The 55,246-nt window shown below is 71.1% G+C and carries 57 protein-coding genes (1 of these 57 cut by a window edge); 24 read left to right on the plus strand and 33 right to left on the minus strand.

What is annotated here, in order from left to right:
- Window positions 1-84: 84 nt before the first annotated feature.
- Both IE153_RS18815 and IE153_RS18820 read right to left on the minus strand, forming a co-directional pair.
- Window positions 85-756 (minus strand): response regulator, encoded by a 672-nt coding sequence (locus IE153_RS18815; RefSeq protein WP_189590846.1) that lies wholly within the window; start codon window positions 754-756, stop codon window positions 85-87.
- Entirely contained in the window at window positions 753-1,997 is a 1,245-nt protein-coding gene (locus IE153_RS18820; RefSeq protein WP_189590847.1) for a sensor histidine kinase, read from the minus strand. The genes IE153_RS18815 and IE153_RS18820 overlap by 4 nt, the downstream gene beginning before the upstream one ends.
- Window positions 1,998-2,187: 190 nt before the next feature.
- Here IE153_RS18820 and IE153_RS18825 point away from each other — a divergent pair, with 190 nt between their 5' ends.
- Entirely contained in the window at window positions 2,188-2,730 is a 543-nt protein-coding gene (locus IE153_RS18825; protein WP_189590848.1) for a GNAT family N-acetyltransferase, read from the plus strand.
- A 25-nt stretch (window positions 2,731-2,755) separates the two neighbouring features.
- On the opposite strand, the gene IE153_RS18830 is transcribed toward IE153_RS18825, so the two are convergent.
- The 8 genes from IE153_RS18830 to IE153_RS18865 form a co-directional block, all read right to left on the minus strand.
- Window positions 2,756-4,402, minus strand: coding sequence for a type IV secretory system conjugative DNA transfer family protein (locus tag IE153_RS18830; protein WP_189590849.1), 1,647 nt, complete (start codon window positions 4,400-4,402; stop codon window positions 2,756-2,758).
- Window positions 4,403-4,418: 16 nt separating this feature from the next.
- On the minus strand, window positions 4,419-5,828 hold the full coding sequence (locus tag IE153_RS18835; protein ID WP_189590850.1) for an ATP-binding protein: 1,410 nt from the start codon (window positions 5,826-5,828) through the stop codon (window positions 4,419-4,421).
- Window positions 5,829-5,834: 6 nt separating this feature from the next.
- Window positions 5,835-7,391 (minus strand): SCO6880 family protein, encoded by a 1,557-nt coding sequence (locus IE153_RS18840; protein WP_189590851.1) that lies wholly within the window; start codon window positions 7,389-7,391, stop codon window positions 5,835-5,837.
- A complete protein-coding gene (locus IE153_RS18845) occupies window positions 7,388-8,716 on the minus strand; it encodes a hypothetical protein (protein ID WP_189590852.1) in 1,329 nt (442 codons plus the stop codon). Before IE153_RS18845 ends, IE153_RS18840 begins: the two co-directional genes overlap by 4 nt.
- Complete coding sequence (locus tag IE153_RS18850; protein ID WP_189590853.1) at window positions 8,706-9,530, minus strand: DUF8175 domain-containg protein; 825 nt, start codon at window positions 9,528-9,530, stop codon at window positions 8,706-8,708. The genes IE153_RS18845 and IE153_RS18850 overlap by 11 nt, the downstream gene beginning before the upstream one ends.
- Before the next feature lie 209 nt (window positions 9,531-9,739).
- Window positions 9,740-10,048 carry a DUF8827 family protein gene (locus IE153_RS18855; RefSeq protein ID WP_003991275.1) on the minus strand — a complete coding sequence of 103 codons (309 nt, stop codon included), beginning with the start codon at window positions 10,046-10,048 and terminating at the stop codon, window positions 9,740-9,742.
- Window positions 10,049-10,527: 479 nt separating this feature from the next.
- Window positions 10,528-11,817 carry a S53 family peptidase gene (locus IE153_RS18860; RefSeq protein WP_189590854.1) on the minus strand — a complete coding sequence of 430 codons (1,290 nt, stop codon included), beginning with the start codon at window positions 11,815-11,817 and terminating at the stop codon, window positions 10,528-10,530.
- 227 nt (window positions 11,818-12,044) lie between these two features.
- Window positions 12,045-12,665, minus strand: coding sequence for a TetR/AcrR family transcriptional regulator (locus IE153_RS18865; RefSeq protein WP_189590855.1), 621 nt, complete (start codon window positions 12,663-12,665; stop codon window positions 12,045-12,047).
- A 71-nt stretch (window positions 12,666-12,736) separates the two neighbouring features.
- Between IE153_RS18865 and IE153_RS18870 the strand changes: the two genes are divergently transcribed.
- The 4 genes from IE153_RS18870 to IE153_RS18885 all read left to right on the plus strand — a co-directional run bounded on the left by IE153_RS18870 (window position 12,737) and on the right by IE153_RS18885 (window position 16,674).
- The gene (locus tag IE153_RS18870; protein ID WP_189590856.1) at window positions 12,737-13,669 is read left to right on the plus strand and encodes an oxidoreductase; all 933 of its coding nucleotides are present in this window, start codon (window positions 12,737-12,739) and stop codon (window positions 13,667-13,669) included.
- A 186-nt stretch (window positions 13,670-13,855) separates the two neighbouring features.
- Window positions 13,856-14,557, plus strand: a complete 702-nt coding sequence (locus tag IE153_RS18875; protein ID WP_189590857.1) for a trypsin-like serine peptidase — start codon at window positions 13,856-13,858, stop codon at window positions 14,555-14,557.
- A gap of 164 nt (window positions 14,558-14,721) precedes the next feature.
- On the plus strand, window positions 14,722-15,729 hold the full coding sequence (locus tag IE153_RS18880) for an NlpC/P60 family protein (protein WP_229829066.1): 1,008 nt from the start codon (window positions 14,722-14,724) through the stop codon (window positions 15,727-15,729).
- A 246-nt stretch (window positions 15,730-15,975) separates the two neighbouring features.
- On the plus strand, window positions 15,976-16,674 hold the full coding sequence (locus IE153_RS18885; protein WP_189590858.1) for a phosphatase PAP2 family protein: 699 nt from the start codon (window positions 15,976-15,978) through the stop codon (window positions 16,672-16,674).
- A 107-nt stretch (window positions 16,675-16,781) separates the two neighbouring features.
- On the opposite strand, the gene IE153_RS18890 is transcribed toward IE153_RS18885, so the two are convergent.
- Together IE153_RS18890 and IE153_RS41660 are read right to left on the minus strand one after the other, a co-directional pair.
- Complete coding sequence (locus IE153_RS18890; protein WP_189590859.1) at window positions 16,782-18,332, minus strand: FAD-binding oxidoreductase; 1,551 nt, start codon at window positions 18,330-18,332, stop codon at window positions 16,782-16,784.
- A 111-nt stretch (window positions 18,333-18,443) separates the two neighbouring features.
- Window positions 18,444-18,614: a hypothetical protein gene (locus tag IE153_RS41660; RefSeq protein WP_229829051.1), complete on the minus strand. Its 171-nt coding sequence runs from the start codon at window positions 18,612-18,614 to the stop codon at window positions 18,444-18,446.
- 138 nt (window positions 18,615-18,752) lie between these two features.
- On the opposite strand from IE153_RS41660, the gene IE153_RS18895 reads away from it, so the two are divergent.
- Window positions 18,753-19,604: an SCO4651 family lipoprotein gene (locus tag IE153_RS18895; RefSeq protein WP_189590860.1), complete on the plus strand. Its 852-nt coding sequence runs from the start codon at window positions 18,753-18,755 to the stop codon at window positions 19,602-19,604.
- 91 nt (window positions 19,605-19,695) lie between these two features.
- A complete protein-coding gene (locus IE153_RS18900; RefSeq protein ID WP_167345922.1) occupies window positions 19,696-19,863 on the plus strand; it encodes a hypothetical protein in 168 nt (55 codons plus the stop codon).
- A 13-nt stretch (window positions 19,864-19,876) separates the two neighbouring features.
- Here the strand turns inward: IE153_RS18900 and IE153_RS18905 are convergent, their stop codons facing one another.
- Window positions 19,877-20,254 carry a metal-sensitive transcriptional regulator gene (locus IE153_RS18905; RefSeq protein ID WP_229829052.1) on the minus strand — a complete coding sequence of 126 codons (378 nt, stop codon included), beginning with the start codon at window positions 20,252-20,254 and terminating at the stop codon, window positions 19,877-19,879.
- 204 nt (window positions 20,255-20,458) lie between these two features.
- Between IE153_RS18905 and IE153_RS18910 the strand changes: the two genes are divergently transcribed.
- Together IE153_RS18910 and IE153_RS18915 are read left to right on the plus strand one after the other, a co-directional pair.
- Complete coding sequence (locus tag IE153_RS18910) at window positions 20,459-21,079, plus strand: DUF47 domain-containing protein (RefSeq protein ID WP_031105674.1); 621 nt, start codon at window positions 20,459-20,461, stop codon at window positions 21,077-21,079.
- A gap of 7 nt (window positions 21,080-21,086) precedes the next feature.
- Complete coding sequence (locus tag IE153_RS18915) at window positions 21,087-22,085, plus strand: inorganic phosphate transporter (RefSeq protein WP_189590861.1); 999 nt, start codon at window positions 21,087-21,089, stop codon at window positions 22,083-22,085.
- Between the two features lie 248 nt (window positions 22,086-22,333).
- Here the strand turns inward: IE153_RS18915 and pstB are convergent, their stop codons facing one another.
- The 11 genes from pstB to IE153_RS18970 form a co-directional block, all read right to left on the minus strand.
- Window positions 22,334-23,110, minus strand: a complete 777-nt coding sequence (gene pstB, locus IE153_RS18920; RefSeq protein ID WP_031105672.1) for a phosphate ABC transporter ATP-binding protein PstB — start codon at window positions 23,108-23,110, stop codon at window positions 22,334-22,336.
- 69 nt (window positions 23,111-23,179) lie between these two features.
- Window positions 23,180-24,241 carry a phosphate ABC transporter permease PstA gene (gene pstA, locus IE153_RS18925; RefSeq protein WP_189590862.1) on the minus strand — a complete coding sequence of 354 codons (1,062 nt, stop codon included), beginning with the start codon at window positions 24,239-24,241 and terminating at the stop codon, window positions 23,180-23,182.
- Window positions 24,238-25,239 carry a phosphate ABC transporter permease subunit PstC gene (pstC, locus tag IE153_RS18930; protein ID WP_189590863.1) on the minus strand — a complete coding sequence of 334 codons (1,002 nt, stop codon included), beginning with the start codon at window positions 25,237-25,239 and terminating at the stop codon, window positions 24,238-24,240. The genes pstA and pstC overlap by 4 nt, the downstream gene beginning before the upstream one ends.
- A gap of 103 nt (window positions 25,240-25,342) precedes the next feature.
- Window positions 25,343-26,473 (minus strand): phosphate ABC transporter substrate-binding protein PstS, encoded by a 1,131-nt coding sequence (pstS, locus tag IE153_RS18935; RefSeq protein WP_189590864.1) that lies wholly within the window; start codon window positions 26,471-26,473, stop codon window positions 25,343-25,345.
- 246 nt (window positions 26,474-26,719) lie between these two features.
- Window positions 26,720-27,154 (minus strand): NUDIX hydrolase, encoded by a 435-nt coding sequence (locus tag IE153_RS18940; protein ID WP_189590865.1) that lies wholly within the window; start codon window positions 27,152-27,154, stop codon window positions 26,720-26,722.
- A gap of 50 nt (window positions 27,155-27,204) precedes the next feature.
- Window positions 27,205-28,386 (minus strand): CHAD domain-containing protein, encoded by a 1,182-nt coding sequence (locus IE153_RS18945; RefSeq protein ID WP_189590866.1) that lies wholly within the window; start codon window positions 28,384-28,386, stop codon window positions 27,205-27,207.
- Window positions 28,367-30,733 carry an RNA degradosome polyphosphate kinase gene (locus tag IE153_RS18950; protein ID WP_189590867.1) on the minus strand — a complete coding sequence of 789 codons (2,367 nt, stop codon included), beginning with the start codon at window positions 30,731-30,733 and terminating at the stop codon, window positions 28,367-28,369. The genes IE153_RS18945 and IE153_RS18950 overlap by 20 nt, the downstream gene beginning before the upstream one ends.
- Window positions 30,734-31,046: 313 nt before the next feature.
- Entirely contained in the window at window positions 31,047-31,961 is a 915-nt protein-coding gene (locus IE153_RS18955) for an ABC-2 membrane transporter-related protein (protein ID WP_189590868.1), read from the minus strand.
- A complete protein-coding gene (locus IE153_RS18960; RefSeq protein ID WP_189590869.1) occupies window positions 31,958-32,827 on the minus strand; it encodes an ABC-2 membrane transporter-related protein in 870 nt (289 codons plus the stop codon). Before IE153_RS18960 ends, IE153_RS18955 begins: the two co-directional genes overlap by 4 nt.
- Window positions 32,824-33,708: an ABC transporter ATP-binding protein gene (locus IE153_RS18965; protein WP_189590870.1), complete on the minus strand. Its 885-nt coding sequence runs from the start codon at window positions 33,706-33,708 to the stop codon at window positions 32,824-32,826. The genes IE153_RS18960 and IE153_RS18965 overlap by 4 nt, the downstream gene beginning before the upstream one ends.
- Window positions 33,705-34,097: a GntR family transcriptional regulator gene (locus tag IE153_RS18970; protein WP_189591241.1), complete on the minus strand. Its 393-nt coding sequence runs from the start codon at window positions 34,095-34,097 to the stop codon at window positions 33,705-33,707. Before IE153_RS18970 ends, IE153_RS18965 begins: the two co-directional genes overlap by 4 nt.
- 111 nt (window positions 34,098-34,208) lie before the next feature.
- Here IE153_RS18970 and IE153_RS18975 point away from each other — a divergent pair, with 111 nt between their 5' ends.
- From IE153_RS18975 to IE153_RS19000, 6 genes are all read left to right on the plus strand, one after another.
- A complete protein-coding gene (locus IE153_RS18975; RefSeq protein ID WP_189590871.1) occupies window positions 34,209-34,760 on the plus strand; it encodes an RNA polymerase sigma factor in 552 nt (183 codons plus the stop codon).
- Window positions 34,757-35,593 (plus strand): cupin domain-containing protein, encoded by an 837-nt coding sequence (locus IE153_RS18980; protein WP_189590872.1) that lies wholly within the window; start codon window positions 34,757-34,759, stop codon window positions 35,591-35,593. Before IE153_RS18975 ends, IE153_RS18980 begins: the two co-directional genes overlap by 4 nt.
- A complete protein-coding gene (locus tag IE153_RS18985) occupies window positions 35,590-36,450 on the plus strand; it encodes an ABC transporter ATP-binding protein (RefSeq protein ID WP_189590873.1) in 861 nt (286 codons plus the stop codon). Before IE153_RS18980 ends, IE153_RS18985 begins: the two co-directional genes overlap by 4 nt.
- Window positions 36,447-37,961, plus strand: coding sequence for an ABC transporter permease (locus tag IE153_RS18990; RefSeq protein ID WP_189590874.1), 1,515 nt, complete (start codon window positions 36,447-36,449; stop codon window positions 37,959-37,961). The genes IE153_RS18985 and IE153_RS18990 overlap by 4 nt, the downstream gene beginning before the upstream one ends.
- Window positions 37,952-38,578, plus strand: coding sequence for an ABC transporter (locus IE153_RS18995; RefSeq protein WP_308432193.1), 627 nt, complete (start codon window positions 37,952-37,954; stop codon window positions 38,576-38,578). The genes IE153_RS18990 and IE153_RS18995 overlap by 10 nt, the downstream gene beginning before the upstream one ends.
- Window positions 38,579-38,710: 132 nt before the next feature.
- A complete protein-coding gene (locus tag IE153_RS19000; RefSeq protein WP_189590875.1) occupies window positions 38,711-39,715 on the plus strand; it encodes a LysR family transcriptional regulator in 1,005 nt (334 codons plus the stop codon).
- On the opposite strand, the gene IE153_RS19005 is transcribed toward IE153_RS19000, so the two are convergent.
- Window positions 39,687-40,214 (minus strand): GNAT family N-acetyltransferase, encoded by a 528-nt coding sequence (locus tag IE153_RS19005; RefSeq protein ID WP_229829054.1) that lies wholly within the window; start codon window positions 40,212-40,214, stop codon window positions 39,687-39,689. The genes IE153_RS19000 and IE153_RS19005 overlap by 29 nt on opposite strands.
- Complete coding sequence (mshD, locus tag IE153_RS19010; RefSeq protein ID WP_189590876.1) at window positions 40,211-41,137, minus strand: mycothiol synthase; 927 nt, start codon at window positions 41,135-41,137, stop codon at window positions 40,211-40,213. The genes IE153_RS19005 and mshD overlap by 4 nt, the downstream gene beginning before the upstream one ends.
- Before the next feature lie 157 nt (window positions 41,138-41,294).
- On the opposite strand from mshD, the gene IE153_RS19015 reads away from it, so the two are divergent.
- The 4 genes from IE153_RS19015 (at window position 41,295) to IE153_RS19030 (ending at window position 46,614) form a co-directional block, all read left to right on the plus strand.
- Window positions 41,295-43,118 carry a bifunctional metallophosphatase/5'-nucleotidase gene (locus IE153_RS19015; RefSeq protein WP_189590877.1) on the plus strand — a complete coding sequence of 608 codons (1,824 nt, stop codon included), beginning with the start codon at window positions 41,295-41,297 and terminating at the stop codon, window positions 43,116-43,118.
- 58 nt (window positions 43,119-43,176) lie between these two features.
- A complete protein-coding gene (locus IE153_RS19020; protein WP_189590878.1) occupies window positions 43,177-44,388 on the plus strand; it encodes an LmeA family phospholipid-binding protein in 1,212 nt (403 codons plus the stop codon).
- 235 nt (window positions 44,389-44,623) lie between these two features.
- Window positions 44,624-45,439 (plus strand): hypothetical protein, encoded by an 816-nt coding sequence (locus IE153_RS19025; RefSeq protein ID WP_189590879.1) that lies wholly within the window; start codon window positions 44,624-44,626, stop codon window positions 45,437-45,439.
- A 140-nt stretch (window positions 45,440-45,579) separates the two neighbouring features.
- A complete protein-coding gene (locus tag IE153_RS19030; protein ID WP_189590880.1) occupies window positions 45,580-46,614 on the plus strand; it encodes a glycoside hydrolase family 5 protein in 1,035 nt (344 codons plus the stop codon).
- An 85-nt stretch (window positions 46,615-46,699) separates the two neighbouring features.
- Here IE153_RS19030 and IE153_RS19035 read toward each other — a convergent pair whose 3' ends face one another.
- The 3 genes from IE153_RS19035 to IE153_RS19045 all read right to left on the minus strand — a co-directional run bounded on the left by IE153_RS19035 (window position 46,700) and on the right by IE153_RS19045 (window position 50,078).
- The gene (locus tag IE153_RS19035) at window positions 46,700-48,763 is read right to left on the minus strand and encodes a pectinesterase family protein (protein ID WP_189590881.1); all 2,064 of its coding nucleotides are present in this window, start codon (window positions 48,761-48,763) and stop codon (window positions 46,700-46,702) included.
- A 77-nt stretch (window positions 48,764-48,840) separates the two neighbouring features.
- A complete protein-coding gene (locus IE153_RS19040) occupies window positions 48,841-49,689 on the minus strand; it encodes a hypothetical protein (protein WP_189590882.1) in 849 nt (282 codons plus the stop codon).
- A 125-nt stretch (window positions 49,690-49,814) separates the two neighbouring features.
- Window positions 49,815-50,078 (minus strand): hypothetical protein, encoded by a 264-nt coding sequence (locus tag IE153_RS19045; protein ID WP_189590883.1) that lies wholly within the window; start codon window positions 50,076-50,078, stop codon window positions 49,815-49,817.
- 2 nt (window positions 50,079-50,080) lie between these two features.
- On the opposite strand from IE153_RS19045, the gene IE153_RS19050 reads away from it, so the two are divergent.
- From IE153_RS19050 to IE153_RS19070, 5 genes are all read left to right on the plus strand, one after another.
- Window positions 50,081-50,245: a hypothetical protein gene (locus tag IE153_RS19050; protein WP_189590884.1), complete on the plus strand. Its 165-nt coding sequence runs from the start codon at window positions 50,081-50,083 to the stop codon at window positions 50,243-50,245.
- Window positions 50,246-50,332: 87 nt separating this feature from the next.
- Window positions 50,333-51,070 (plus strand): helix-turn-helix domain-containing protein, encoded by a 738-nt coding sequence (locus IE153_RS19055; protein ID WP_229829068.1) that lies wholly within the window; start codon window positions 50,333-50,335, stop codon window positions 51,068-51,070.
- A complete protein-coding gene (locus tag IE153_RS19060; protein ID WP_097217470.1) occupies window positions 51,067-51,288 on the plus strand; it encodes a DUF397 domain-containing protein in 222 nt (73 codons plus the stop codon). Before IE153_RS19055 ends, IE153_RS19060 begins: the two co-directional genes overlap by 4 nt.
- A 51-nt stretch (window positions 51,289-51,339) precedes the next feature.
- Window positions 51,340-51,627, plus strand: coding sequence for a hypothetical protein (locus IE153_RS19065; protein WP_189590885.1), 288 nt, complete (start codon window positions 51,340-51,342; stop codon window positions 51,625-51,627).
- Complete coding sequence (locus IE153_RS19070; RefSeq protein ID WP_189590886.1) at window positions 51,624-52,022, plus strand: PIN domain-containing protein; 399 nt, start codon at window positions 51,624-51,626, stop codon at window positions 52,020-52,022. The genes IE153_RS19065 and IE153_RS19070 overlap by 4 nt, the downstream gene beginning before the upstream one ends.
- A gap of 25 nt (window positions 52,023-52,047) precedes the next feature.
- On the opposite strand, the gene IE153_RS19075 is transcribed toward IE153_RS19070, so the two are convergent.
- The 4 genes from IE153_RS19075 to IE153_RS19090 form a co-directional block, all read right to left on the minus strand.
- Window positions 52,048-53,514: a sensor histidine kinase gene (locus tag IE153_RS19075; protein WP_189591248.1), complete on the minus strand. Its 1,467-nt coding sequence runs from the start codon at window positions 53,512-53,514 to the stop codon at window positions 52,048-52,050.
- An 8-nt stretch (window positions 53,515-53,522) separates the two neighbouring features.
- Window positions 53,523-54,260: a response regulator transcription factor gene (locus tag IE153_RS19080; protein ID WP_142162385.1), complete on the minus strand. Its 738-nt coding sequence runs from the start codon at window positions 54,258-54,260 to the stop codon at window positions 53,523-53,525.
- A gap of 87 nt (window positions 54,261-54,347) precedes the next feature.
- Entirely contained in the window at window positions 54,348-54,527 is a 180-nt protein-coding gene (locus IE153_RS19085) for a hypothetical protein (RefSeq protein ID WP_189590887.1), read from the minus strand.
- Window positions 54,528-54,558: 31 nt separating this feature from the next.
- Window positions 54,559-55,246, minus strand: the 3' portion of a protein-coding gene (locus tag IE153_RS19090; RefSeq protein WP_189590888.1) for a S1C family serine protease. The gene runs 329 nt beyond the window's last position; 688 of the gene's 1,017 nt are visible here — the last part of the coding sequence; its start codon lies beyond the right edge, outside the window — the gene reads right to left on this strand; it ends in the stop codon at window positions 54,559-54,561.

Genomic DNA, 55,246 nt, shown 5'->3' on the forward strand with positions numbered 1-55,246 from the left:
GCCGCCGAACAATTTTTGGGAAAACCCCCGCATCTTCGGATGCGGGGGTTTTCTGCGTTTGGACCCCATTGGGCCCCAATTCATTCAGGACGGCTGCACCAGTTTCGTGTCGTACGCCAGAATGACCGCCTGAATGCGGTCCCGAGAGCCCGTCTTCGCCAGAATGCGGCCCACGTGCGTCTTCACCGTCGACTCGGCCAGGTGGAGACGTGTGGCGATCTCCGTGTTCGTCCAGCCCTGGCCGATGACCGTGAGGATCTCGCGTTCCCGGTCGGTGAGGGACGTGAGGCGGGCGTCCTCTGACGTCCCGTCCTGCGCGGTGGGGTCGGCCGGGAGGTGGTGGACGTAGGCGTCCAGGAGGCGGCGGGTCAGGCTGGGGGCGACGACCGCGTCGCCTGTGGCGACCGCGCGGATGCCGGCCAGGAGTTCCTCGGGCTGGGCGTCCTTGACCAGGAATCCCGAGGCGCCCGCGCGGAGGCCGGCGTAGGCGTACTCGTCCAGGTCGAAGGTGGTGACGATCAGGATGCGGGTGCGGTCGCCGGCGGCGGTGATGCGGCGGGTCGCCTCGATGCCGTCGAGGCCGGGCATGCGGATGTCCATGACGACGACATCGGGATGGAGCTCAGCGGCCATGCGGACTGCTTCGCTGCCGTTCGCCGCCTCGCCGACGACCGTCATGTCGTCCTGGCTCTCCAGCAACATGCGGGATCCGAAGCGCTGGAGGGGCTGGTCGTCGGCTATCAGGACCGTGGTCACTGCGGGGATTCCTCCGGGAGACTTAGGCGGACGCGCCAGCCCTGCTCCGGGTGGGGGCGAGGGCCGGCCTCAAGTGTGCCGCCGTACAGGGCGGTTCGCTCGCGCATTCCGGGTAGCCCGCGGCCACCCCGGGAGGTCCCGTCGGTGGCGCTTCCGGTGCCGGTGTCCGTGATCGTGACGGTGACCGCGGCCTTCTCCTCGTAGGAGAGCTCTATCCGGGCGGTGGCGTCGGGGCCGCCGTGCTTCAGGGTGTTGGTGAGGGCTTCCTGGATGACGCGGTAGACGGTGAGCTGGCGGCCCGGGGGGAGGCTCGGGCTGCCATGGGTGGTGGTGCTGACGGGGAGGCCTGCGGAGCGTACGCCGTCGAGGAGCGGGTCGAGGTCGGCGAGGCCGGGCTGGGGGGTGAGGTCGGCTTGTTGCTTCTCTTCCTCGCGCAGGACGTCGAGGAGGCGGCGGAGTTCGGTGAGGGCCTGGCGGCTGGTGGTGGCGATGGCGTCGAGGGCCTGGGCGGCGCGTTCGGGGGACTTGGCGGCGGCGTAGCGGCCGCCGTCGGCCAGGCCCGTGATGACGGAGAGGTTGTGGCCGATGATGTCGTGCATCTCGCGGGCGATGCGGGCGCGTTCGGCCGCCGTCGCGAGCTGGGCCTGCTGGTCGCGTTCGGTCTCCAGGCGGCGGGCGCGGTCCTCCAGGGCCTCGGTGTAGGTGCGGCGGGTGCGGACCGTGACGCCGATGAGGACGGCCACGGTGATGGACATGAGGTGTGAGCCGATCTGCTGGTCCCAGGTGCCCTCTCCCTGGCGGAAAGCCGAGAGGAGGACCGGGCCGATCACCAGGGCCGTCGTCCACCACAGGTCGCGCAGGGGGCGGCGCAGGGCGAGGTGGTAGACGAGGACCAGCTGGAGCAGGGCTGCCTGGAGGGCGGCGCCGGTCCAGGAGTTGGCGAGGGCGAAGGGAGCCATGGCGGCCAGGGCCGTTCCGGGGTGGGTGCGGCGCCAGAGGAGTGGGACCGAGAGGCCGAGGCTCAGGGTGAGGAGCAGCCAGCCGGGGACGTCGAGCTGGTGGGCGTTGTTGCGCCAGCCGCCGCCGGTGTAGTCGATCAGGGCGGCTGTCACCCAGAAGCCGGTGAAGGGCAGGTCCCACAGGAGGGGGCGGCGTCGGTCGAAGGCGCGCACCCGGTGGGTGAGGCGCTGGGCGTATTCGGTGAGGGGCTCCGGCGCCCGGTTGTCCGTCACGGGGTCCATCGTGTGGGATCCGGTGCCGGGCGGCACGCGTCTTGGCGGTGGCGGGCGGCGGAGTCCACGTCGTCGTGGCGCTGGGTCGGGTCGTGTGCCGTCGGCATGCCTCGATGCTCGCGTGTGCGGGGGCGGCGGGCGTCGGACCGGCGGGGTAATCGGGGTGAGGGGTGTCGTACCCGGGTACTACCGTGGCCGTATGAGCTATGTGATCCGGTCCGTCCGTGCCGGCGAGTGGGTCGCGGCGAAGGAGCTGCGGCTCGCGGCGCTGCGGGATCCGGTGGCGCACCTGGCCTTCCTGGAGACGTACGAGGAGGCCGCCGCCAGACCGGATGCCTTCTGGCAGGAGCGGACCGCGGGGGCCGCCGAAGGGGCGGACAAGGCGCAGCAGATCATCGCCGAGGGGCCGGACGGGCGGTGGGTGGGGACGCTGACCGTGCTCGTGGAGGAGCCCGGGACGACCGACTGGGCCGGGTTTCCGGTGGAGCGGAAGCAGGGGCATGTGGTCGGTGTGTTCGTACGGCCCGAGGAGCGCGGGAGCGGGCTGACCGAGGTGCTGTTCGACGCTGCCTTGGAGTGGTCGTGGGCGCAGGGTCTGGAGCGGGTGCGGCTCATCGTGCACGAGGAGAACGGGCGGGCGCAGCGGTTCTACCGGCGGGCGGGATTCCTGCCGAGTGGCGTGATCGTGCCGTTGGGGGACGCGGGGGAGCGGGAGTTGGAGTTCGTCCTCGAGCGGGAGTGACGGGCCGGCACACCGGCCCCCCGGGCTACTGGACCGGCAGTTCGTCGTGCGGCCAGCGGGCGCGGCCCTGTTCGCGGGACCGGAGCAGGGCCAGGGTCGGCATGCCCCGGTCCGCTCCGGTGGCCAGCAGCTCCGGGAGTTGGGGAAGCGGGGCCACGGCCGCGACGTCGTCCAGGACGAGCGTCATTGGTGGGTCGAGGCGACCGGCCGATGACCGTTCGGCCATGTGCCGGCCGCGCTCGACCACGCTTGAGACGAGGGCCGTCAGGAGGGGCATGGCGCCCGGGTTCGTCCTGGGGTCCTCGATGGATTCCCCCACCACATAAAGCGTGCCCCCTTCGTGGACGAAGGAATCCAAGGCGAGGGCATCAGTTCGGTTGGGAGTGCAGGCCTCGCGGATATTGACCGTGGAGAGGGCCGCGAGGGCGCGGGTGGTCAACTGCTGGGCCATGTCGCGGCGTTCGGGATGGGCCGTGAGGGCGCCCTCGAGTTCACCCGCGGAGCCGGGGGCGGCCTTGGGGTTGGTGCGGAGGATGCGTACGGCGTCCTGGATCTGGGTGCCCTGGGACCAGCGGTGGACGTGGCGGATGGTGCGGCCGTCGATCGCCGCGGCGTGCAGGTAGCTGCGCAGGAGTGTGGTGGCCGTGTCGGTGAGGGCCTGGTCGAGTTTGGCGGTGGGGCGTACGGGGGTGAGGAGGGCCGTGGCCCGCCGGGATGCCGTGTCCTTGTCCTCGCAGCCGGTGGTGGGGGACCAGTGGAGGCGGGACGGGGTGTCGCAGAGGTGGGTGGGGTCGTAGAGGTGGGTGGGGCCCAGCTTGGCTCTGGCGTCCTTGGTGTCCTGCCAGAGGAGGGGGTTCGACGTGACGATGAGGGCCGGGCCTTCCGCGTCGCGTACGGCCTGGGCGGCGGTGGTGTGGCGGGTTTCCTTTGGGGCTACGAGGATCTTTTCCCACCTGCTCACCCGTTCCTGCCCGCACAGAGGTGCCGGAGTCGCGGGGATGATCGCCGGCGGGGGGGAGCCGGCCGGGCTCGCGGTGGAGTCCAGGGGGCTCGTCGTGGAGGCCAGAGGGCTCGCGGGGTCGGTGGGCGAGCGGCGCGGGGTCGGGACCTCGTGCTGCGTCGCGGTGGAGCCGTGGCTCTGCGCCGAGGGCGTGACCTCGTGTTGCGTCGAGGGGGATCCGTGGTGCTGCCCCGGGGCCGGGACCTCGTGCTGCACGGGTGCCTGTGCCTCGTACGTGGTGGCTCCCCGGGCCGGTGTGCCGGACACCGTCGGTTCCTCCGCCGCCGTCGCCCTTCGCTCCCGGTTCCTGGCGCGGACGGCCCGCCACCGGGCCAGGGTGCCCATGACGAACACCGTCAGGACGACCAGGATCATCAGCTGGCCGATGAACAGGCCCCAGAACAGGCCGTAGCCGGAGAGTTCGCCGGGCGGTGTGTCGGGCCAGGCGCCGGGGATGTCGTGGGGCTGGGCGATGAGGCCGCGCATGGCGAGCGGCGTCCGGGCGAAGGTGACGCCGGAGGGCCAGGAGCCGTGAGCGAACAGGGCGGCCAGGCCCGTGGCCGTCCACGCCAGCACGGTCATGCCGAGGAGGAACGCCAGTACGCCGACCAGCAGGCCGTCGGGGATGCCTCCCTGGCCGGCCCGCCGGTCGTGACGGTCGTCCGGTCTCACGCGTCCTCCCCTGTGCCTACGCCACCGTCGATTCGGAGTCGCCCAGGTGGTGCTCCACGAAGGCCGCGGCGCGTTCCTCCGCCTCGAGTTCGGCGGCGCGCAGGGCGTCGTCCGCGAGGTCGGCGGAGGACTGGGTCATCGCGCGGTCGGTGAAGACCAGGGGGCGTTCGGTCTCCGTGACCAGGTGTTTGACGACCTGGACGTTGCCGTTGACGTCCCAGACGGCGATGCCGGGGGTGAGCGTCGGGATGATCTCCACCGCCCAGCGGGGGAGGCCCAGGACGCGGCCCGTCGCCCTCGCCTCGTCCGCCTTCTGGGCGTAGATCGTCCTGGTCGACGCCATCTTCAGGATCGCCGCGGCCTCCTTCGCCGCCGCGCCGTCGACGACGTCGGAGAGGTGGTGGACGACCGCTACGAAGGACAGGCCCAGGCGTCGGCCGAACTTCAGCAGGCGCTGGAACAGCTGGGCGACGAAGGGGCTGTTGATGATGTGCCAGGCCTCTTCGACCAGGAAGATGCGCTTCTTCCGGTCGGGGCGGATCCAGGTGTGCTCCAGCCACACGCCGACGATCGCCATGAGGATGGGCATGGCGATGGAGTTGCGGTCGATGTGGGACAGGTCGAAGACGATGAGCGGGGCGTCCAGGTCGATGCCGACCGTGGTGGGGCCGTCGAACATGCCGCGCAGGTCACCGTCGACCAGGCGGTCCAGGACCAGGGCAACGTCGAGGCCCCAGGCCCGTACGTCGTCTATGGCGACGTTCATCGCCTCGGCGGACTCGGGTTCGGGGTGGCGCAGCTGCTCGACGATGTCGGTCAGGACCGGCTGGCGGTCGACGATGGTCTCGTTGACGTAGGCGTGGGCGACCTTGAGGGCGAAGCCGGAGCGTTCGTCGAGGCCGTGCCCCATCGCCACCTCGATGATCGTCCGGAGCAGCGCGAGCTGGCCCGTGGTGGTGATCGCGGGGTCGAGCGGGTTGAGGCGGATTCCCATGTCCAGGGCCGCTGTCGGGTCCAGGCGGATGGGAGTTATGCCCAGCTCCTGCGCGATGAGGTTCCACTCGCCGACGCCGTCCTCGCCCTGGGCGTCCAGGACGACGACCTGGCGGTCGCGGAAGCGGAGCTGGCGCAGGACGTACGTCTTCTCCAGCGCCGACTTGCCGTTGCCGGACTCGCCGAGGACCAGCCAGTGGGGGGCGGGGAGTTGCTGGCCGTAGAGCTGGAAGGGGTCGTAGATGTAGCCCTTTCCGGAGTACACCTCGCGGCCGATGATGACGCCGGAGTCGCCGAGGCCGGGGGCGGCGGTCGGGAGGTAGACCGCCTGGGCCTGGCCCGTGGACGTGCGCACCGGGAGCCTGGTCGTCTCGACCTTGCCGAAGAGGAAGGAGGTGAAGGCGTCGGTGAGGACGGACAGCGGGTCCCGCATCAGGTCCTACCTCCGAATGCCGGTGGCGAAGGGAAGGGTGTTCACGAAGGCGCGGTGGTGCTCGCGGTCGCACCATTCCAGCTTGAGGTACGACTTGCCCGCGGAGGCCCTTATCGTCCGCTTGTCGCGGGCGAGGGCGTCGGGGTTGCGGGAGGAGACGGTGATGTAGCCGACGAGGTTGACGCCGGCGGCGCCGCTGGCGAGGTCCTCGCCGCGCTGGTCGAGGCGGGAGTGCGCGGCGATGTCGCGGGGGTCGACGGTGCGGTTCATCTTGGCGGCGCGGGACGCCTCGGCCTCGTCGTTGGTCTTCTCGGTGAGCATGCGCTCGATGGCGACCTCGGTGGGTTCGAGGTCCATGGTGACGGCGACCGTGCGGATGACGTCCGGGGTGTGGACGAGCAGCGGGGCGAGGAAGTTGACGCCGACGGGGGTCATCGGCCATTCCTTCACCCAGGCCGTGGCGTGGCACCAGGGGGCGCGGGTGGAGGACTCGCGGGTCTTGGCCTGGAGGTAGGTGGGCTCCATGGCGTCCAGTTCGGCCGGCCAGGCGTTGCGCTTGGTCATCGCCTGGATGTGGTCGATCGGATGGTCCGGGTCGTACATGGAGTGGATCAGCGAGGCCAGCCGTCCCTGACCGAGCGGCTGCCGTACGCGGATGTCGGCTTCCTGGAGGCGCGAGCAGATGTCGGTGAGCTCGCGGGCCATGACGACGGCGAGTCCGGCGTCCCGGTCGACCTTGCCGCCGTGGGCGCGGGCGGCGCGGGCCATGGCGCCCGCCTCGGCGGCGAGGTCGCGCGTGTAGTGCATGCAGGCGACGAGGTAGGCGCGGTGCTGCTCGCTGCTGGTGGACACCATCGACTGGAGCTGGTCGTAGGACTCCTGGAGCCAGGGCAGGGCCTTTTCGTCGCCGCGGACGGCGACGTCCTTGGCGTGGGCGTCCGGGTCGGCCGGGAGGGTGCGGGCCAGCATCTGGATGCGGGTGACGAAGCCGTCGCCGTTGGCGACGTGCTTGAGCAGGGTGCCGAAGCGGTCGACGAGGGCTTCCTGGTCCTCGCTGTCGCGCAGGCCGACGCCGGGGCCCTCGATCTCGATGGCGGCGGTGACGGTCTTGCGGTCGGCGTGCAGGAGCACGGCGATCTCGTCGGGGCCGAAGGGGGCGGCCAGCCAGGTGATGCGGCCGATGCCGGGGGGCGGGCCGATCTCGACCTCGCGGCCGTCGAGCCGGGTGCCGGCCTCGATGACGGCGGAGCGGTAGGCGGTGCCCTGTTTCAGGGTCCGCTTGTAGCTGCGGTTGATCTCGAACCACTTGTAGAACGTGCGGTGCTTGTACGGCACGTAGACCGCGGACAGCGCGAGCATCGGGAAGCCGGCGAGCAGCACGATGCGCAGGCTCAGCACCGGGACGAGGAGTCCGCACATCATGCCGAGGAACGCGCCCACGACGATCAGGGCGATCTCGCCGGTCTCGCGGTTGCGGCCGATGATCGCGTTCGGCCGGGCGCGGCCGATCAGATATGTCCGGCGGGGCGTGACCGGATGGGACACGTGGGACTCGGTCGTCAACGCCCTTCACCTCCCGTGCGGTTGGTACTGCTGTTGCGGGTGTTGCTGGCGTGGGGAGTGTTGACGGGGCTGCTCGAACGGGGGGCGGGTGCGGCGGAGGGGACAGATCCGCCGCCGCCGTTCGAGGGGCGCGCGCTGTGCGCGGCGACTCCGCCGGAGGCGGGGTTGCTGGGGCGGGGGGCGGAGGACTGGCTGCCTCCGCCGTTGTTGTCGGCGCGGGTGCTGTGGGTCTTGATGCCCTGCGCGACGAGGGACGCCGGGGAGCTGATGACGGCCGCGGCCTTGCTCTCGGCGCCCTGCATGAGGCGGTTGTTGCGGGAGCCGGCGATCTCGTCGCCGAAGCCGGGGACGAAGCGGTAGATCATCGCGCTGGCGAAGATGGCGAGCAGGATGATGGCGAGGCCGGAGACGACGGCGGAGAAGGCGTTCGGGCCGTCGTCCGCGGAGAGTGCGCCGGCGAGGCCGAGGACGATGACGATCACCGGTTTGATGAGGATGACCGCGATCATGATGCCGGCCCAGCGGCGGACGTGGCCCCACAGGTTCTTGTCGACGAGGCCGGCGTAGACGACGGTGCCGAGGAGGGCGCCGACGTAGAGGAGCGCGGCCCTGATGACGAGCTCCAGCCAGAGGACGCCGGCGGCGAGGATGCTGACCAGGGAGACCACGATCAGCATGATCGGGCCGCCGCCGATGTCCTCGCCCTTCTTGAGGGCCTCGGAGAAGGTGCCGAAGAACGCGTCGGTCTGGTCGCCGGTGGCTTTGGCGAGGACCTCGGTGACGCCGTCGGTGGCGGAGACGACGGTGTAGAGGATCAGGGGGGTGAAGGCGGAGGCCAGGACGGTCAGCCAGAGGAAGCCGATGGCTTCGGACAGGGCGGTGGTCAGGGGCACGCCGCGGACGGCTCGCTTGGCGACGGCCAGGAGCCACAGCAGGAGCGTGAGGATCGTCGAGGCGGCGAAGACGACCGCGTACTGCTGGAGGAACTTGGGGTTCGTGAAGTCGACGTTGGCGGTCTCCTTCACGGCCTCGCTGAGCTTGTCGACGGTCCAGGAGGCGGCGTCGGCGCAGCCCTTGGCGAGGGAGGAGAGGGGGTCGAGGGTGGAGGTGGGGTCGAGGCGGGAGGTTCCGCCACCGCCTCCGGCGCTGCCGGTGTCGCCTTCGCAGATCTCGCGGGCCTCGCCCCTGAGGAGGTCGCAGGCGTTGTTGCTGGGTGACGGAGACGGAGTGGGGGCGGCGAAGGCCCGAGTGGCCAGCAGGATCGTGGCTGTCTGCACCGCCGCGACCGCGGCGCCGAGTTTGAGTACGTGATGCCTAACGGGCATAGGTGAACCCTCCGTACTCCTCGACGGCCTTGCTCATGTCCTCCGCGGTGGAGGCTCTTTGGTCGCGCCCGACCGGGACCGGGCCGTCCTTCTGGGTGAAGCCGGTGACCTTCCAGTCACCATCGACCCACTTCAGCTGGTAGGTCGTGGTGTACCAACTCTCGGTCACGGGGTTCCTGGAGCCCTCTCCCGACAGGCCGAAGAGGGAGGTGTACCAGAGTGCGACCGAGGCGGTGGTGTCGTTGTACGAGGTGACTTTGGTGCCGACCGGGACGACGCGCGAGACGAAGGTCTGGCCGCTGGGCGCGGAACCGTCCTTGGTGAGGCCGAGCTTCTCGAGGAAGCTCTCCTTCGAGTACACCTGATCGAACTCGGGGAGCTGGGAGGTGGCCACGTCGGGTGCGTACACGGTGTTGACGATCGCGTGCCGCTTTTCGAGGTTGTACATGTCGGCCGACCCGAGGGCGATGCCGTAATTGGTGGCTGCGGACTGAGCACCCTGCTCGGTGTGGGCGTAGCCGGTGGCGATGTCGCCGGTCTTCGACTTCACCGGTTGTTCCCCGGTGGGCGCCGTCGCCGAGCTCTCGGCCTTGTCGCTGCCCGAGCCACTGCTCTCGGCGTCGCCGTCCCCCCGGTTCGCGAAGGCGATCGCTGCGATCAGGAGGACCACCACGCCGACCACGGTGACCAGGCTGCGGGACGAGGAGCGGCGGCGGGGGTCGCCGAAGGCGTCGCCGGAGTCGGGCAGGCGGGTGCGGGTCTGGCCCGTGCCGCCGTAGCCACCGGAGGACTCGTGGTCGTCACCGAGACTCATGCCGCGTACGCCCCCTCGACGTCGTGCGGAAACACTTCGTACCGGTCGTACTTCTCATACTCCTCGTACGACGGTAGCCGTGCTGGTTCCCGCGCGGGCGCGGTGTGGTGACTCGACATCAGGGAAACGCAACCTCAGCCGGTGGGCACGACGGGCGGGTGGGATGGAGGGGGAGCCGGGCGTGCCCGGCCGGGCGGATGGTGCCCGGGCTACACGGCCATGCCGTACACGATGGTGAACAGCGTCCCGAGTGAGCCGATGATGAAGACTCCCGTCAGGCCCGCGATGATGAGGCCCTTGCCCTGCTCCGCGCTGAAGGTGTCGCGCAGTGCGGTGGCGCCGATGCGCTGCTTGGCGGCGCCCCAGATGGCGATGCCGAGGCAGAGCAGGATGGCCACCGCCATCACGACCTCGATCATCACCTTCGCCTCGTTGCCCAGGCTGCCGAAGGGGCCCCAGTCCGGAGCGATCCCACCGATGATGGTGTTGATGTCTCCCTTGTCGGCCGCAAAGAGCATGTAAGTCACCGCCCCTGTTGGGTAGTTCCGCGCCCTCTGCGGTCGTGCAGAGGTCAGGCCTCATTCTCGCCGACAATGATGCTGTCGTATGTCGACTTGGCGTCATTGATTGGCGGGTTTCGTACGAATACCTTGCCACCGTTCCGCTCCGGCCCCTAGGGGTGGCGACGAGCGGTGTACGAAGGATCGTATGGTCACTCTGTGTATCACGGCGGGTAACGCCGGGCAATGAGGCCTGAGCGGAACCTGGGATGCGGTTCCGTCGTTGTGCCCTCTTGCGACCTTTCTCACCTTTGGGGGCTGTTTCTGACGGCTGGTCGGGTGAGTGGTCGCGCCGGTGTTCTCCGGGTGAAGGCTACCCGGCACGGCGTAGGGGCCGCGGCTGGGTTGCCGCGGCCCCTGTGTTCCCCGGCCGTCTCCGGGCCCCCACAGCCCCGGACGGCGTTCCCTGGTGACGGTCTGTCACCGGGTGGGAGGCGTCAGCCGGTGAAGGCGCCGAGTCCCTCCGGAGTGCCCAGACCGGTCGGGCCGTCGTAGCCCGTCCGGGCGGTGCAGAAGTAGCTGGTGGCGCAGCTGCCGTTGCTGCCGCTGGTGACGTCGTTCAGGGCGGAGGTGTTCGCGTAGGGGAACGTGGCGGGGTAGGAGCCGGTGGACGGGGTGCCGGCGAGGGCGTAGACGCTCGCGATGATCGGGGCGGAGGCGCTGGTGCCGCCGTAGGTGGCCCAGCCCTGGCCGTCGGCGCCGTAGGTGTCGTAGACGGAGACGCCGGTCGCCGGGTCGGCGACGGCCGAGACGTCGGCGATCATGCGCTTGGCGCAGCCGGTGTCGGTCTGCCAGGCGGGCTTGGCGTCGTAGGCGGAGCAACCGGAGCCGGTGCCTTCGGTGCTGCTGGTCCGCCAGACGCTCTCGGTCCAGCCGCGGGTGGTGGAGGAGGTGGAGAGGCTGGTGCCGCCGACGGCCGTCACGTACTTGGACGCCGCCGGGTACTCGGCGCCGTAGCCCGCGTCGCCCGCGCTGACGGTGATGGCGACGCCCGGGTGGTTGAAGTAGGTGGAGTCGTACGTCGCGTCGGAGGAGGACTCGCCGCCGCCGTAGCTGTTGGAGACGTACTTGGCGCCCAGGGAGACGGCCTCGTTGACGGCGGTGCCGAGGTTGGCCATGGAGGCCGACTTCGCCTCGACGAGGGTGATGTGGCAGTTCGGGCAGATGGCGCTCGCCATGTCGAGGTCGAGGGATATCTCGCCGGCCCAGCCGCTGTCGGCGGTGGGCAGGGCGGTGGTGGAGCCGGTCTGGCTGACCTTCTTGAAGCAGCCGTTCGCGGTGGTGCAGGCGGGCAGGCCGTAGTGCGAGCGGTAGGCGGCGAGGTCGGACTCGGCGTTCGGGTCGTCGTAGGCGTCGACGATGGCGATGGTCCGGCCGGAGCCGTTGTTCGCGGCGGCGGAGGTGAGGCCGTAGGCGTTGCGGAGGTCGGTCGGGCCGTAGCCGGAGGGGGAGGAGGCCTCGGCGGCCCTGGCCGTGATGCCGTGCTGCTGCTGGAAGGCGGTGCGGCCGCCTGTGACGCGCAGGGCGTTGCAGGCCATCTCGCCCGGGTGGCGGGGCAGGGCGCAGGAGCGGGTCCAGGTGACCTTGGAGCTGCTCGTGTCCGCGGCCTGGGCCTGGGCGGCGGTGGTGAGGCCGGTGAGGAGGAGTGCGGTGGTGGCGGTGACGGCGGACGCGATGCGGCGCCATCTGCGGCGGATGGTGAGGGGGTTGGGGGGTGTCGTGCGCAAGGTACAGCCTCCTGGCAGTGGTGGGCAGAGGCCTGCGGGTGGGGGAACCGCCGGTGCGTTTCCCGGCGGGGGCGGCGACCCGCGACGACGATCGCTTGTTGAGTACGTGACAACAAGACGGTGATCGGAATCCTGACTTCCGCCTTACCGAAGGGGGCGTGGGGCTTACCGATCGCTGACGGCTCGATGGCCGGGCGATGGTGGCGGCTTGACCGAGGGGCCCGGAATCAGCGGGGCTTGAGGCCGTGCAGGAGGAGGTGGACGAACTCCTCGGTGCCGTCGAGGGCCGCCTCGGGGGCGAGCATGCCGCCCGCCGCGAAGGAGGCGATGCCCTGGAGGGTGGCTCCGGTCACCAGGGTGAGGTACTGCGGGTCGCCCGCGATGATCTCGCCGCGCTCCTGGGCGTCGGCGATGACCCGCTCCAGGGAGCCGACCGTCCTGTCGACGGCCGCGGCCAGCTGCTCGGAGGCGTCGGGCTCGTGCTTGCGGGCGTACATGAGCTCCAGCAGCTCGGCGTTGTCGATCGAGAAGGCGAGATAGGCCCGGGCCAGCGCGGTGAGCCGCTTCTCCAGCGGGAGGGTGGGGTCGTCGGCGCCCTCCAGGGCCTGGCCCAGACGGTCGTAGCCGACCAGTGCCAGGGCGTTGAGCAGGGCCTGCTTGTCCTTGAAGTGGCGGCCGGGCGCGGCGTGGCTCACCCCCGCCTCCCGGGCCAGTTCGCGCAGCGAGAGCGCGCCGGTCCCCTTCTCCCGCAGGGTGCGCTCCGCACCGGCGAGCAGGGTGGAGCGCAGATCCCCGTGGTGGTAGGGGCGGCTCTCCTGGGTGGGGCGGCTTGCTGGCATGCGGACCATCGTATCCCGATGTTGGCGATGACATCATTGTTGTCATTGACAGCATTGTTGGCACCGCCTACATTCGGGGCATGGCTGAGAAGACGAAGACACAGAGCAGCGAGACGTGGAGTGCGGACCGCCTCCCGGGCCTCGACGGGCGGACCGTCGTCGTCACCGGCGCCAACAGCGGCATCGGTCTCACCGCGACCCACGCGCTGGCCCGGGCGGGGGCGCACGTCGTCCTCGCCGTGCGGGACACCGAGCGCGGGCGGGCCGCGGCGGCGACCGTGCCGGGCAGCACCGAGGTGCGCCCGCTGGACCTGGCGGACCTGGCCTCCGTGCGGGCGTTCGCCGACGCCTGGCAGGAGCCGCTGCACCTTCTCGTCAACAACGCCGGCGTCATGATGCTCCCCAGGCAGCGCACCAAGGACGGCTTCGAGATGCAGTTCGGCACGAACCATCTCGGGCACTTCGCCCTGACGAACCTGCTGCTGCCGCACATCACCGGCCGCGTCGTCACGGTCTCCTCGGGCGCCCACCGCTGGGGCGGCGCGAGGATCGGCTTCGACGACCTGGACATGGCGGCGAACTACACCCCGCAGCGCGCCTACGCCCAGTCCAAGCTCGCCAACCTCCTGTTCACCCTGGAACTCCAGCGCCGGCTCACCGAGTCGGGGTCCCCGGTCCGCGCCCTGGCCGCCCACCCCGGCATCGCGGCGACCAACCTGCAGGCCCACGTGGCCAATCCGGCGGTGCGCGCCTTCATCCGTTTCGGCAACAGGTTCTTCGCACAGGACGACCGCGCGGGCGCCCTCCCCACGCTCTACGCCGCCACCGAGGACCTCCCCGGGGCGAGCTACGTGGGTCCCGACGGCCTGGGTGAGATGCGCGGCAAGCCGACCCTGGTGGGCCGCTCCCGCGCGGCCGGGGACCCGCTGACCGCCCGGCGGCTGTGGCGGGTCTCGGAGGAGCTGACGGGGGCGCACTTCCCGCTGTCGCGGGACGAAGAGGCAGGCGTCTGACGAGGAGGTCGGCGGCTGACGAGGAAGCGGGTGCCTGACGCAGAGACGGGCGCCTGACGCAGAGGCGGGTGCCTGACGCAGAGGCGGGTGCCTGAGGGACAGGCGGGTGCTGGACGGGAAGGCGGCGTCCGATGAACAGACCGCTGTCTGACGTTCCTCTCACCTTCGTCCGGCACAGTCGTTCCGGTGAAGCGTGTCCTGTCCGTGGCCGTGGTCCTCGTCGGCCTCATCACCGCGACCGCCGACGACGGGGCCGGGCCCTTCGGTGTGACCGTCACCGTGCGCGACGCCCGGGTCGGGGTGCTCCTGCGGGCCGCGAGGGGAGGGCACTTCTGCACGGCGTCCGTGGTGGACGCGCCGCACCGGGATCTGATCGTCACCGCGGCGCACTGTCTGGGCGGCGACGGAGGGCTGGTGTTCGTGCCGGGTTACCGGGACGGGCGTGCGCTCCACGGGGAGTGGAAGGTGCGGCGGCGGTTCCTGCCCCGCGGGTGGGTCGAGGGGCGGCACGAGGACAGTGACGTGGGATTCGCCGTGCTCGCGCCGCGCGGCGGCAGGGAGGTCCAGGACGTCGTCGGCGGGAACCGGTTCGTGACCGGTACGGCCACGGGGGCCACCGGAGTGACCGTCACCGGGTACCCCGACGCCCGCGAGACGCCCGTCAGCTGCACCGACACGCCGTCCGCGCTCGGCCGCACCCAGCAGCGCGTCGCGTGCCCCGGCTTCAGCGGGGGTACGAGCGGCAGCCCCTGGGTGAACGGGGACGGGGAGGTCGTCGGGGTCCTCGGCGGGCACGATCAGGGCGGGACGACCCCCGGGGTCTCCTACAGCGTGGTCCTCGGCGCGGAGGCCCGGCGGCTGTACCGGCGGGCGGCGGGGTACCCGTGACGCGCCGCGACCCCGTGCGCCGGCCGGAGCCGTCGTGCCCTCGCCGTGCCGCACGTGCCGTGCCCCGTTCCTCCGTCCGCCCCCGACTCTCCTCCCTTTGATCATTCCCGGGCGTGCCGGCCGCCTCTACACTGACCAACGGACTCCTGGGCGGTGAGGGGCGGTTGACGGTGCGTAAGGCATGGATCGTGGCGGGTGTCGCCATCAGCTCCGCCCTGGCCTTCGTGATGCTGCTCGTCGTCGGGGTCTACCTCGTCGCGGGGAACCTGGTCAACGGCGTGGGCGGTGGGGCGAAATCGCTGGCCAAGGGGTCGGTGCCCGCCGCGTACGCGTCCCTCGTGGCGAAGTGGGGCAACCTCTGCCCCGCCATCAGCCCGGCCCTGCTCGCCGCTCAGCTCTACCAGGAGAGCGGCTTCAACCCCAGGGCGCAGAGCCACGCCGCCGCGCAGGGGATAGCGCAGTTCATCCCCGGCACCTGGGCCAGTCACGGCATCGACGGCGACGGCGACGGCGACCGTGACGTGTGGGACCCGAAGGACGCGATTCCCTCGGCCGCCTCGTACGACTGCGAACTCGCGTCGTACGTGAAGAAGGTTGGCGGGAATGCGACCGAAAACATGCTGGCCGCCTACAACGCGGGGGCGTACGCGGTGATCAAGTACGGGGGCGTGCCGCCGTACAGCGAGACCCGCAACTACGTGAAGCGGATCACGACGCTCTCGGAGAGCTTCGCGGCGCCGGTCGGGCGGGTCGATCCCTCCGGGCAGGCCGCCGCCGCCATCGAGTACGCGCAGAAGAAGCTGGGCACGCCCTACCTCTGGGGCGGCACCGGCACCGCTGAGCAGGGCGGACGCTTCGACTGCTCGGGACTGACCCAGGCCGCCTACGAGACCGTGGGCATCAAGCTCCCGCGTGTCGCCAACGACCAGTACAACGCCGGTCCGCACCCCTCGCGGGACGAACTGCTCCCCGGCGACCTGGTGTTCTTCTCGGACGACCTGACCAATTCCCGTGCCATCCGGCATGTCGGCATTTATGTCGGAGGCGGGTACATGATCGACGCGCCCCGGACCGGTGCCGTCATCCGATTCGACCCGATCGACACCCCCGACTACTTCGGAGCCACCCGCGTCACCGAAGATGGCGCGAAAGCACTGCCCACGACGGTGTGAACCGTGTGTGAACCCACCCCCTGAGCTGCGAAGACGTGTCTCTCTTCGATAACGTCTGCGTGATCATTCGGTGGAGTGTGGAACGTATCGACGGGGACCATGCGTTCCTGTTGACGTAGCCGAGCAGACGTTCATTCGGCACGTGTCATGCACGCGTGCGGCGGAAGCGGATCTACAACCACGGGGGTGGCAGGAGCGGCGCACGCACAGGTGCGCCGGGAGAGACGACGAAGGGGCCGCAGCACCATGGCTGGACTCGCCGATTCCGGGTCGAACCCCGACGTCGACCTGCTGTACGACATCAATGGCCTGGCCAAGGACGCGCCGGGTTGGTTCGACCGCGTCATGGAGTACGTCGGTGAGTACGGGCTGCTGCTCGCCATCGTCCTGCTCGTGGTGTGGTGCTGGTGGTCCGTGCGGCGCCGGGGCGACGAGGACGCGGCGTCCACCGTCGCGGCTTTGGTCTGGGCGCCGTTGGCCGCCGGGATCGCCGTGCTGGTGAACGTGCCCATACGGGGTTTCGTGGAGCGGCCCCGGCCGTTCCTGGACCACCAGGGGCTCGAGGTGCTCGTCCAGGGCAAGACCGACTACTCGTTCGTCAGCGACCACGCGACGATCGTCATGGCGATGGCCGTCGGCCTGTTCGTCGCACACCGCAAGTTCGGGCTCGTCGCGCTCGTGCTGGCGTTGTTCGGCGGGTTCATCCGCGTCTACATGGGCGTGCACTACCCGACCGACGTCGTGGGCGGGTTCGCGCTGGGGACGGCCGTGGCGCTGCTGCTGTCGCCGCTCGCCATGGCCCTGCTGACGCCCGTGGTGAAGGCCGTTGAGCGCTCGCCGCGGGTGGGATGGCTCGTGCGCGGCAGAGGGCGGGCGGAACGGGACGACGCGGTGATCCCCGAGACCCGCAGCGAGCGGACCTCGGAGCGGGACCTCGCCGCCTAGCGCGACGGCCGGCGGGCGCGACGGCGCAAGCCGCCTACAGCGCTCGGCCCCCCCGGGGACAACCCCGCGCCTACAGCGCCCGCGCCGCGCCCCCGGGGACAACCCCCCTACAGCGCCTGGGGATACGTGAAGAAGCGGTTGGGGTCGTACTGCTTCTTCAGCTTGGCCAGGCGGGTCGCCGCGTCTCCGTAGTACGCCTTGCGCCAGTCGGTCAGCGTCGGGTCCGTGTAGTTCTGGTAGGCCGCCCCCGAGGCGTACGGGCGCATGGCCTTGTGGGCCGAGGCCAGCCAGTCGCGGGACGTCGCACCGCTCGTGCCGGCCCGCCACGCCCCGATGTACTGGGCCAGCATCCGCGAGCGGCGATGGACGAACGCCGTGGCCGTGGGGGAGACGCGGTTGACCGCTCCGCCGAGGGCGGTCAGCGCGATGCTGCCCGAGCCGCCGCGCACCGAAGCCATCTGGGACAGCAGCGTGCGGATGCCGGCCGTGGAGAGGGACCGGTCGAAGAAGTCCGACGCCGCCGCGTACGTCTCACGGCCCAGCGCACCCTTCGGGGAGCGGCCCGGGGTCGCGCCGGGCAGATGGCACTGCGCGTCCGTCGGGAACGACGAGCAGCCCGCGTACACCTCCATCGACTCCTCGTACGAGCGGCGCTTCAGGGAGACGCTGCGGGCCGGGGCGCCGACGCGGTCGGCCAGGCGGTCGACGGCGTTCTTGAGTTCGCCGTAGGTGCCGAGGGAGAACGCCGCGACCGAGACCGTCGGAGTACCGCCCGCCGCGCTCGCCAGGTGCAGGGACGACCAGATCTCGTCGGGCTGTGACGGGCCCCATTCCTGCCAGGCCTTCACCACCGCGGCCGCCTTCGACCAGGGCCAGGACAGGTACGCCGAGACGCCCTGCGGGGCCGGGTGGGTCTTGAAGTGCAGCTCCGTGACCACGCCGAAGTTGCCGTTGCCCGCGCCGCGCAGGGCCCAGAAGAGGTCCTTGTTCTCGCGGGCGTCGGCCGTGAGCTGCTTGCCGTCCGCGGTGATCAGCGTGGCCCGGGTGAGGCTGTCGCAGGTCAGGCCGTAGGCCCGGGAGACCACGCCGTGGCCGCCGCCGAGGGTGAGGCCCGAGACGCCGACCGTCGGACAGGAACCGGCGGGGATCGTGACGCCCTTCGCGGCGAGGGCGCGGTAGACGTCGATGAGTTTGGCGCCGGCGCCGACCACCGCGGTGGTGCCGGAGGCCCGGACGCGGTTGAGCTTCGAGACGTCGACGATCAGACGGCCGTCGCCCGAGGACCAGCCGGCGTAGGAGTGGCCGCCGTTGCGGATCGCCACGCGCAGGGCGTGGGCGCGGGCGTAGGCCAGGGTGGTGCGGATGTCGTCCGGGTGGGACACGTACGCGACCGCGGCGGGCTTCAGGTTGTCGAAGCGGGTGTTGTAGAGCTGCCGGGCCGCGGGCCAGTTGGCGTCGCCCGGGCGTATCAGGGGGCCGTCGAGGTCACGGGCCAGGGCGGACCAGCCGGCGGCGGTGGATCTCGACGTGGTGGTGTGCGCGGCGTTGGTGGCCGCGGCCCCGGAGCGGGTGCCCGACTGTGTGCAGGCGGTGGTGAAGGGGGTCGCGGCCGCGGCGACCGCCGCCGTGCCGGCTGTGAGGATCGTGCGCCGTTCCATGGGGCCTCCCGGTGGTTCCGCCCTGGGAGACGGAGCGACGGGGGGTGGGGGTTCCACCGGTGTGGGGGTTCCACCGGACCGGCGGCGACCGATCGGCGTCCGTCACGGGTCTCAAGCCGTCGCGTGCTTCTCCGCGTCCGTGCGCGCCTGGCTTCTCGCTCTTCGGGCCGGACCGCGCCAGCCGCAGATGCAGTGGGCCATGCAGAAATGGCCCTTCTCCATGGTCGTCGTGCGGTGTTCCGGGAGGTTGGGGGGAGTTTCCAGCCCGTCCTGCTGCGCCACACCGACAACGTTACCCAGCGCAGGTAAAGGGTTCGCGTGCCGGTCGGCACGAGCTCGCGTGACGGGGGCACAAACCCGTCGTTAACCGGAACAACGAGGGGGCCCGTGACGGACGTACCGGCTGGGGGTAGGCAGGCGATGACTGGGCGGCAGCGGGAACGGCGGCACAGGCGGGCGGGCGCGGCGGTCGTCGCGGCCGGGCTCCTGGCGGGGGCGGGGCTGGGTGCCGCGGGGTGCTCCGGGGGTGACGCGGTCGCCGGCGACTCCCGAGGCGGGGACTCGGTCGTCACGTTGCGGAAGGCGGCCGACCGGCTGATCGGCGCGGGGAGTTCGAAGGCCCGTACGTCGATGGAGATGGCCGCCGGCGGGACCCGGGTGACCATCCGGGGCGCCGGGGTGTACGACTACCGCAAGCGGATGGGGCGGCTGAAGGTGCTGCTGCCGCAGGATCCCGCGGGGGTCGCCGAGCGCCGGCCGATCACCGAACTCCTCGCGCCGGGTGCGCTGTTCATGAAGAACCGGGGCGCCGGTGTACCGGCCGACAAGTGGGTGCGGGTGGACACGCGGACCCTGTCCGACGGGAACCTCGTCACCGGCGGGGCCACCGATCCGTTCACGGCGGCCGAGGTGCTGCTCGGGACGCGGACGGCGACGTACGTGGGCAGGACGGAGGTCGCGGGAACCGGGGTGCGGCACTACCGGGGGACGGCGCACCTGGGTGACGCGGCCCGGCGGGCCACCGAGGGGAACAAGGGTCCCCTGGAGGCGGCGGCCGGGGGGTTCGCCACCGCCGAGGTGCCGTTCGACGCCTACCTCGACGACGAGGGACGCATCCGCAAGGTCAGGCACCGCTTCAGCTTCCTGAACGGGCAGCAGAAGAGCCCTGTCGCCGTCGCCTCGACCACGCTGCTCTACGATTTCGGGGCCTCGGTGCGCGTACGGTTGCCCCGGACCGAGGACATCTACGCGGGCAAGATCGCCGAGGAATGACCGGCGTGAACTAGCCCGTCCGTGCCATGCGCGGTGTGTAGGCCGCTCCCTACTCTAGGAAGTCGGTAACGGCAGAGATGAGGTGATGCACGTGGCTCCGGTCGGCGGTACGGCAGTTCAGGACCACGTGGCCCTCGCCGAGATCGAGCTGTGCGGAGAGCTGATCATCGCGGCCTCGGCCGCCCAGGAACGGCTCAGCCTGGAGAGCATCGACGAGGTGCTGAAAGTGGCCGAGGAGCGGGACTCCTCCAGACGCTGACGCGGGACCCGGCTCACGTCCGCAGCATGCGGGCGATCGCCTGGGTCGCCTCCTTCACCTTCGCGTCGATCTCGTCGCCCCCCTTGAGGGCAGCGTCCGCCACGCAGTGCCGCAGGTGCTCCTCGAGCAGCTGGAGGGCGAAGGACTGCAGGGCCTTGGTGGAGGCGGAGACCTGCGTGAGTATGTCGATGCAGTAGACGTCCTCGTCGACCATGCGCTGCAGGCCGCGGATCTGGCCCTCGATACGGCGCAGCCGCTTGAGGTGTTCGTCCTTCTGCTTGTGGTACCCGTGCACGCCGTGGTCGTGATCGGCCGCCCCGTCCGCACCGGTGGTGTCGGCGGTGCCGGTGGTGACATGTGCGACATCTGTTGCGTCGGTCACGTCCGTCATCGCTTCCTCCTGGTGAGCAGTGGGCCGACATATACCCCTGGTGGGTATATGGTACCGAACTTTGCCGGGTATACGGCCCTGGGAACCGCCCCCGTGCTCATCACCGTGCCCGATGGGTGACACTGGTGGGCGGCCCGATAGCCGTGGCCGGATGTTGCGCCTAGCATCAGCCTGACCGAAACCGAAGCACCCCGAGGACCCCACGTGCGCTTTCGTCTGACCCCCAGGGAGACGAGCTTCTACGACATGTTCGCCGCCTCCGCGGACAACATCGTCACGGGCTCGAAGCTCCTGATGGAACTGCTCGGGGCGGACTCACCCGCCCGGGCCGAGATCGCAGAGCGTATGCGGGCAGCGGAACACGCAGGTGACGACGCCACGCACGCGATCTTCCACCAGCTGAACTCCTCCTTCATCACGCCGTTCGACCGCGAGGACATCTACTCCCTCGCGTCGTCCCTCGACGACATCATGGACTTCATGGAGGAGGCCGTCGACCTGGTCGTCCTCTACAACGTCGAGGAACTGCCCAAGGGCGTCGAGCAGCAGATCGAGGTCCTGGCGCGTGCTGCCGAGCTGACGGCCGAAGCGATGCCGCACCTGCGCACCATGGAGAACCTCACCGAGTACTGGATCGAGGTCAACCGGCTGGAGAACCAGGCCGACCAGATCCACCGCAAGCTGCTGGCGCACCTCTTCAACGGCAAGTACGACGCCATGGACGTGCTGAAGCTCAAGCAGATCGTGGATGTGCTGGAGGAAGCGGCGGACGCCTTCGAGCACGTGGCGAACACGGTGGAGACCATCGCCGTCAAGGAGTCCTGAGCCCTTCATGGACACCCTTGCTCTGGTCGTGACCATCGGGGTCGCGCTCTTCTTCACGTACACCAACGGCTTTCACGATTCCGCGAACGCGATCGCCACGTCCGTCTCGACGCGGGCGCTGACGCCGCGGGCCGCCCTGGCCATGGCCGCGGTGATGAACCTCGCCGGTGCGTTCATGGGCTCCGGGGTCGCCAAGACCGTCAGCGAGGGCCTGATCCAGACACCGACCGGGTCGAAGGGGATGGGGATCCTCTTCGCCGCGCTGGTGGGTGCCATCGTCTGGAACCTCATCACCTGGTACTTCGGGCTGCCGTCCTCCTCTTCGCACGCGCTGTTCGGCGGGATGGTCGGCGCGGCTCTGGCCGGCGGGACGACCGTCTACTGGAGCGGGGTGCTGGAGAAGGTCGTCATCCCCATGTTCATCTCCCCGGTGGTCGGTCTGGTGGCCGGCTATCTGGTGATGACCGCGATCATGTGGATCTTCCGGAAGGCCAACCCGCACAAGGCCAAGAGGGGCTTCCGCATAGCGCAGACCGTCTCGGCGGCCGGCATGGCGCTGGGGCACGGTCTGCAGGACGCGCAGAAGACCATGGGCATCGTGGTGATGGCGCTGGTCATCGCCGATGTCGAGGACTACGGCGATCCGATCCCGGTGTGGGTCAAGATCGCCTGCGCGGTGATGCTGTCGCTGGGCACGTACGCCGGTGGATGGCGGATCATGCGGACGCTGGGGCGGAAGATCATCGAGCTGGATCCGCCGCAGGGCTTCGCGGCGGAGGCGACGGGCGCGTCGATCATGTTCACCTCGGCGTTCCTGTTCAAGGCGCCGATCTCCACGACGCATGTGATCACCTCCGCGATCATGGGCGTCGGCGCGACGAAGCGGGTGAACGCGGTGCGGTGGGGTGTCGCCAAGAACATCATCCTGGGGTGGTTCATCACGATGCCGGCCGCGGCGATCGTGGCTGCGGCGTCCTTCGGGATCGTGAATCTGGCGTTTCTGTAGCTCAGCGAGTCTCTGCTGAGGCCGGGTGGGTCCGCAGCCCGGCGGAGCGGGGTGCCGCTGCGCCCACCCTCCCCCAAGCTCTCGGCTCCGCTCGAGCAGGGGGGACCCCCATCGCCCCTAGCGGCACGCATGCCCGCAGCTGGGCGGAGTAGTACGCGAAAAGGCCCGCCCCTGGGAGAGGGGCGGGCCCTTTTCGGCCTCGCGGTGGCACCGCCATGCAGCACCGCGAGGAGACTCGGCGGGCTGGATCAGCCGAAGCGGCCGGAGATGTAGTCCTCCGTGGCCTGGACCGACGGGTTGGAGAAGATGCGCTCCGTGTCGTCGATCTCGATGAGCTTGCCGGGCTGGCCGACCGCAGCCAGGTTGAAGAACGCCGTGCGGTCGGAGACGCGGGCCGCCTGCTGCATGTTGTGCGTCACGATGACGATCGTGAAGCGCTCCTTGAGCTCGCCGATCAGGTCCTCGATCGCGAGCGTGGAGATCGGGTCGAGCGCCGAGCAGGGCTCGTCCATGAGCAGGACGTTCGGCTCGACCGCGATCGCCCGCGCGATGCACAGACGCTGCTGCTGGCCACCGGACAGGCCCGAGCCGGGCTTGTTCAGGCGGTCCTTGACCTCGTTCCAGAGGTTCGCGCCCTTGAGGGAGCGCTCGACGATGTCCGCCAGCTCGCTCTTCTTGTAGTTGCCGTTCAGCCGCAGCCCCGCCGCCACGTTGTCGAAGATCGACATCGTCGGGAACGGGTTCGGACGCTGGAACACCATGCCGACCTCACGGCGGACCGACACCGGGTCGATGCCCGTGCCGTAGAGGTCCTCGTCGTCGAGGAGCACCTTGCCCTCGACGCGGCCGCCCGAGGTCACCTCGTGCATGCGGTTCAGCGTGCGCAGGAACGTCGACTTGCCGCAGCCGGAGGGGCCGATGAACGCTGTCACCGAGCGCGGCTCGACGGTCATCGAGATGTCCTCGATCGCCTTGTGGGAGCCGTAGTAGGCGGTCAGTCCGCTTACGTCGATTCGCTTGGCCATGACTACTTCACTTCCAAAAGTCTGGGGGGTCGCTGTGGCCCCGCGCGGCGGTAACCGCAGGTTGTCGCGTCAGCGACCGGTCTTCGGGGCCTTCCAGCGGGCGATCCCGCGGGCCACCAGGTTCAGGAGCATCACGAAGGCGATCAGGGTGAGCGACGCCGCCCAGGCGCGGTCGTACGCCGCACCGGAGCCCGCGCTGTTCGCGTACTGCTGGTAGATGTACAGCGGCAGCGAGGCCTGCGCCCCCTCGAAGGGGTTGGCGTTGATGAACGCGTTGCCCCACACCAGCAGCAGGACCGGGGCGGTCTCGCCGGTGATGCGGGCGATCGAGAGCATGATGCCCGTGGTGATGCCGCCGATGGAGGTCGGCAGGACCACCTTCAGGATGGTGCGCCACTTGGGGACGCCGAGCGCCAGGGAGGCCTCGCGCAGCTCGTTCGGGACGAGCTTGAGCATCTCCTCCGTGGAGCGGACGACGACCGGCATCATCAGGATGGCCAGGGCCAGCGAGCCGGCGAAGCCGAAGGGCTGCATGTCGAACATCAGCATGAGGCTGAGGATGAACAGACCCGCGACGATCGACGGGATGCCGGTCATGACGTCGACGAAGAACGTGATGGCCTTGGAGAGGTTGCCCCGGCCGTACTCGACGAGGTAGATCGCGGTGAGCACGCCGATCGGCGCGGCGATCACCGTGGCGAGTCCGACCTGCTCCAGGGTGCCGAGGATGGCGTGGTAGATGCCGCCGCCGGGCTCGGTGTCGGCGACGACGCCCATGGAGTGCGTCAGGAAGTAGACGTCGAGGACCTTCACGCCGCGCACGACGGTCGACCAGATCAGCGAGGCGAGCGGGACGACGGCGAGCAGGAAGGCGACCCAGACGAAGGAGGTCGCGATGCGGTCCTTCGCCTGCCGCTTGCCCTCCACGGCCGCGGCGATGGCGTACGTGCCGACGACGTAGAGGATCGCGGCGATCAGGCCCCACTGGACGCGGCTGTGCAGGCCGCCGGCCAGGCCGATGCCGACCGCGAGGGCGATCGAACCGGCGGCGATGGCATACGGGGACCACTTGGGCAGGCGGGCGCCGCGCAGGGTGCTGGGGCCCTTGGGGGTCAGGGTTGCGGTGCTCATGCGTTGGCCCCCGAGTACTCCTTGCGGCGGGCGATGATCGCGCGGGCCGCGCCGTTGACCAGCAGGGTGATGACGAACAGGACCAGACCGGAGGCGATCAGCGCGTCGCGGCCGAACTCGGTGGCCTCACCGAACTTGCTGGCGATGTTCTGGGCGAACGTGCCGCCGCCCGGGTCGAGCAGGCTGGCCTGGATGTCGAAGGTCGGGGAGAGCACGGTCGCGACGGCCATGGTCTCGCCGAGGGCGCGGCCGAGGCCGAGCATCGACGCGGAGATGACGCCGGAGCGGCCGAAGGGGATGACCGCCATGCGGATCACCTCCCAGCGGGTGGCGCCGAGCGCCAGGGCCGCCTCCTCGTGCATCTGCGGGACCTGGCGGAAGACCTCGCGGCTCACGTTGGTGATGATCGGCAGGATCATGATCGCGAGCAGGATCCCGACGGTCAGCATCGAGCGGGGGGCGCCGCCCTCCCAGGAGAAGATGCCGGTCCAGCCGAGGTAGTCGTTCAGCCAGCCGAAGAGGCCGTTCATGTGCGGCACGAGGACGAGGGCGCCCCAGAGGCCGTAGACGATGGACGGCACGGCGGCGAGCAGGTCGATCACGTACGCGATGGGGCCGCGCAGCCGGCGCGGGGCGTAGTGCGTGAGGAACAGCGCGATGGCGACGGCGACCGGGACCGCGATGACCATGGCGACGATCGAGGAGACGACCGTGCCGAAGGCGAGGACGGCGATGCCGAAGTTCGGCGGGACGAGGTTGGTGTCCCACTGGAAGGTCGTGAGGAAGTTGCCCTGGTCCTTGCTGATCGCGAGGGAGGCGCGGTAGGTGAGGAAGACCGCGATCGCGGCCATGATCACCAGCAGCAGGATGCCGGAGCCGCGGGAGAGACCGAGGAAGATGCGGTCTCCGGGCCGGGTGGCCCCGCGCACGGCGCGCTTGTCGACGGCCGGCTGCGGAGCGGGGGGAGGAGCGTCTGTTATCTGTGTGGGTGTGCCCATCAGGTTCTCCGGTCTGCGGAGCCGTACGCGAGGTACGGCCACTGGCGGCGGTGCACCGGACGGTGCGGCCCGGCCCCGGGGAGGGGGCCGGGCCGCACTCGGGTCAGCTCAGGCCCTCGATGGTGGTGCGGACCTGGGAGATGATGTCGGCGGGGATCGGGGCGTAGTCGTTCTCCGAGAGGATCTTCTGGCCGTCCTCGGAGGCGATGTAGCGCAGGAACGCCTTGGTGCCGGGCAGGGTGTCGGACTTGTTGCCCTTGTCGCAGACGATCTCGTAGGTGACGAGGACCATCGGGTAGGCGCCCTCGGCCTTGGTGCCGTAGTTCAGCTCCAGGGAGAGGTCCTTGCCCGTGCCGACGACCTTGGCCTCGGAGATCGCCTTGGTGGCGTTCTCGACGGTGGCCTTGACCGGCTGTGCGGCGCCCGTGTCGAGGTCGACCGTCTTCAGGCCGTCCTTGGCGTACGACAGCTCGAAGTAGCCGATGGCGCCGTTGGTCTGCTTCACCTGCTGGGCGACGCCGGAGGAGCCGGAGGCGGACTGGCCGCCCTTGGCCTGCCAGGTCTTGCCGCCGTCGTAGGGCCAGTCGCTCTTGGAGGTGGCGATCAGGTACTTGGTGAAGTTGTCCGTGGTGCCGGAGTCGTCCGAGCGGTGGAAGGCCTGGATCTTGAGGTCCGGGAGCTTCGCGTCGGGGTTCAGCTTCTTGATCGCCGGGTCGTTCCAGTTGGTGATCTTGTTGTTGAAGATCTTCGCCAGGGTCGGGGCGTCCAGGACGAGGTTGTCCACGCCGCTCACGTTGTAGCCGACCGCGATCGGGCCGCCGACCATCGGCAGGTCGATGCCCTGGCCGCCGGTGCAGACCTTCTTGGAGGCGGTGACCTCGTCGGGCTTCAGCGCGGAGTCGGAGCCGGCGAAGGCGACCTGGCCCTGCGTGAACGCGGTGACACCGGCGCCGGAGCCGCCGCCCTTGTAGTTGATCTGGACGCCCTGGCAGGCGGAGGTGAACTGCTTCACCCAGGCGTCGATCGCGTTCTTCTGCGCGGACGAGCCGTCGGCCAGCAGCTGACCCTTGGCGTCGTCGCACTTGACGTTGCTCGGCGCGGCGGCGTTGGAGGAATCACCGCCGTTGCTGTTGCCGCCGGTGTCGTCGGAGCCGCACGCCGTGAGGGCCAGGGCGCCGGAGACGGCGAGAGCACCGAGAGCGAGGGCCCGCCGGTTCATGCGCTGAAGCTTCACTTGAGTTCCTTCCAGGAGCCGCCGTCCTGATCGGCGGCGTGCGAAGTCTGAGTGACGCGGACGCGGTCGCACTCAGCAGGCGCGGCACGCGTCGGTAAGGCTGAAATTAGGCAGATCAGGTGAAGGCGCCGATGGCCGCACATGAACGAGGGGTGAACCCCTGCCTAAGGCCTGGTGAGGTCACGGAATGCTTACGGGGAGAGCACGTCGGCATTCCGCTTTTGCGGACGAATGGGGACCGTCCGGTCAGCGGGCCGTCCGCGGGAGGTGCAGAACGGCGAGCAGCTCGTCGACCAGCGGCCGGTCGTGGGGCTGGGTGAGACGGTCGCGGGCGGCGGCGGGAGTCAGCCACAGGACCCGGTCCACCTCGTCCGTCGGGGAGAACGCGCAGGACACGGCCTCGGCCGCCCAGTAGCGGACCCGCTTCGGGCGGCCGCCCGCCGCATAGCGCAGGGTCGACAGCTCGGGCCCGGGCTCGGCCCGGCAGCCCGTCTCCTCCGTGACCTCGCGCAGTGCGCCGTCGAGTGCCGCCTCGCCGCGCTTCAGTTTCCCCTTCGGCCACGACCAGTCGTCGTATTTCGGCCGGTGCACGAGGCAGAGCTCGGGCTCGCCGGTGGTGGGGGAGTGGCGCCACAGGACGCAGCCCGCCGCCTGAACGGTGGTGTCCTTGGGGGTGCTCACCGGGTTTCACCGCCTCCTGGTGCCGTGGCCGGACATGCCGGGCCGGCCGGTCATGACGTGCGGACGGTCTCCTTCTGCCAGCACTGCTGGAACGCGAAGCGCGCCGCCTCCACCTCGTGCCGCTGGTCGGCGTGGAGCACGCCGAGGGCGTACGCCGTGGCCGGGGCGATGCGCGGGGTGCGGGCCGCCTGGGCCGCCGCTGCCGCCGCCTCCGAGGCGTCCCGGTGCCGGTTCAGGGCCCGGCCCGCGGAGAGCAGGCGCAGGTCGACCACGGCGTTGCCCTTGGGGCCGCTGACGGCCTCGCGCGCGTAGCGGTGCAGGCGCAGCAGCAGGCGGACCTGGTGCCACGGGGCGTCCTGCGGGTGCGGGACCGTGTCCGGGGACAGGCCGTGGACGAGGGCCGCGGCGTTGTACGGGCTTCCCGCGGTGACGAGGGGGAGGGCGGTCACGGCGTCGGTGAGCCGGCCCTGGGCGGCGGCGGCGAGAGGGCGCAGGTCGGTGCTGCCGGCCGCCCTGGTGAGCGGGACCTCGCTGGCCAGGACGGCGACCTTGTCCGCGACGGCGTGGAAACGACTGCTGCCCAGGGCCTGCAGGGCCGTGGAGTGGGCCCGGGTGCGGGCGAGGGTCAGCTGGCGGTCCAGCAGGGCGCCCGCCTTCGCCGCTCCGACCGTGAGGTTGCCGCGTTCCGGTGCCGCGGCCGTTGCCGGCGGGTTGCGCAGCCCCGCGTCGCGGGATGCCGCTCGCTGCGGGACGGACGCGGCCGGGGCGGCACGACCGCCCGCAGCCGGGTCGGCGCGCGTGCCCGCCGGAGCGTCCGCGCGGCCGGCGGCGACGGCACCGGCCGTCTGCCCCGGCAGCGCCGTCGACCCCGACAGGCGGTGCAGTGCCGTCAACAGGCGCTCCAGACGGGTCGTGTACGCGTGCTCCATCGCCAACGTCCCCGACACCCACGCCAGTTCGGGGCGCATCGCCTCGCACCAGTCCGAGTCGAGGAGGGACTGGAAGGTGTGCAGGCCGGCGCTGATGCGCCGGGCCGAGCGGCGCAGGGCACGGGCCGCCTCGGCGGACCCCTCCGAGCCGTTCGCCCCCGACCCCGTCTCCCGGTGCAGGCGCAGCGCTCGGAGGAACTCCGTGGCCTGGGCCCGCAGATAGCCCGCGAGGACGTCACCGGTGGGGACGGCCCCGGCGTGCCGGGATCGGGGATCCGTCGGGTCAAGGTGTTGCTGTGCCACGCCGGCGCCTCCGGGCGTCTATGAGCATCTCCTGGACGTTGCGCAGGGGCTGTCCGTCCGCGTCGGTCGCATGCCGGGTCCAGTCGCCGTCCGGGCCGAGGTGCCAGGAGGCGGTGGAGTCGGACATGCCGGTCTCCAACAGCCGGTTCAGGGCTGCCCGGTGGGCCGGGTCGGTGACCCGGACCAGGGCCTCTATCCGGCGGTCGAGGTTGCGGTGCATCATGTCGGCGCTGCCGATCCACACCTCGGGCTCGCCGCCGTTGCCGAAGCCGAACACCCGGGAGTGCTCCAGGAAGCGGCCGAGGATCGAGCGGACCCGGATGTTCTCCGACAGGCCGGCCACGCCCGGGCGCACCGCGCAGATGCCGCGCACCCAGATGTCCACCGGCACCCCCGCCTGGGACGCGCGGTAGCAGGCGTCGATGACGGCCTCGTCGACCATCGAGTTGACCTTGATGCGGACGTGCGCGGGGCGCCCCGCACGGTGGTGCTGGACCTCCTTGGCGATCCGCGAGACCAGGCCGTCGCGCAGCGACTTGGGGGCGACCAGGAGACGGCGGTAGGTCTCCCGGCGCGAGTAGCCGGAGAGGCGGTTGAAGAGGTCCGAGAGGTCCGCGCCGACCTGGGGGTCGGCCGTGAGCAGGCCGAGGTCCTCGTAGAGGCGGGCCGTCTTCGGGTGGTAGTTGCCGGTGCCGACGTGGCTGTAGCGGCGGAGCGTCTCGCCCTCCTGGCGGACCACCAGCGACAGCTTGCAGTGGGTCTTCAGGCCCACCAGGCCGTAGACCACGTGGCAGCCGGCCTCCTCCAGCTTGCGCGCCCACTTGATGTTGGCGTGCTCGTCGAAGCGGGCCTTGATCTCGACCAGGACCAGGACCTGCTTGCCGGACTCGGCGGCCTCGATGAGCGCGTCGACTATCGGGGAGTCGCCGGAGGTCCGGTACAGGGTCTGCTTGATCGCGAGGACGTCCGGGTCGCCCGCCGCCTGCTCCAGGAAGGCCTGGACGGAGGTGGAGAACGAGTCGTACGGGTGGTGCAGCAGCACGTCCCGCTCGCGCAGCGCGGCGAAGATGTCCGGCGCGGACGCCGACTCGACCTCGGCGAGGTCGCGGTGGGTGCCGGCGACGAACTTGCGGTATTTCAGCTCCGGCCGGTCCAGGGACGCGATGCGGAACAGGCCCGTGAGGTCCAGCGGGCCCGGCAGCGGGTACACCTCGGCCTCGCTGATCTTCAGCTCGCGCACCAGCAGGTCCAGGACCTCGCGGTCGATGGACTCCTCGACCTCCAGGCGCACCGGCGGCCCGAAGCGGCGCCGCATGAGCTCCTTCTCCAGGGCCTGGAGAAGGTTCTCCGCGTCGTCCTCCTCGACCTCCAGGTCTTCGTTGCGGGTGAGGCGGAAGGCGTGGTGCTCCAGGACCTCCATGCCCGGGAAGAGCTCCTCCAGGTGGGCGGCGATGACGTCCTCGATGGGGACGTAGCGGCCCGGGGAGCTTTCCAGGAAGCGGGACAGCAGCGGCGGCACCTTCACCCGGGCGAAGTGCTTGTGGCCCGTGACCGGGTTCCGTACGACGACGGCCAGGTTCAGGGACAGGCCGGAGATGTACGGGAAGGGATGCGCCGGGTCGACCGCCAGCGGGGTCAGCACGGGGAAGATCTGGTGCCGGAACAGGGTGAACAGGCGGGCCTGCTCCTTCTCCTGCAGCTCGTTCCAGCGGACCAGGTGGATGCCCTCCTCCGCGAGTGCGGGGGCGACGTCCTCGTGGTAGCAGGCGGCGTGCCGGGCCATGAGTTCGCGCGAGCGGGCCCAGATCATCTCCAGCACCTCGCGGGGCTGGAGGCCGGAGGCGGAGCGGGTGGCCACGCCGGTGGCGATGCGGCGCTTCAGACCGGCCACCCGGACCATGAAGAACTCGTCCAGGTTGCTGGCGAAGATCGCGAGGAAGTTGGCCCGCTCCAGCAGGGGCGTGTTCGGGTCCTCGGCGAGTTCCAGCACGCGCTCGTTGAACGCGAGCCAACTGCGCTCCCGGTCGAGGAAACGCCCCTGGGGCAGCTGGGGCCCGTCGTACGGCGACTCCTCGTAGGCGTCGAGGTCGGCGTCGATGTCCGGTTCCAGATCGGAGACCGCCGCCGCCACCGTGTGCGGGCGGTGGGCTGCGATGGAGCCCACGGAGGGCTGCGCGTGCTGGACCTGTGCCTGGGTGTTCGGCTGGCTCATGGACCCATTCTTCCGCGCCGCGAGCATCACGGGCGCGTCGGACAGCGCGGGCGGGAGCGGGGGTGTCACATGAGTGCTCCCGTTTCCCTCGGGACCCTCACGGGGCGGGGAAGGCTCTGGCACGGCGGGATTCATTGGCCGAGCTTCGCAAGCTCGTCTGAATCGATGGTTACGGAGACATGACGTGCGGGATATCGGGGAGCGGCTCGCGGGCGTCCACGGGGCCGGGTGAGGGGCCGGCGCGGTTGCCCACAGGCTGTGGACGGCGCTCGGCGACGCCGTACGCCCCGGAGTGTGCCCGGTGGGCGGGCTGTAGGCCCGGAGTGTGCCTGGTGGGCGGGCTGTACGCCCCCGGAGTGTGCCCGACGGGCGGGCCGTGTGCTCCGGGAGTGTCCCCAAGGGGCGGGCCGCGCGTCCATCCCCCCGTGGAAGGACGCGCGGACCGGGTTCAGGGGAGGCGGCGGGCCAGGAGGAGGAAGGCGGCGGCCGTCGCGGTGCCGGCCACGGCCAGCAGGAGGCCGGTTTCCACGTACTGGAGCGGCCAGAAGTGTGACTCGGGGTGGAAGGTCGCGCGGGTGAGCGGGACGCCGCCGCGGGGCACGTCGGACCAGGCGACCTGGAAGGCCGAGCGGGGCAGTTCGAGGGCGCCGGCCTCGGTGCGCGTGACGGCCGGCCAGAGGTTCTCCCGGTAGCGCTCCATGACGCCGTGGAGGACCAGGGAGGCGGCGAGGGACACGCCCGTGGCCGGCAGGGCACGGCGCCACACGAGTCCGGCCAGCGCGCCGAGGGCGAGACCGGCCAGGGCGTAGGCCACGGCCACCGGGCCCGTCGAGACGAACGTGTCCGGGTAGTACCAGTCGCCGACCAGGTTGGGATTGCCGTCCCCGCGCGCCCAGTCGTTCAGCAGCAGGAGTCCGCCGGTGCCGACCGTGAGCAGGGCGGCCGGGGCGGCCAGCTTCACGGCCAGCCAGCGGACCGGGGTGACCGACTGGGTCCAGGCCAGCTGGGCGGTGCCGTTCTCCAGTTCGCGCCCGATCAGGGCGCCGCCCGCCCAGGCGGCCACGGGGAACATGACCCAGGACAGGGCCGTCGCGAGTCCGAAGATGCCGTTCCGGTACGTCTCGTCGGCGGTGATCGCATCGACTGCCGCACAGGAGGGGAGCCCGGCGGTGGGGGGTGTGGAGCAGGCGCTCATCCCCGCCCGGGCCTCGTCCCCGAGGGAGTGCAGCCAGATCAGCGCGACCGCGGCGGCGGCCAGGGCCAGCAGCGACAGGACGAGGGCGGTGCGGTGCGTCCTGCCGACGGCCCGCAGCAGGCCGCCCGGCCGGGTGTCAGGGGCGGCGGCGGTGGCGAGGGCGGTCATACGGCGGCTCCCGTGCGGCGGCGCAGGACGAGGAACGCGGTCGCGGTCGCCAGGGCGGCGACGGCCATGACGATGCCGGTCTCGACGAGCTGGAGGGGCCAGAAGTGGGACGCGGGGTGCTTGTGCATCAGCGAGGGCGTCCCGGGCGGGGTCGGCCACAGGTGCGGGCGCAGGTCGTCGAGGACGGAGGTCAGGGAGGCCATGGCCGCGACCGCGACGCCGAGGGCGGGCAGCGCGCGGCGCAGGAGCACGCCGGACAGGACGCCGAGGGCCAGAGCGGCCAGGGCGTGGGCGGTGGCGAGCACGCCGTTGGCCTCGAAGACGCCGTCGTCGTACCAGGCGCGCCAGGCCAGGACGCGCATCAGATGGTGGTCCGACGTCCACAGCGTGCGGTGCAGCAGGGTGATCGCCAGGGTGCCCGGCACGAGCAGCAGGGCCGGGACGGCGAGCTTGGCGGCCAGCCAGCGGGCCGGCGTGACCGACTGGGTCCAGGCGAACTGGGCGGTGCCGCTCTCCAGTTCGCGGCCGATGAGGGAGCCGCCGGCCCAGGCCGCGGTGAGCGTCGGGAGGAGGAAGAGGATCCCGATGACGACCGTGACGGTCGTCTCGTACCGGAAGAAGGCGGGGCCCGGCAGGTCGCAGCCCAGGTCCGGGGCGCCCCCGTCGCATCCCATCCCCCGGTACTCGGCCCAGGCGGCGTCCGCTCCCGGCCCGAGCGCCCACAGCAGCGCCGCGGCGGCCACCGCCACCAGTCCCAGCCAGAACCACAGCGCCGTGCGGTGCAGCCGGAGCAGGGCCAGGAGCAGGCCGCGCGGCGGCGATACGGGCCGGACGGCGGCGCGTGCCCTGGTGGTCGTCGTGGTCATACGGCGGCCTCCCGCGCATCGAGCAGCAGCGGCGGGGCGTCGGGGGAGCGCAGGTGGGCCAGGACGACCTCCTCCAGGGAGGGCCGGTCGCCCTGGAGGACGTCGCCGAGGGGGCCCGCGGGACGGACCATCGCGGTCAGCTGGCGGCCGGTGGTGCGGGACTCGACCACGGTGTGCGGGTCCAGGGCGTCGCCCGCCCGGCCCGTGACCAGGGTGTGCGCGGCGAGCAGGTCGTCCAGCGGCCCGGCGAGCCGGACGCGGCCCGAGCCGAGCAGCAGCAGGTGGTCGCAGGAGCCCTCCAGCTCCGCCACGACATGCGAGGACATGACAACCGTGGTGCCGCGGTCGGCGGCGTCGGCCATCAGCGTGGCCGTCAGCTGGTGGCGGGCGAGCGGGTCGAGGTCGGCCATCGGCTCGTCCAGGAGCAGCAGTTCGGGGCGTTTGCCGAGGGCGAGGGCGAGTGCGACGCGGGTGCGCTGGCCGCCGGAGAGCGCGCGGATCTTCGTGTCCGGGTCGAGGTCGCCCTCGGCGACGATCCGCTCGGCGGCCCGGGCGTCCCAGCGGCGGGGGTTGAGGTCGCGGCCCAGCCGCAGGGTGCCGGCGACGGTGAGCTGGGGGTGCAGGGGCTTGTTCTGGGCGACGTGGGCGAGCCGCTCGCGGGCCGCGGCCGGGGTGGTGCCGAGCACGGTGATGGTGCCCTCGGTGGGGCGGAGCAGCCCGGCCGCCAGGGCGAGCAGGGTGGACTTGCCGGCGCCGTTCGGGCCGGTGAGGGCGCAGACGCTGCCCGCGGGGAGCCGGAAGGCGCAGCCGTCCAGGGCCGGCCCGCGGCGTCGCCGGAACCTCCTGCCCAGCCCCGCCGCCTCGATGGCGGTGTCCGTCATGCGTCCCCCTTGGATTCTGCGAAGTGCGCGTCGAGTACGGAAGTGAAGAGGGCGGCCACGTCCTCGCGCTCCAGACCGGCCTCGCGCGCCCGGACCGCCCAGGCGTCCAGTTCCGCGCGGAGCGGGGAGTCGGCGGGGGCGGTGCTCAGGGACTTGCGGACGAACGTGCCCAGTCCCCGGCGGGCCTCGACCAGGCCCTCGCGCTCCAGCTCCCGGTAGGCCTTGAGGACCGTGTTCGGGTTGATGGCGGTGGCCTCCACGACCTCGCGGGCGGTGGGGAGCCTGTCGCCCGGCTCCAGCAGGCCCAGGCGCAGGGCCTGTTTGGTCTGCTGGACGATCTGGACGTAGGTGGCCACACCGCTGCGCCGGTCGATGCGGTACTCGACCACTGCTTGAACCACCCTTTCACTAATTGAGTAGTGAAAGGGTGGTGGAAGGAGGGCCGAAAAGTCAACCGTGCTTTCGTGAACCGTTCGACCCGGGCCGTCCGATGAGGAGACGTGAGCGATACGAGAAGCGACGGGGAGCTGCTGCGGGCCATAGCCGCGGACGCCGACCGGCGCGCCTTCGAGGAGCTGTACCGGCGCTACGCGCCCTGGCTCCGGGCCCGGTTGCGGGGACGGTGCGCCGACCTCGGGGTCGTCGACGACGTCGTGCAGGAGACGTTCCTCGCGGTGTGGCGCGGCACCGCCCGCCACCGCCAGGAGGGGCATGCCCCCGACGCGGCCGGATGGTTGTGGCGCATCGGGTCGCGGCGGCTGGTGGACGCGCTGCGGGGCGACGGGGCGCGCGGGCGGCTGCGGCAGGCCCTGACGCGGTTGCGGCACCGGGACGAGGTGTCGGCGGAGGAACGCGTGCTCGCGGGGGTGGAGCACGGGGACCTCGCCGGAGCCCTGGTCCGGCTGTCGCCGGAGCTGCGGGCGGTGCTGCAGGCGACCGTCATCGACGGGCTGACGACCCGTGAGGCGGCCGTGCTGCTCGGGATTCCGCCGGGGACGGTCAAGACGCGGGCCATGCGGGCCCGCAAGCAGTTGCGGGAGGCGTTGGCATGAGCTGGCACGTGTCCGAGGAGGATCTGCGCGCCTACGCACGAGGGGAGTTGGAAGCCCCTGTGCTCTGGTCCGCCGACGCGCATCTGACCTCCTGCGCCCGGTGTCGCGGTGCATTGGCCGAGGTCAGCGACCCGGTCGTCCTCGACGCCGGATGGGACCGGCTCGACGCCGAGCTGGACGCACCCCGGACGGGGCTTCTGGAGCGGCTGCTGGTGCGGATCGGGGTGGCCGGGCACACCGCGCGGCTGCTGGCGGCGACGCCCGTGCTGCGCCGGTCCTGGCTCGGGGCCGTCGTCGCCGTGCTGCTCCTGAGCGTGGGGGCCGGGCACGCCGTGCGCGGCGGGGAGTTCCCCACGCTGTTCCTGGCCCTCGCGCCGCTGCTGCCGCTGGCGGGGGTGGCGTTGTCGTACGGACCCGCGCTGGATCCGACGTACGAGATGACCGTCGTCGCGCCGATGCACGGGTTCCGGCTGCTGATGATCCGGACGGTGGCCGTGCTGGGTGTGGTGCTGGGGCTGAACGGGCTGGCGACCCTCGCCCTGCCCGCCTACGGCCTGCGCGGCCTGGCCTGGCTGCTGCCCGCGCTGGCGCTCACCGCGACCGGGCTCGCGCTGACGCCCCGGCTGGGGCCCGTCCTCGCGCCGTCCCTCGTGGGCGGGGCGTGGGTCGGACTGCTGCTGACCGCCGACGTGCTGCGGACGGGGGCGGACGTGCCGCTCGCGCCGTTCACCGTGGCGGGGCAGGGCGTGGCGGCGGTGGTCGCCGCGCTCGCCGCCGGGCTGCTCTTCCTCCTCCGTGACCGATTCGACCTCTTCCAGGGACGTGCCGTATGACCCCGACCGTGTCCGCCTCCGGGCTGAGCCTCCGCTACGGCGGCACCCGGGCCCTCGACGACGTGTCGCTGCGGCTGACCCCAGGCGTCACCGGGCTGCTCGGCCCCAACGGCGCCGGCAAGACCACGCTGCTGCGGGTGCTCGCCACGGCCCTGCCCGCCGACCGGGGGGCCTTCACCGTCCTCGGGCACGACCCGGGCACCGCCCGCGGCCGGCAGGAGGTGCGGCGCCGGCTGGGCTACCTGCCGCAGACGCCGGGCTTCCACCCGGATTTCACCGCCTTCGAGTTCGTCGACTACGTGGCGATCCTGAAGGAGATGACCGACCGGGGCGTCCGGCACCGGGAGGTGCGCCGGGTGCTCGACGAGGTCGGCCTGGCGGACGTGCGGGGCAAGCGGATCCGCAAGCTGTCCGGCGGGATGCGGCAGCGCGTCGCCCTGGGGGCCGCCCTGGTCGGTGAGCCCGGGTTCCTGGTCCTCGACGAGCCGACCGTGGGACTGGACCCCGAACAGCGCATGAGGTTCCGGGAGTTGATCGCCGGAGCGGGGGAGGGGCGGACGGTCCTGCTGTCCACCCACCAGACCGAGGACGTGGCGATGCTCTGCCACCGCGTGATCGTCATGGCCGCCGGCCGGGTGCGGTTCGAGGGCACTCCGGCCGAGCTGACCGCGCGGGCCGCCGGGCGCGTGTGGAGCAGCACCGAGCGGGACCCGGGCGCCAAGGCGGGGTGGCGCACCGGCACCGGGACCTTCCGCAACGTGGGGGCCCCGCCACCCGGCGCCGAACTGCTCGAACCCACCCTGGAGGACGGCTACCTGCTCACGCTCGACGACGCCGGAGCGGAGGTGGCGGCATGACCACGGTCGTGGAGAAGCCGCTCGCACCCGGGATACGGAACGAGCCCGGCGGGCCCTCCAAGGCCGTGCTCGCCCTGGCCCTGTTCGAGTCCCGCCGGCTGCTGACCCGGATTCCGGTGCTGCTCGCCTTCGCCGTGTACCTCGGGTGGACCGTGTGGCGCGCCGGCAGGGCCTGGGGCGACTACCCGGCCCTCCAGGACGCCGACCGCGCCACCCAGAACGCCCCGATGCTGGTCGGCCTCGCGGTCCTGCTGTCCGTCAACCAGGCCGCACTGCGCTCCCGACGGCACGACACTGAGCGGCACTTCGCGGTGCTGCTGCTCCCGCACTGGTGCCGTACGGTCGCCCACGCCCTGTCGGTCGTGGCCGCAGCCCTGGTCACCGCCGTGTGCGTGGCCGGGCAGTTCGGCTGGGAGGCGCTGCGGCCCGGGGCGATCGGGCAGGGGTCGGTGGGCGAACTGCTCGTGGGTCCGCTGACCGTGCTGCTGTCGGGGCTGGCCGGGCTGCTCATGGCCGGGCTGGTGAGGTCGGTCATCGCGGCCCCGCTGCTGGTCGTGTTCGGGCTCTTCCTGTTCGCCTTCTTCTCGGGCACGAGCGACGACGCGAGCCGCTGGTTGCTGCCGGCCGTCGTGGAGGCCACGAGCAACACCCTGCCCTCCGATCTGATGGGCCGGCCCGCCGGCTGGCACGCCCTGTACCTCGCCGGACTGGCCCTGACCCTGGGCCTGGTGGCGGTCCTGGTCGCCGGCGGCCGCAAGCCGGCCGTCCTGGCCGGTACCGCCGGAGCGCTCGCCATGACGCTGGTCGGCGGAGTGGCCCAGTCGGGCGGCGACTCCCCCCAGCTGGTCAAGGCACGCGAACGCGCCACCGTGCACCCCGAGCAGGTGCAGTCCTGTGTCCGCCGGGACGGCTCCACCTACTGCGCGTTCCCCGAGTGGGGGCCACGGGTCGGGGACTGGGCCGCGGTGGTGGACCGGGTCCGCTCCCTGGCCGGCGGCGGCGCCCACGAGCAGGACGTCGTCGTACGGCAGCGGGTCGAGGCGCGCTACGGCCTCTCCGGCGACGGCGCGCTGACGCCGCTGGAGCGTCCGCACGAGGTGACGGTGGGCACCCAGTGGGGCGGCAACCGCGTCCCCGAGTTCTCCGCCGCCGTGGCCGGTGTGCTGATCGCGGGCGACGAGAAGGCGGCGACCTCGATCTGCGACGCCCGCATCATCCCCCTCATGTGGCTGGCCGTGGGCTGGGCGTCCGAGCCCCTCGACGCGCTGCGCCGGGTCCGGCTCGACGACAGCATCACCGGCTCCGCCCTGGTGCTCCAGCCCACGGACGGGCTGTCCATGACCGCGGCCCAGACCGAGGTGCTGCGCGCCCTGCTCGACCTGCCCCGGGGCGAGGCCGGCGCACGGGTCAAGGACCGGTGGCGCGAACTGACCGCGCCGAAGGTCACCGCGGCCCGGGCCGCCGCGCTGCTGGACCTGCCCGCGCCCGACGGGGAGGACAAGTGCCTCTGACCCGGCAGCTGGTGCTCCCCGTCCACCGGACGCTGCCGTGGGGGGTGGTGGGCATGGCCGGGGTGGCCGGACTGCTGCTCACCGCGCTGACCCGGACCGGCGAGAGCGCGGAACGGCTCTCCGCGTACCTGCTGCGGGCCGCGATCCTCGCCTTCGCGGTGGGCCTGGCCTTCCTCCTCGACGACCCGGCCCGGCACACCACCGCCGCCGTGCCGACCCCGCGCCCGGTCCGGATCGCCCTGCGCGTCGCCCTGGCCGCCCCGGCCGCGGCGGCCTGGTGGACGGCAGCCCTGCTGCTCGTGCCGCCGGGCGTACGGCCCCCGGTCGGCGACATCACGCTCGAAGCCGGGGCCGCCTGCGTCCTGGCGGTGACCGGCGCGGCGGCCGGCGTGCGCTTCACCGAGGTCGCCCGGCCCGGACTGCCGGTCGCGGGCGGGCTGCTGACCACGGCCGTCCTGGTGATGCTGTTCTGGCCCGGGCGCTGGGCGCTGTTCGTGCCGGTGGAGGACGAACGGTGGGCCGCGGCCCACGACCGGTGGGGCGTGGTGCTGGCCGGGGCCGTGATCCTGGGCGCGGTGTGCGCGGTGGAACCGTTGCGGCGGCGGGTCCGGTTCTAGCGGAGGTCCGGTGCACATCCGATGGTTGTGCACCGGGCGTCCGATGATGGTGCGCCGGGCCGCACCCTGCCTCATGAGCCGAGCGTTCCGGGCCGTCTGACAACCGCATGTTGTGCGGCTAGGCTGCCCTTCGTGGACCTCAAAGCCGTACGCGCCTTCGTGGCGATCGCCGACTCCGGGCAGTTCCAGAAGGCCGCAGTGGATCTGGCCCTCACCCAGCAGGCCGTGTCCAAGCGGATCGCCGCGCTGGAGAAGGACCTCGGAGTGCGGCTGCTGGTCCGCACGCCGAGGGGCGCGGAGCTCACCATCGACGGACAGGCACTGCTGCCGCACGCCCGGGTCCTGCTCCAGGCCGAGGACCGGGCGACGGCCGCCGTGCGGCCCGGGGACCGGGCGCTGCGGGTCGACGTCGTGGGGCGCCGGGCCGCCACCGGCGGGCTGGTGCAGCACTTCCACCGGGCGCACCCGGAGATCGCGCTGGACGTCGTCACGCTGTTCGACGTGGAGACCGCCGTGACGGCCCTGCGGGACGGGGCCGTCGACGCCACCTTCCGTGCCGTCACCATGCCCGGGCAGCGGCTCCCCGACGGCATCACGGCCACCCCGGTCCTCGACGAGCCGCTGCAGCTCTGCGTCGGCCCGGGCCACCCGTTCGCCCGGGCCCGCTCGGTGACGACCGCGCAGCTCGCCGGGCACCGCATCTGGATGCCGGGCAACGTCCCCGGGACCGAATGGCACGCCTACTACGAGGAACTCGCAGCGGCCTTCGGGCCGGCCATCGACACCATCGGGCCCAACTTCGGCCTCGAAGCGCTGCTCGACACGATCGCGGGCTCCCCGACCGTGGCCACCTTCCTCAGCGAACGGACCCCGCACGTCTGGCCGGTCGCCCACGACCTGCGGCTCGTCCCGCTCGTGGACCCGGTCCCGGTCTATCCGCACTCGCTGCTCCGGCGCACGGACGACCCGCACCCCGGCCTGAGGGCGCTCCACGACTACCTGGTGGCCACCCGGCCGCGCCCGCCGGAGGGCGAGCTCTGGCGGCCGTCGTGGGCGGAACCCCCGCGGGGAGTCCTCGAAGGGCAGACCCCCGAAGGGCAGCAGGGCCCTACCCGACCCGCTTCTCCAGCAGCGTGAAGGACTTGGGCTGCCCACCCGGCTGCGGCTTGCCCTCCTTGCGGCCCACGACCCGGTAACCGGCGTCCACGTAGTAGGCGTTGAGCTGTGCGTTGCCCGCCAGGCAGTCCAGACGCATCCAGGTCCGTCCCGCCTCGGCCACGCGGTGCTCCGCGGCCGTCAGCAGCGCCCGCCCCGTCCCGGGCACGGCGGCGCCCCGGTCCACCATCAGCCGGTGCACGTACCCGGCCACCGGCGGCTGCGGGCCCCAGGCGTCCTCGTCCTCCCACCACAGCTCCCAGGCACCGGCCAGGCGCCCGCCGGTCTCCGCCAGCCAGACCTCGCCGTGCGCCATGACCCGGCGGAAGTGCTCCTCGTCCAGCTCCCCCGGCCGCCACTGCCCGGTGATGCCACGGGCCAGCATCCAGCGTGCGGCGTCGTCGCGGAGCCGGACCAGGGCGGCGAGGTCGGATGCGGCGGCCGGGCGGACGCACAGGCCCGGCACCGTGGGAGAGCTCACGTCTCCGTCCGGTACATCAGGTCGACCTCGTGCGTGGTGAACCCCAGCCGCTCGTACACCGACACCGCCGCCTTGTTGTCGGCGTCGACGTACAGCATCGCCGTCGGCAGCCCCCGCCCCGCCAGGTGCCGCAGCCCGATCGTGGTCAGGGACTTGCCGAGGCCGCCGCCCTGCGCGCCGGGGCCGACGCCGAGGACGTAGACCTCGCCCAGGCCCTCCTCGGCGTGCACCTTGGTCCAGTGGAAGCCCACGAGTTCGTCGCCGCGGAAGGCGAGGAAGAAGCCCTCGGGGTCGAACCACGGCTCGGCCTTGCGGTCGTCGAGGTCGCGCTGGGTGAGGGAACCCTGCTCGGGGTGGTGGGCGAAGGCGGCGGCGTTCACCGCGAGCCAGGCCGCGTCGTCCTTGCCGGGGACGAAGGCGCGGACCGTGACGCCCTCGGGGAGCACCGGCTCGGGTGCGTCGAAGTCGGTCAACGACCGCCGCATCTGGCGCAGTTCACGGAAGAGGGTCAGGCCGAGGACCTGTGCGAGATGTCGGGCGGCGGAGTGCCCGCCGTGCGCCCACACCCGCAGCCGCTTGCCGGAGGCCGCCAGCAGCGCCGAGCCGAGCGCCCGCCCGTGCCCGTGCCCGCGGTGCCCGGGGTGCACGACCAGCTCGGCGGCCGGCGGCTCCACCAGGTCCGTGTCCTCCAGCTGGGCATAACCGACAAGTTCCCCGCCGGCGGTCAGCAGCAGATGGGACACGCCCTCCCGCTCCCCGCCGCGCAACTGCAACCGGCCCTGTTCGGACACCGCCTGCTGCCCGTCGGTCCCGGCCGCCTCGTCGAGCAGTCCGAGTACGGCCTCGGTCTGCTCGGCGGAGAGCGCGGCAAGGGTCTCGATCGAGCGGGGGCGTCCGGGCCGTACGGTGTCGTCGCTGGTCATGCGTACGAGGGTACGGGGCGCCACCGGCAAATCGGCGGCAAAGAAGCAACCAGGATGTAACCACGAAACACCTGTCGCGCTACGCGCGTTGACTCTAGGCTGCGCCGGACGGCAACACCGTCCGAACAGAACCGACAGCAGACCCACAGGGGGGCGTATGCCAGCCACTTCACCGGCTTCGGCGCACCAGGAGCGCCGCAGACGTCGTACGAACCGTTTCGTCGCTCTCACCGCCGGTGTCGTCACCGTCGGCGCGCTGGCCGCCGCGGCGCTGCCCGGTTCGGCCAGCGCCGGCGAGGAGCACCGCAAGGGCGGGCACGGGCACGGCCGCTACCAGGACGTGCAACTGCTGTCGTTCAACGACCTGCACGGCAACCTGGAGCCGCCCGCCGGTTCCTCCGGCCGGGTCACCGAGACGCAGCCCGACGGCACGACGAAGACCATCGACGCCGGTGGTGTCGAGTACCTCGCCACGCATCTGCGGCAGGCCCGCAAGGGCGAGAAGTACTCCATCACGGCGGCCGGCGGCGACATGGTCGGCGCCTCCCCGCTGATCTCGGGGCTGTTCCACGACGAGCCGACCATCGAGGCGCTGAACAAGCTCGACCTCGACGTCACCTCCGTCGGCAACCACGAGTTCGACGAGGGCGCCAAGGAGCTGGCCCGTCTGCAGAACGGCGGCTGCCACCCGAAGGACGGCTGCTACGCGGACAAGAAGTTCAAGGGTGCCGACTTCCCCTACCTGGCCGCCAACGTCCTCGACGAGAAGACGAAGAAGCCGATCCTCAAGCCCTACTGGGTGTGGAAGAAGAACGGCGTCAAGGTCGGTTTCATCGGAGTGACCCTGGAGGGCACCCCGGGCATCGTCTCCGCCGAGGGCGTCAAGGGCCTGTCCTTCAAGGACGAGGTCGAGACGATCAACAAGTACGCCAAGGTGCTGCAGAAGCAGGGCGTGAAGTCGATCGTCGCCCTCATCCACGAGGGCGGCTTCCCGGCGTCGACGTCGTACAACTACGACTGTGACTCCCCGGGCGCGGGCGACGGCGTCTCCGGCCCGATCGTCGACATCGCCAAGAACGTCACGCCGCAGGTGGACGCGCTGGTCACCGGCCACACCCACAACGCGTACGTGTGCAGCATCGCCGACCCGGCGGGCAAGCCCCGCATGGTCACCTCGGCCGCGTCCTTCGGCCGCCTCTACACCGACACCACGCTGACCTACGACCGCAGGACCGGCGACATCGCCCGTACGGCGGTCAAGTCCGCGAACCGCGTGGTCACCCGGGACGTCCCCAAGGCGCCCGACATGACCGAGCTGATCAGCAAGTGGAACACCCTGGCCGCGCCCATCGGCAACAAGCCGATCGGCTACATCTCCGGCGACATCGGCAACACCGGCAGCGAGTCCCCGCTCGGCGACCTCATCGCCGACGCGCAGCTCGCCCACGGCAAGCAGCTCGACCCGGAGACCGACCTGGCGCTGATGAACCCGGGCGGTATCCGCGCCCCGCTGACCTACTTGGCCAAGGCCGGTGAGGGCGACGGCGTCGTCACCTACGCCGAGGGCTTCACGGTCCAGCCGTTCGCGAACACCGTGAACCTCCAGGACTTCACGGGCGCGCAGGTCATCCAGGCGCTCAAGGAGCAGGTGTCCGGCCCGAACGCGGCGGCCCCGAAGGTCCTCCAGGTCTCGTCCGGCCTGACCTACACGCTGGACCTCACCAAGTCCGGCGCCGACCGCGTGGTCACGGACAGCATCAAGCTGAACGGTGCGGCCATCGACCCGGCGGCCACCTACCGCGTCGCGACGAACAGCTTCCTCGCGGGCGGTGGCGACGGCTTCCCGACCCTCGGCCAGGGCACGAACGACGTCGTCGGCGCCGACGACCTGACCGCGCTGGAGCAGTACCTGACGGCCAACTCCTCGGCCGGCAACCCGATCGCCCCGCCGAAGGCGGACCGCATCACCATCGTGAAGTAGGTCGCATACCCGGGGTTCAGGTTGCGGGTGGGGGAGGTACGCATGATCGGATGGATCGATGCGTACCCCCCACCACCTAGATGCGCATCCCCGTCCGAACCCGTACGAGGAGCTCGCCGCCCTCGATGACGGGCCTCTGGAGGAGACCCCTCTGGATGAGTTCCTCACTGAGGAACGCGATGCGGGCGCCGAGGACGCCTGGGCCCCGCCGGACCACCGCCGCGGCGGCAAGCGGCGCAGGAAGAATCGATTCGCTGGCTTGCCGCTCGCGGTGAAGGCGGTGGTCGGCCTGGTCGTCCTCACCTCGTTCGCCGGGCTCGGCGACCGCTGGGCCGTGCTGTACGCCGAGCACCGGGCCGCCGACACCCTCAAGGACCGCCTCGACCTGGCCGCGGCGCCCGAGGTGGAGATCGGCGGCTTCCCCTTCCTCACCCAACTCGCCGACAAGCGGCTGGACTCGGTGAAGGTGACCGTCCCGGACGTCGCCGCCGACCGGGTCTCCCTGGCCAAGGTGTCGGCCACGGCCCACGACGTGACGCTGAACGCCGACGGTCTCACCTCCGTGCGCGGCGCCCACGTCCCCCGCTTCGACGGGGACGTCCAGCTCACCTTCGCCGACCTCAACCGCGAACTCGGCGCCTCCCAGGTGACGTTCACCGGCGAGGGCCGCGACCGGGTCCGGGCGAACGGCACCCTGCCGGTCGCCGGGCACAACCTGCGGCTGCGCGCCGAGGCCCGGATCCAGCGGCAGGGCGAGCGGGGGATCGCCACCGAGATCGGCAAGATGCGCCTGGACATCGGCGATCTGGCCACCTACCGCCCCGGCACCCGCCCCTCGGAGGGACTGCACCTGACGCCCAAGGGCACCGCCGACCTCGCCCGGGAGACCCGCAAGGCCAAGGCGCTGCTGTCGGTGCCGGCCATCGTGCAGCGAATGGGCGTGCCCGAGGCGACCGTGCGCGAGGCGCTGGCCGACGACGGCAAGCTCGCCGAGCTGACCGGCTCCCCGCGTTTCGCCCGCCAGGCCGCCGGCCTCAACCTCATCGACCTGGCCCTGGAGAACCCCGACGTCATGCGCCGTCTGGGCCTGGACCCCAACCTGCTCGACTCCCTGTCGGGCCTGACCCGCCCGGTCCTGGCCGACCGGCTGTCCCTGGCGTTCGAACTGCCCGAGCCGGACCAGGGCAACGTGCGGTTGCGGGACGTACGGGTGGAGGAGGACGGCATCCGGGTGCGGGTGTCGGGGTCGGGGCTGACGGTCGGGCGGTGACTCCCCGAGGGGGCCCGGCCGACCCGCGAGGTGCTCGGGCCGTCCCCTGCCCGCAACGGCTCAGGCAGGCCCGGCCCGCGAGCTGCTCAGACCGCCCCCGCCCGTGAGCTGCTCAGTCATGCCCCTGCCTCCCGAGCGGCCGGGCTTGCCCGAAAGTCTGTCCTCGCGGCCGCTGTCCGGGATCCGGGGCGCCCGGACAATGGCGGCGTACCGGACCGAGATGAGGGTGATGCGGATGCGTAGGCAGGGCCGGTCCCAGGAATCGGAGGCGGACGCGCGGGACGGGCACGCGCACCGGCCCCCGCTGCGGCCGCACGAGGCCGACCCGCGGGCGGCCCGGCTGGCGGCCGGAGGGCGGATGACCCCGGACGCGGCCCGGGCCCTCCAGGGCAGCGCCGGCAACGCCGCCTTCGTGGCCGTGCAGCGCATGCCCCGGGGTGGCGACAACGGCGAGGGCCCGGCCGAGGAGAAGCCCATGGACGGGCTGAGCCGGTTGCGGCGGGCCAACGCGCGGGCGGAGAAGCGAGGTCAGGCGGCGCCCACCCTCGGGCAGGCCGACAGCCCCTTCGGCGCCTACACGGTGAACAAGGGGCGGGGCGCCGGCCCGTACATCACGTCGAACGTGAAGCACCAGCACCCGGGGAGCGAGAGCCTCGGAACCACCTACGACGAACTGGTCAAGGCCCTCGACGCCGAGCACCTGCCGCTGGTGGCGCAGGCCGCGCGCAACGGCACGGAACTGGACGAGGAGATTCTCGCCAGCATGGACGCGACCCAACGGCGAGCCGCCACCATGCTCTACGGGATCATGACCCAGTCCGAGGAGCGCAGGTTCCCGGGGGCCGGCAAGGCCATGCGCAGTGCGCTGACCAAGCAGGGCGACCCTTACCACGAGGCGGAGGAGTTCGAGCAGGACTTCCCGATGGGCCAGGTCGGAGGGGCGCAGTACTACCGCGAGGTGCTGGCCGGGAAGAAGCAGCTCTCGGACAAGGCCCGCAAGAACCTGGAGGACATGTCGTCGTCGTCCTCGGACGGGGAGAAGTCCTCCTGAACGCCCCGACGGCCCCGTCGTGGCTGAAACTTTGTGTGCAGATGTGTTGACCTCTGTTCGAGTCTCCTTCTAGTTTCGTGCTCCACTGGGCGGTCCGACTGCGGGCCGCTCACCTTCGCACATGCTCAGAAGGGGATGTCGTGTCTCAAAAGAACCATCGCGGGACAGCTTGCGTGGGGGCGCTGCTGGCCTGCGTCACGGCATTCGGTGGAGCGCTCGCCTCCCCCGCGGCCGCCTCTCCCGCCCACCGTCCCGCCACCCCGCCGCCCGTCAGCGACTTCAAGGGCGTCAACTGGGCCGACCCGCGCGACAACTACGCCCACGACGCGGTCGTGCCCTCGGGCCTGTCCACCGCCGACAGCTACGCCACCACCTACGCCAAGTCCAAGGCGATCATCGGCGGATTCTCCAAGCTGGGCGCCAACACCGTCCGTCTCCCGGTCAACCCGACCTCCGTGAACGGCCCGTTCTGGAAGTCGTACCGGGGAGCGATCGACGCCGCCACCGCCAAGGGCTTCAAGGTCATCCTGGGCTACTGGGAGGCCGACAACGCCAAGGACGGCAAGATCGACGACCAGGCGTCCTGGGACCGGATGTGGGCGCGGATCACCTCCGCCTACGCCCGCAACTCCAAGGTGTACTTCGAGCCGATGAACGAGCCGTTCGGCTACACCGCCCAGGAGTGGACGGACATCGCCGCGAAGTGGGTGAGCACCCACGGCAACGTGCCCCGCGACCGGATCCTGATCGGCGGCTACAAGTACAGCGAGGACGTCAAGCCGGTCTGCGCCGACCCGCGCCTGAAGGGCACGCGCCTGGCCCTGCACAACTACGGCTTCTGGCACACCGACTGGACCAGCGTCGACCAGTGGAAGGCCGACTTCAAGAGCCGCATAGGCGACTGCGCCTCACGCACGATCCTCGACGAGTTCGGCGCCTCCATGACCACCGGTCTGGACTACAACGGCCCGGCGGGCACCTCCAACGAGATCGCGTACATCCAGGCCGCGACCGACACGATCCGGGAGCTGGGCCTGGGCTCGGTCTACTGGCCCGGCCTGCGCAACGGTGACACGTACTCGCTCACCACGCTCCAGGGCACGGGCACGCACCTCAGCCTCACGGTGAACAACCAGAGCGGTCTGGACCGGCTGCACTACGCCTGGAAGCAGTAGGAACCGGTAAGAGCCCCCACGGGATCACGATGGTGACCCTTCCGGGTCCGGCGCCGCTCGTCAGCCGGACCCGGAAGGGAGCCTTTCAGGACGCCGAAGGCGTCCAGCCCGCGAGCCAGTCCCCGACCTCCTGGTTCGCGGCCTGCGCGTCGGTCAGATGCGGCCGGTCCGAGCTCGCCGACCCCGCACCCGCGCCGGAGTTCTTGTACTCCGCGAACCGGTCGTCCTTCCAGGAGAACCCGCTCATGTCGGTCCACGGGGCCGACTTGATCGCGTTGCTCAGGCTGGTGTTGCGGACGGTGGTCTGCGGGTCGAGGGACGCGTCCCCGCCGGCGTGCCAGGGCCGGCCGAGGTAGAAGCTCCCGGCCGACACATCGCCGTTCACCGTGGAGTTGGCGATCAGGAAGCCCTTGCGGTTCGCCGCGGTGCTGGGCGCGGCGATGTACCCGGCCGACGTGCCGTTCCAGCGCTTCTTCAGCGTGATGACGGACTTGTCGACGACGGCCGTGGCCCGCCCGAAGATGAAGTCGACGTTCCCGATGACGTAGGAGTTGCTGACGTAGACCCGCCCGAGCTTGTCCTTGGCGGCGGTGTCGAGCAGCAGCGTGTCCTGGTCCCCGCTGACGATGATCCCGTCCAGGAACACCTTGTCGGCCGCGGTCCGCAGGGCGACGGCCTGGTGCCCGTCGAGGGACTGGTTGGCCTTCTCGTCGAAGTCGTTGGAGATGGTCAGGTTGCGCGCCTGGAAGTCGTCGGCCTCGACGGCGACGGTGGCGCTGCCGCCCGTGCCGTAGGTGCCGCCCCCGGGCTTGGGCGTACCGGCCGCGTTGTTGTAGACGATCGTCGTGTCCTTGCGGCTGCCGCCGGTGCCCTGGATGGTGACGTGCGGCTTGTTGGAGGGCACCTTCACCAGTTCCCGGTACGTCCCCGGCTTCACGGCGATCACGACGCGCGAGGGGTTGTTCGCCGGTACGGCGTTCACCGCGGCCTGCACGGTGCGGTACTGGCCGCTGCCGTCCTGGGCGACGGTGAGGGTGGTGGCGGCCGCGGCCCTGGTGGAGACGGCGGTGGTCCCGATCGAACCACGCGGCCCGACACCGGCCTTCAGGATGGACGGCAGATCGGCGGCCTTGTCGAGGCTGTAGGAGTAGTACGCCTTCGGGTCGAAGGCGCTCCCACCGCTCTCGTTGCGCCCGCTGGTGCCGGAGAAGACGTTGCCGCGCTGCACGATCGTGGCGCCGCTGTCCTTGATCACCGGGTTCTTGATGCCCTGGAAGCAGGAGTTCTCCAGGACCATCTTGGTCGAGCCGCGCGAGTAGTTCCCGTACGACGAGCCGATGCTCGTGTTCGGGGCGTCCTCCAGGAAGTTGTTGTAGAGGTGAGCGTGCGCGGCGTTGTCCGTGGAGGGGTTGCGCTGCTCGGTCTCGCGGATCCAGTTGTGGTGGATCGTGATGTCGGTCTTGACGTTCTCGGTCCAGCCGATGCCGAAGGTCTTGTTGTTGTCGCTCAGCTTGTTCCAGGAGACGGTGACGTTCGTCGAGTCCTTGCGGACGTCGATGAGCCCGTCGGCCATGTGCCGCAGGTCGTTGTGATCGATCCACACGTGATGGGCGCCGTCCATCTGGATCGCGTCGAAATCATGATCCTTGTCGTTCCAGATGCCCTGGTACGCGTCCCGGATGGTCAGGTTCCGGATGATCACGTTGTGCACGCCCTGGCCGAGGAAGAAGCCGCCGCCGACGATGTGCCCGGCGGTTCCCTGCCCCACGATGGTCTTGTCGGACTTGACCTTGATCTCTTTGCCGACCGGATTCATCGTGATGGTTCCGGCGACGACGATGACGTAGGGCTCTGCCGCGGTCGCGTACTTCTCCAGATCGGCGAGCGTTTTGACGGTGACGGTCTTCCCGCCCCGCCCGCCGTACGTCCCGTTCTGCCCGAGGGAGTTGACGGAGGCGAACCCGTCGGCGGTGTCGGCTGCCCAGGCGGGGGCGGCGGCGGAGGCCTGCTGGACACTGCTGCCGAGGACGCCGAGGTCGGTGCCGTAGGCGAAGGTGCCGGCGGCGGTCAGGGCCAGGGGGACCCCGACCGCCAGGGCGGTACGGCTTCTGCGACGGCGGTGCTGGGCTGTGCTGCGCGGCTCACTCATGCGGCGATCCGTTCCGTGTGGGGGAATGACCGCCGATCAGTCGTCGCCCCACACGGAAAGGTTGCCGGGTATCTGCCCTACGTCGCGCAGGACTTGGGGTCGAGCTTCTCCTCGATCTTGTCCTCACGGCCGTCCGGCTGGCCGCTCGGCAGGAGCTTGTCGGAGATCCCGTCGATGTAGTACCCGTGGGAGTAGACGGTCTGGTAGCCCCGGTCCCGCCAGCTGTGCACGGTCCGCTCCCCGTCCCCCTTGTCCCACTGGTAGTCCTCGACGTGGAAGATCGGGTTGACGCGCACCACGCGCTGGTACGGCGTCCAGGTGACGGCCACCTGCCGGCAGGGCGGAATGGTCTTCTCGCTCCGGGTCTCGAACCTGGACTCCTTCTCCCAGCCCCACTCGTAGCCGGCGCTGCCGCCCACCGTTCCGCTGAAGATGCTCTTGGCGAGGGAGAGGCTGATGGAGCCGCCGACGCTCTTCTTCGCGAACGTCTTGGTGCTGTAGCTGCTGACGAAGGTCTCCTTGTCATCGGCGGAGCCCTTGTTGCCTATCCACCGGGACGTGCGGACGGTGTCGCCCTTGATCGACCAGGTCGAGGCCTCGGCGTAGCCGCACCAGCCGCGGAACAGCTCCCACGGCCCGGCGGGCTTCCACAGCCCGAAGACGTCCCGCAGGTACTCGTCCTGGGTCTTGAACTCACCGGTGTCGACGTTGAGGGCGCCGTACACGCCCGTCAGGCTCGTCTCCTGACCGCAGAGCCGCTCGATCATCCGGTCGGTGTCCCCGGGATCCACACCCCGGATGTTGGTGGCCCCGGCGGGACCGGCGGCGGCGGCCCCCGCGGCGGAGAGCAGACCGGTGATGGCGAGGGCGGTGGTTGCGGCAACAGCGCCGCATTTCCTGAGAGTTGACTTGCGAATGAGACGCATGGGGGTTGGCTCACTCCTGCTTGTCGTTCTGTGACGGCGATGAAGATGTCAGAACAGAGGCAGGAGTGTGCGCTACTGATGGGTATGACAGGACATTGACAGCCGGCCGGGAGTCATGTCCCGCTTTATCGGGTGTCGCTGCTACGACTGACCGCAACCCGCAGCACGTCTCCCAGGGACTCCACGGCCCTCGTCTGCGCGAAACGCACGGCGCGTTCACCGGCCTTGGGGTCGTGCAGTACGGCTCTGGCGCCGGCGAGTACGGTCTCGGCGGATGCGAGCTGAGCGGCCTCGACGTCGTCGGCGAGCCGGGAGAGCAGGCTGCCGGGGTCGTCGGTGGAGAGGTAACAGGGTTTGCCGTCGACGCCGGTCCAGGGGAGCAGCCTCATGCGTGGACCTCAAGGGACTGGAGGTATGGGCGGACCAGGGGGGTGTCCATGACGAGGGGCTCCACGAGGAGGGGGCGTGGGGAAAGTGGCCGCAGGGTCGGCGGCGCGGCTGCTCGATGCCGCCCTCGGGCGGGCAGCAGGAGTCGCACGAGGGTGAGCAGGAGTGACTCGCAGAGTCCGGCGGCGAGCAGGCGCAGGCGCAGGCCGTTCTGGGGCGGACGCTGAGGTTCCTGCGGGAGAAGGAGGGCAAGTCACTGGGGCAGTTGGCCGAGGACACCGGCTACGACAAGAGCTACTTGAGTCGCCTGGAGTCGGGCGAGCGACTGTCCAAGCTGGCCGTCATGGAGGACCTTGACAGCTACTACGGGTGCGGTGACCTGCTGGTCCGCCACTGGAAGATCGCCCGGTACGACGTCTTCAAGGACAAGTACAAGCGGTACATGGCGCTGGAGGCGACAGCGCGTCTCCTGCGGGTGTACACACCGAACGTGCCTGGACTGCTGCAGACGGAGGAGTTCGCCCGGGAGGTGTTGTCTGGCCCTCAGGCAACACCTGGCAGGGACGAGGAAGTCGAGGAACAGGTGGCCGCGCGTATGGGGCGGCAGCTTCTGCTGAGTAAGGATCCGGCACCCGACGCCCGGTTCCTCATCGACGAGTCGGCATTGCGTCGCCCCTCGGCAAGCCCGGATACCTGGAAGGGGCAGCTGCTACGCATCGAAGCCGTCGCGCAGCAGCCGAACATCAACATCCAGGTGCTCCCGTTCTCTGCCGGAGTCCACCACCTCATGGGCAAGGGGTCTCTGACGCTGCTGTGGCAGAAGGACAGCAGCGCAGTGGCCTACGCGGAGGGTCATAGCTTTGGCCTGTTGATGGACGATCCGGAGGAAGTCCTGGACCACTGCTTGTCCTGCGATCGGTTGAGGGATCTGGCGTTGTCCCCGTCGGACTCGCTGGCGTTCATCAGGGACGTACTGGAGGAGCACGGATCATGATGCCCACCCTCGATCTCACCACTGCCGTCTGGCGCAAGTCGACCTACAGCGACGGCGGGGCCAACAACTGCCTGGAGGTCGCCGACGGCCACCCCGGCATAGTCCCGGTCCGCGACAGCAAGCGGCCCGACGGCCCGGTACTCGTGTTCGCCGCAGGTTGCTGGGGGGCGTTCCTGGCCGGCGTCAGGACTGAGGGGTCGACCCGCACTCGCGGGTGAAAACGGGAGCAAGCCGACCCCCTAGGGTTGTGGCGCAGCTATGGTGAGACTATGGCAGAGAATACGACGATCCAGGTGTCACGGCAGGCCCGCGACCATCTCGCTCAGGTTGCGAAAGAACGTGGGATGACCCTGGGGCAGCTCGTTGAGCAGCTCGCCCTTGAGCAGCCCACAGCCGAGCAGGTCGCCGAGCGGATCGCCGCGGACCGCCGCGTTGTGCGGGAGACGATCGGCGTGGACATCAGCGATGTCGAGTTCGACGAGGCGCCTGACATCCTCGGCAACATCTACCGCATCGCTGCGGAGAAGGTCCGTGCGGCGCGGGGTGCCGCCGCGTGATCATTCTGGACACCGGCGCCACCCTGGCTCTTGCACAGGGGCACAAGACGCTGAACCTCCTCGCCGGGAACATGGCACGCACCCCCGGCGACCTTCTGCGGATCCCCGCCCTGTGCCTCATGCAGGCGGAGTCGCAGGACGAGGGAGCTGCGCAGCGGGTCCTCGACTTCTCGTCGGTCGTGGTCGACAGCTTCAACACGGCCGCCTCCGTCACCGTCGGCACCATGATCCGGGACGGCTACGGTGGCCCGGACAACTGCCACGCTCTGTACTGCGCCCTGCCGCGCGCTGAATTCACAGGGATGTCGATCCTGCTCACGGACCGCGAACGGCAGTATCCGCCCGGCGTGGTCACCGTCGACATCGACTCACCAGGCATGCTCGGCTTCCACTGAGCCCGGTTGGGGCCCGCGCTCTCCATCAGGCCGAGGGCAGATCCTCGGGCGGCGGCACAGCCGCCCCCGGCAGTCGCACCGTCGCCATCGTGCCGCCGCCCTCCGCCCGGGACAAGGAGACCTCGCCCCCGGCCTGCTGCACCGTACGCGCCACGATCGACAGGCCCAGGCCCGATCCGGGCAGTGCCCGTGCGCTCGGGGAGCGCCAGAAGCGGTCGAAGACGTAAGGGAGTTCGTCGGCGGGGATGCCCGGGCCGTGGTCGCGGACCGTGAGGACGCCGTCGATCAGGCGGACCTCGACCGCGCCGCCCCCCGGGCTGAACTTCACCGCGTTGTCGAGGATGTTGACCACCGCCCGCTCCAGGGCGGAGGGTTCCGCCCGGACGAACCACGGCTGGACATCCGCCGTGATCGTGAGTTCCGGGCCCCGCAGCCGGGCCCGCCGCAGCGCCGACTCGACCGTGTCCTGCCAGGCGACGATCTGCGTCCGGCCCGCGTGCTGGCCCGTGTCCGGGCGGGACAGTTCCTGGAGGTCGCCGATGAGCGCGGCCAGTTCCGTCATCTGTGCCTTCACCGACGCGAGCAGCGCCTTGCGGTCCGCCTCGGGGATGGGGCGGCCCGTTTCCTCGCTGCGGGTGAGGAGTTCGATGTTGGTGCGGAGGGACGTCAGAGGCGTGCGCAACTCGTGGCCCGCGTCCGCGATCAGCTGCTGCTGGAGTTCCCGGGAGCTGGCCAGGGCCGACGTCATCGAGTTGAAGGAGCGGGACAGGCGGGCGATCTCGTCCTCGCTGTCGTCCTCCACGGGGATGCGGATGTTCAGATCCTCGGTGCGCGCCACGTGCTCGACGGCGTCGGTCAGCTTGTCCACGGGGCGCAGCCCGGCCCGGGCGACGGCCAGGCCGGCGGCTCCGGCGCCGAGCACTCCGACGCCGGAGACCAGGAGGAGGATCAGGGCCAGCTCGTTGAGCGTGGACTGGGTTCCCTTCAGCGGCAGGGCGATGACCAGGGAGTAGTCGGCGGCCACACCCTGGGTCAGAGGCCCGTCCTTGATGACGACCGCCGTCGTCAGGACCCGCAGCTTGTTGCCCTCGTCGTCCGTGCCGTCGCGGATGTGGCCCTGGCCCGGGTCGGGGTCCTTGGCCACGGCCTTGTCGTCGCCGGTGACGCGCACCTGGGCTGTGGACGTCGGGAAGAGACACACCTTGCCGTCGGCGTGGACCAGCTGTCCGTAGGTCTTGGGCCGTGCCCCCATGCCCAGCGAGTCCGAAGGCGTCTGACGGCAGCTGTCCGTGAGTTCCTGGAACTCTCCCGAACGCAGCGGTCCGACCGACGACTTCAGGTCGTTGTCGATCTCGTCGTACAACTTCCCCTGCACGATGAACCAGCAGGTCACCGACACCGCCGCCACCGCGAACGCCACCGCCGCCGCCACCAGCAGCGCCAGTCGGGAGCGGATCGGCAGGGAGCGGAAGCGCCGTACGGCCCTGCGCATCCAGGAACTCACTCCGCGCCGCCCTGCCGCAGCACGTATCCGACACCCCGCACCGTGTGGACGAGCCGCGGCTCGCCGCCCGCCTCGGTCTTGCGCCGCAGGTACATGACGTACACGTCGAGGGAGTTCGACGACGGCTCGAAGTCGAAGCCCCAGACGGCCTTGAGGATCTGCTCGCGGGTGAGGACCTGGCGCGGGTGTGCCATGAACATCTCCAGGAGCGTGAACTCCGTGCGGGTCAGCTCCACCTGGCGCCCGCCCCGCGTGACCTCCCGCGTCGCGAGGTCCATGCGCAAGTCGGCGAAGGTGAGCGCGTCCTCGTCGGCCGGGTCGGCCGCGCCCACGGCCGCCGCGTAGGAGCTGCGGCGCAGCAGCGCGCGGATGCGGGCGAAGAGTTCGTCGAGTTCGAAGGGCTTGACCAGGTAGTCGTCGGCGCCCGCGTCGAGGCCGGTGACGCGGTCGCCGACGGTGTCACGGGCTGTGAGCATCAGGATCGGCGTGGTGTCGCCCGTGGCGCGGATGCGGCGCGCCGCCGTCAGACCGTCCATGCGCGGCATCTGGATGTCGAGGACGACCAGGTCGGGCCGGTAGGCCGCCGCCTTGTCGAGCGCGTCGGCACCGTCGACGGCGACCTCGGTCCCGTACCCCTCGAACGCGAGGCTGCGCTGGAGTGCTTCGCGTACGGCCGGCTCGTCGTCGACGATCAGGATGCGCTGCGGGTCACGGTCGCCGTCTGCGGGGCTCATGGGTCGGGGGTCCTCGGGGGTGAAGGGGGACGGGGGTGCTCTGACGCTCTCAGCGTCGCACGGCGCGGGCGCGAGCCGGCGGGAACGTCAGCCCCGCAGCGCCCGGCGCCGGGCCTTCCCGGCGCGGCTCGTCCTGCGGGTCGCCGCGGCCGGTGGCATCTCCGCCGCCCGGCCCGTCGGCGCGTGCAGGGCGGACGCCACCGCCAGGGCCAGGCCGATCGCCGCCGGGTCCCCGCCCGGCTCGGTGTGCACAACCTGCTCGATCATGGCCGTACTCCTCGCTGTCGGTTGCCCGGGCTCAGTCGGTCGCCCCCGCGCGCAGCTTCGCGAGGTCGGCCTTGACGGTGTTGATCGGGATGGCGAAGCCCAGGCCGACGCTGCCCGCGTCGGAGGACGAGGAGGCCTGGCTGGTCGGCGAGTACATCGCGGAGTTGATCCCGATGATGTTGCCGCTCATGTCGATCAGCGCGCCGCCGGAGTTGCCCGGGTTGAGGGACGCGTCGGTCTGGAGCGCCTTGTACGTCGTCGTGTCGTTGCCGGTGTCGCCGTTGAACTGGCGCCCGCCGAACTCGAACGGCCATTGGTCGCCCTGACCCTGGCCCTGCCCCCACTGCTGGCTCTGGCCCTGGTCCTCCTCGGTCGGGACGGTGACGTCGCGGTCGAGGGCCGAGATGATGCCGCTGGTGACGGTGCCGGACAGGCCCTCGGGGGAGCCGATGGCCACGACCTGGTCGCCGACCTGTATCCCGGCCGAATCGCCGAGCGTGGCGGCCTTCAGGCCGGAGGCGTTCTCCAGCTTGATCAGCGCCAGGTCCTTCTTGCTGTCGGTGCCGACGACCTTCGCGGTGTACGACGTGCCGTCGCTGGTCGTCGCCTTGATCTGCGAGGCGCCGGCGACGACGTGGTTGTTGGTGACGATCTCGCCGCCGCTGGTGATGATCACGCCGGAGCCGGTGGAGGACCCGGCGCTGGAGTTGGCGCTGATC

Source organism: Streptomyces massasporeus (assembly GCF_014648995.1).
GTDB classification, from domain to species: domain Bacteria; phylum Actinomycetota; class Actinomycetes; order Streptomycetales; family Streptomycetaceae; genus Streptomyces; species Streptomyces massasporeus.

Excerpts from the sequence above, each read along its gene's own strand:
- IE153_RS18820 (WP_189590847.1), bottom strand. The coding sequence starts at position 1,997 with ATGGACCCCGTGACGGACAACCGGGCGCCGGAGCCCCTCACCGAATAC.
- IE153_RS18825 (WP_189590848.1), top strand. The coding sequence starts at position 2,188 with ATGAGCTATGTGATCCGGTCCGTCCGTGCCGGCGAGTGGGTCGCGGCG.
- IE153_RS18835 (WP_189590850.1), bottom strand. The coding sequence starts at position 5,828 with ATGCGGGACCCGCTGTCCGTCCTCACCGACGCCTTCACCTCCTTCCTC.
- IE153_RS18845 (WP_189590852.1), bottom strand. The coding sequence starts at position 8,716 with ATGCCCGTTAGGCATCACGTACTCAAACTCGGCGCCGCGGTCGCGGCG.
- IE153_RS18850 (WP_189590853.1), bottom strand. The coding sequence starts at position 9,530 with ATGAGTCTCGGTGACGACCACGAGTCCTCCGGTGGCTACGGCGGCACG.
- IE153_RS18855 (WP_003991275.1), bottom strand. The coding sequence starts at position 10,048 with ATGCTCTTTGCGGCCGACAAGGGAGACATCAACACCATCATCGGTGGG.
- IE153_RS18865 (WP_189590855.1), bottom strand. The coding sequence starts at position 12,665 with ATGGTCCGCATGCCAGCAAGCCGCCCCACCCAGGAGAGCCGCCCCTAC.
- IE153_RS18870 (WP_189590856.1), top strand. The coding sequence starts at position 12,737 with ATGGCTGAGAAGACGAAGACACAGAGCAGCGAGACGTGGAGTGCGGAC.
- IE153_RS18885 (WP_189590858.1), top strand. The coding sequence starts at position 15,976 with ATGGCTGGACTCGCCGATTCCGGGTCGAACCCCGACGTCGACCTGCTG.
- IE153_RS18890 (WP_189590859.1), bottom strand. The coding sequence starts at position 18,332 with ATGGAACGGCGCACGATCCTCACAGCCGGCACGGCGGCGGTCGCCGCG.
- IE153_RS18895 (WP_189590860.1), top strand. The coding sequence starts at position 18,753 with ATGACTGGGCGGCAGCGGGAACGGCGGCACAGGCGGGCGGGCGCGGCG.
- IE153_RS18905 (WP_229829052.1), bottom strand. The coding sequence starts at position 20,254 with ATGACGGACGTGACCGACGCAACAGATGTCGCACATGTCACCACCGGC.
- IE153_RS18915 (WP_189590861.1), top strand. The coding sequence starts at position 21,087 with ATGGACACCCTTGCTCTGGTCGTGACCATCGGGGTCGCGCTCTTCTTC.
- pstB (WP_031105672.1), bottom strand. The coding sequence starts at position 23,110 with ATGGCCAAGCGAATCGACGTAAGCGGACTGACCGCCTACTACGGCTCC.
- pstA (WP_189590862.1), bottom strand. The coding sequence starts at position 24,241 with ATGAGCACCGCAACCCTGACCCCCAAGGGCCCCAGCACCCTGCGCGGC.
- pstC (WP_189590863.1), bottom strand. The coding sequence starts at position 25,239 with ATGGGCACACCCACACAGATAACAGACGCTCCTCCCCCCGCTCCGCAG.
- IE153_RS18950 (WP_189590867.1), bottom strand. The coding sequence starts at position 30,733 with ATGAATCCCGCCGTGCCAGAGCCTTCCCCGCCCCGTGAGGGTCCCGAG.
- IE153_RS18955 (WP_189590868.1), bottom strand. The coding sequence starts at position 31,961 with ATGACCGCCCTCGCCACCGCCGCCGCCCCTGACACCCGGCCGGGCGGC.
- IE153_RS18960 (WP_189590869.1), bottom strand. The coding sequence starts at position 32,827 with ATGACCACGACGACCACCAGGGCACGCGCCGCCGTCCGGCCCGTATCG.
- IE153_RS18965 (WP_189590870.1), bottom strand. The coding sequence starts at position 33,708 with ATGACGGACACCGCCATCGAGGCGGCGGGGCTGGGCAGGAGGTTCCGG.
- IE153_RS18980 (WP_189590872.1), top strand. The coding sequence starts at position 34,757 with ATGAGCTGGCACGTGTCCGAGGAGGATCTGCGCGCCTACGCACGAGGG.
- IE153_RS18985 (WP_189590873.1), top strand. The coding sequence starts at position 35,590 with ATGACCCCGACCGTGTCCGCCTCCGGGCTGAGCCTCCGCTACGGCGGC.
- IE153_RS18990 (WP_189590874.1), top strand. The coding sequence starts at position 36,447 with ATGACCACGGTCGTGGAGAAGCCGCTCGCACCCGGGATACGGAACGAG.
- mshD (WP_189590876.1), bottom strand. The coding sequence starts at position 41,137 with ATGACCAGCGACGACACCGTACGGCCCGGACGCCCCCGCTCGATCGAG.
- IE153_RS19015 (WP_189590877.1), top strand. The coding sequence starts at position 41,295 with ATGCCAGCCACTTCACCGGCTTCGGCGCACCAGGAGCGCCGCAGACGT.
- IE153_RS19020 (WP_189590878.1), top strand. The coding sequence starts at position 43,177 with ATGCGTACCCCCCACCACCTAGATGCGCATCCCCGTCCGAACCCGTAC.
- IE153_RS19025 (WP_189590879.1), top strand. The coding sequence starts at position 44,624 with ATGCGTAGGCAGGGCCGGTCCCAGGAATCGGAGGCGGACGCGCGGGAC.
- IE153_RS19035 (WP_189590881.1), bottom strand. The coding sequence starts at position 48,763 with ATGAGTGAGCCGCGCAGCACAGCCCAGCACCGCCGTCGCAGAAGCCGT.
- IE153_RS19040 (WP_189590882.1), bottom strand. The coding sequence starts at position 49,689 with ATGCGTCTCATTCGCAAGTCAACTCTCAGGAAATGCGGCGCTGTTGCC.
- IE153_RS19045 (WP_189590883.1), bottom strand. The coding sequence starts at position 50,078 with ATGAGGCTGCTCCCCTGGACCGGCGTCGACGGCAAACCCTGTTACCTC.
- IE153_RS19060 (WP_097217470.1), top strand. The coding sequence starts at position 51,067 with ATGATGCCCACCCTCGATCTCACCACTGCCGTCTGGCGCAAGTCGACC.
- IE153_RS19065 (WP_189590885.1), top strand. The coding sequence starts at position 51,340 with ATGGCAGAGAATACGACGATCCAGGTGTCACGGCAGGCCCGCGACCAT.
- IE153_RS19075 (WP_189591248.1), bottom strand. The coding sequence starts at position 53,514 with ATGCGCAGGGCCGTACGGCGCTTCCGCTCCCTGCCGATCCGCTCCCGA.
- IE153_RS19080 (WP_142162385.1), bottom strand. The coding sequence starts at position 54,260 with ATGAGCCCCGCAGACGGCGACCGTGACCCGCAGCGCATCCTGATCGTC.
- IE153_RS19085 (WP_189590887.1), bottom strand. The coding sequence starts at position 54,527 with ATGATCGAGCAGGTTGTGCACACCGAGCCGGGCGGGGACCCGGCGGCG.